General features: G+C 52.3%; 34 protein-coding genes and 1 pseudogene (1 of these 35 cut by a window edge). 34 read left to right on the top strand and 1 reads right to left on the bottom strand.

Annotation, left to right across the window (positions count from 1 at the left end; translation table 11 throughout):
- Window positions 1–112 precede the first annotated feature (112 nt).
- The 33 genes and pseudogenes from ACQ9LF_RS03280 (at window position 113) to ACQ9LF_RS03120 (ending at window position 56,690) form a co-directional block, all read left to right on the top strand.
- Window positions 113–631, top strand: coding sequence for a sigma-70 family RNA polymerase sigma factor (locus ACQ9LF_RS03280; RefSeq protein WP_462487935.1), 519 nt, complete (start codon window positions 113–115; stop codon window positions 629–631).
- On the top strand, window positions 631–2,307 hold the full coding sequence (locus ACQ9LF_RS03275; RefSeq protein ID WP_462487934.1) for a FecR domain-containing protein: 1,677 nt from the start codon (window positions 631–633) through the stop codon (window positions 2,305–2,307). The genes ACQ9LF_RS03280 and ACQ9LF_RS03275 overlap by 1 nt, the downstream gene beginning before the upstream one ends.
- A 183-nt stretch (window positions 2,308–2,490) precedes the next feature.
- Window positions 2,491–4,596: a LamG-like jellyroll fold domain-containing protein gene (locus tag ACQ9LF_RS03270; protein ID WP_462487933.1), complete on the top strand. Its 2,106-nt coding sequence runs from the start codon at window positions 2,491–2,493 to the stop codon at window positions 4,594–4,596.
- A gap of 199 nt (window positions 4,597–4,795) precedes the next feature.
- The gene (locus ACQ9LF_RS03265) at window positions 4,796–9,616 is read left to right on the top strand and encodes a family 43 glycosylhydrolase (RefSeq protein WP_462487932.1); all 4,821 of its coding nucleotides are present in this window, start codon (window positions 4,796–4,798) and stop codon (window positions 9,614–9,616) included.
- A 29-nt stretch (window positions 9,617–9,645) separates the two neighbouring features.
- Entirely contained in the window at window positions 9,646–12,042 is a 2,397-nt protein-coding gene (locus tag ACQ9LF_RS03260; RefSeq protein WP_462487931.1) for a glycoside hydrolase family 127 protein, read from the top strand.
- Between the two features lie 12 nt (window positions 12,043–12,054).
- Window positions 12,055–13,446: an MFS transporter gene (locus ACQ9LF_RS03255; RefSeq protein WP_462487930.1), complete on the top strand. Its 1,392-nt coding sequence runs from the start codon at window positions 12,055–12,057 to the stop codon at window positions 13,444–13,446.
- Between the two features lie 78 nt (window positions 13,447–13,524).
- Entirely contained in the window at window positions 13,525–15,828 is a 2,304-nt protein-coding gene (locus tag ACQ9LF_RS03250) for a glycoside hydrolase family 3 N-terminal domain-containing protein (protein ID WP_462487929.1), read from the top strand.
- A gap of 20 nt (window positions 15,829–15,848) precedes the next feature.
- Window positions 15,849–17,873, top strand: a complete 2,025-nt coding sequence (locus ACQ9LF_RS03245) for an alpha-L-arabinofuranosidase C-terminal domain-containing protein (protein ID WP_462487928.1) — start codon at window positions 15,849–15,851, stop codon at window positions 17,871–17,873.
- 43 nt (window positions 17,874–17,916) lie between these two features.
- Window positions 17,917–19,446: pseudogene (locus tag ACQ9LF_RS03240) on the top strand (glycoside hydrolase family 43 protein); the annotation flags it as partial.
- A 174-nt stretch (window positions 19,447–19,620) separates the two neighbouring features.
- Window positions 19,621–20,562, top strand: coding sequence for an alpha/beta hydrolase (locus ACQ9LF_RS03235; protein WP_462487995.1), 942 nt, complete (start codon window positions 19,621–19,623; stop codon window positions 20,560–20,562).
- A gap of 74 nt (window positions 20,563–20,636) precedes the next feature.
- Window positions 20,637–25,229, top strand: a complete 4,593-nt coding sequence (locus ACQ9LF_RS03230; protein WP_462487927.1) for a non-reducing end alpha-L-arabinofuranosidase family hydrolase — start codon at window positions 20,637–20,639, stop codon at window positions 25,227–25,229.
- A gap of 244 nt (window positions 25,230–25,473) precedes the next feature.
- A complete protein-coding gene (locus tag ACQ9LF_RS03225) occupies window positions 25,474–25,989 on the top strand; it encodes a sigma-70 family RNA polymerase sigma factor (RefSeq protein ID WP_462487926.1) in 516 nt (171 codons plus the stop codon).
- 1 nt (window position 25,990) lies between these two features.
- Entirely contained in the window at window positions 25,991–27,667 is a 1,677-nt protein-coding gene (locus ACQ9LF_RS03220; RefSeq protein WP_462487925.1) for a FecR family protein, read from the top strand.
- Between the two features lie 235 nt (window positions 27,668–27,902).
- Window positions 27,903–30,176: a LamG-like jellyroll fold domain-containing protein gene (locus ACQ9LF_RS03215; protein WP_462487924.1), complete on the top strand. Its 2,274-nt coding sequence runs from the start codon at window positions 27,903–27,905 to the stop codon at window positions 30,174–30,176.
- 480 nt (window positions 30,177–30,656) lie between these two features.
- Complete coding sequence (locus ACQ9LF_RS03210) at window positions 30,657–32,837, top strand: tetratricopeptide repeat protein (protein WP_462487923.1); 2,181 nt, start codon at window positions 30,657–30,659, stop codon at window positions 32,835–32,837.
- A 969-nt stretch (window positions 32,838–33,806) separates the two neighbouring features.
- Window positions 33,807–35,429: a glutamate--tRNA ligase gene (gene gltX / locus ACQ9LF_RS03205; RefSeq protein ID WP_462487922.1), complete on the top strand. Its 1,623-nt coding sequence runs from the start codon at window positions 33,807–33,809 to the stop codon at window positions 35,427–35,429.
- 16 nt (window positions 35,430–35,445) lie between these two features.
- Window positions 35,446–36,351, top strand: coding sequence for a PfkB family carbohydrate kinase (locus ACQ9LF_RS03200; protein WP_462487921.1), 906 nt, complete (start codon window positions 35,446–35,448; stop codon window positions 36,349–36,351).
- Between the two features lie 47 nt (window positions 36,352–36,398).
- Window positions 36,399–36,959: an RNA 2',3'-cyclic phosphodiesterase gene (gene thpR / locus ACQ9LF_RS03195; RefSeq protein ID WP_462487920.1), complete on the top strand. Its 561-nt coding sequence runs from the start codon at window positions 36,399–36,401 to the stop codon at window positions 36,957–36,959.
- Between the two features lie 122 nt (window positions 36,960–37,081).
- Window positions 37,082–38,194 (top strand): recombinase RecA, encoded by a 1,113-nt coding sequence (gene recA / locus ACQ9LF_RS03190; protein ID WP_462487919.1) that lies wholly within the window; start codon window positions 37,082–37,084, stop codon window positions 38,192–38,194.
- Window positions 38,195–38,435: 241 nt separating this feature from the next.
- A complete protein-coding gene (gene alaS / locus ACQ9LF_RS03185) occupies window positions 38,436–41,150 on the top strand; it encodes an alanine--tRNA ligase (protein ID WP_462487918.1) in 2,715 nt (904 codons plus the stop codon).
- Window positions 41,151–41,174: 24 nt separating this feature from the next.
- On the top strand, window positions 41,175–42,605 hold the full coding sequence (locus ACQ9LF_RS03180; protein WP_462487917.1) for a UTP--glucose-1-phosphate uridylyltransferase: 1,431 nt from the start codon (window positions 41,175–41,177) through the stop codon (window positions 42,603–42,605).
- 126 nt (window positions 42,606–42,731) lie between these two features.
- Window positions 42,732–43,361, top strand: coding sequence for a GAF domain-containing protein (locus ACQ9LF_RS03175; RefSeq protein WP_462487916.1), 630 nt, complete (start codon window positions 42,732–42,734; stop codon window positions 43,359–43,361).
- Between the two features lie 284 nt (window positions 43,362–43,645).
- Window positions 43,646–45,340, top strand: a complete 1,695-nt coding sequence (locus tag ACQ9LF_RS03170; protein ID WP_462487915.1) for a GspE/PulE family protein — start codon at window positions 43,646–43,648, stop codon at window positions 45,338–45,340.
- Window positions 45,341–45,375: 35 nt separating this feature from the next.
- Window positions 45,376–46,605 carry a type II secretion system F family protein gene (locus ACQ9LF_RS03165; protein ID WP_462487914.1) on the top strand — a complete coding sequence of 410 codons (1,230 nt, stop codon included), beginning with the start codon at window positions 45,376–45,378 and terminating at the stop codon, window positions 46,603–46,605.
- A gap of 51 nt (window positions 46,606–46,656) precedes the next feature.
- Window positions 46,657–47,076: a type II secretion system major pseudopilin GspG gene (gspG, locus tag ACQ9LF_RS03160; protein ID WP_462487913.1), complete on the top strand. Its 420-nt coding sequence runs from the start codon at window positions 46,657–46,659 to the stop codon at window positions 47,074–47,076.
- Window positions 47,077–47,117: 41 nt separating this feature from the next.
- On the top strand, window positions 47,118–47,705 hold the full coding sequence (locus ACQ9LF_RS03155; RefSeq protein ID WP_462487912.1) for a prepilin-type N-terminal cleavage/methylation domain-containing protein: 588 nt from the start codon (window positions 47,118–47,120) through the stop codon (window positions 47,703–47,705).
- Window positions 47,702–48,229: a type IV pilus modification PilV family protein gene (locus ACQ9LF_RS03150; RefSeq protein ID WP_462487911.1), complete on the top strand. Its 528-nt coding sequence runs from the start codon at window positions 47,702–47,704 to the stop codon at window positions 48,227–48,229. Before ACQ9LF_RS03155 ends, ACQ9LF_RS03150 begins: the two co-directional genes overlap by 4 nt.
- Window positions 48,226–48,975, top strand: a complete 750-nt coding sequence (locus ACQ9LF_RS03145) for a type II secretion system protein GspJ (RefSeq protein WP_462487910.1) — start codon at window positions 48,226–48,228, stop codon at window positions 48,973–48,975. The genes ACQ9LF_RS03150 and ACQ9LF_RS03145 overlap by 4 nt, the downstream gene beginning before the upstream one ends.
- A gap of 6 nt (window positions 48,976–48,981) precedes the next feature.
- Window positions 48,982–50,739 carry a helix-hairpin-helix domain-containing protein gene (locus tag ACQ9LF_RS03140; RefSeq protein WP_462487909.1) on the top strand — a complete coding sequence of 586 codons (1,758 nt, stop codon included), beginning with the start codon at window positions 48,982–48,984 and terminating at the stop codon, window positions 50,737–50,739.
- Window positions 50,736–52,130: a PilN domain-containing protein gene (locus ACQ9LF_RS03135; RefSeq protein ID WP_462487908.1), complete on the top strand. Its 1,395-nt coding sequence runs from the start codon at window positions 50,736–50,738 to the stop codon at window positions 52,128–52,130. The genes ACQ9LF_RS03140 and ACQ9LF_RS03135 overlap by 4 nt, the downstream gene beginning before the upstream one ends.
- Complete coding sequence (gene gspM / locus ACQ9LF_RS03130; protein ID WP_462487907.1) at window positions 52,127–52,687, top strand: type II secretion system protein GspM; 561 nt, start codon at window positions 52,127–52,129, stop codon at window positions 52,685–52,687. Before ACQ9LF_RS03135 ends, gspM begins: the two co-directional genes overlap by 4 nt.
- The gene (locus ACQ9LF_RS03125; protein ID WP_462487906.1) at window positions 52,684–53,430 is read left to right on the top strand and encodes a hypothetical protein; all 747 of its coding nucleotides are present in this window, start codon (window positions 52,684–52,686) and stop codon (window positions 53,428–53,430) included. The genes gspM and ACQ9LF_RS03125 overlap by 4 nt, the downstream gene beginning before the upstream one ends.
- Window positions 53,431–53,441: 11 nt before the next feature.
- Complete coding sequence (locus tag ACQ9LF_RS03120) at window positions 53,442–56,690, top strand: secretin N-terminal domain-containing protein (RefSeq protein WP_462487905.1); 3,249 nt, start codon at window positions 53,442–53,444, stop codon at window positions 56,688–56,690.
- Between the two features lie 56 nt (window positions 56,691–56,746).
- Here ACQ9LF_RS03120 and ACQ9LF_RS03115 read toward each other — a convergent pair whose 3' ends face one another.
- A complete protein-coding gene (locus ACQ9LF_RS03115) occupies window positions 56,747–57,418 on the bottom strand; it encodes a DUF434 domain-containing protein (protein WP_462487904.1) in 672 nt (223 codons plus the stop codon).
- Between the two features lie 228 nt (window positions 57,419–57,646).
- Between ACQ9LF_RS03115 and ACQ9LF_RS03110 the strand changes: the two genes are divergently transcribed.
- On the top strand, window positions 57,647–57,671 hold the beginning of the coding sequence (locus ACQ9LF_RS03110; protein WP_462487903.1) for an MBL fold metallo-hydrolase. It continues 818 nt past the right edge of the window; the window shows 25 of its 843 coding nt (coding positions 1–25); its start codon is at window positions 57,647–57,649; the stop codon falls past the right edge of the window.

Genomic DNA, 57,671 nt, shown 5'->3' with positions numbered 1-57,671 from the left:
AAAACGTATTTAGAGGGTTTTGCTCGGAAATCTTTAGAAACTTAGGACGTTTTTACATTACATAATGAGGAATGGTTGAATTCCAAATGTGACAATTAGGTCTTAGGTGATTGTGGACAAGAAAAGCTCAAAATTCTTTGGTTTGTATAACGGCATTCATGGCAGCCTGATGTCTTATATTATGATGATGGTGCATAACCAGACGGCCGCGGAGGATTTGCTTCAGGAAACAGCTACAATCATGTGGGAGAATTTTGACCAGTTTCAGGAAGGGACTAATTTTACCGCCTGGGCGATGACCATTGCCAGAAATAAAACGCTTGAGTATTTACGGGAAAACCGGAAAACCAAAAAACTCCTTCATCATGAATTTTATAACCGACTGTCGCATGTGGCGGAAACCTCCGCCCAGGATTATGGGCTTCGCGTCAAGGCACTGAACCATTGTTTGGAAAAGCTGGACGCAAAAGACAAGAAATTAATCAGCCTTCGTTATCGGGACAATGTATCCGTGAAAGATATTGCCCTGAAGGTTGGCCGGCCGACAAGTACCTTATATTTTCGTATTTCGCATATCATAAATATGCTTAATTTGTGTATTTCGAGATCTTTGTCTAATCAGGACCTGTGATGCGGCAAAACTCCAATGAAATAGGTACACTGATTTTTAAATTGCTGGAAAACTGTATTACAGACAAAGAGATTCAGCAATTAGACGATTATCTTGCGCATCATCCCGAAGCGATCCACGAGTACTGTAATTATGTCAAAAACTACACCGCTTTGCGGACAAAACTGAATGAGCAGGGCCGGATCTGCGGTGACGTGCTGCTGGATAAGTGTTTCGACCAGACGATGTGGCAGAGACTGGCCGAGGACGAAAAAAACTCTCCGACGGTTGAGGTTGTTCAGGAGCCTGATCCCAAGCCCAGAATTTTTGTCGATAAAGTGGAATATCCCAAACTGGTCCGCAGAGTGAGTGCGGGTGCTGTTATTGCGGCTGTGGTTTCGGCTGCGGCGATGATCCTGATTTTCCTGTTTGCGTATCTGGCACCGCCGGCCACAGGTTTTAAGGTGGCGGTCCTGGCGGATAGTATCCAGGCCAAATGGGCGACGACGCATGATGCGATGGATAAAGGGGATCCTGTCCTGACCAGCCGCAGTGATGTCGTGCTGCAGGAAGGCTGCGTCACGTTTCTGTTTGATAATGGTGCTCAGGTCACTCTGGAAGGGCCTTGTGCCTTTCAGGTTCGCACCGAAGACCAGATTAAGATGCGATACGGCAGGCTGTATGCGATTGTACCGCGGGAAGCGGTCGGATTTTCGGTGTACACGGACAATGCCAAGATTATTGATCTGGGTACGGAGTTTGGTGTTCAGGCCGATATTGGCGGGGATACCTCCCTGTATGTGATGCGGGGCAAGACGACTCTGATTGCGGGTGTTGAAGCGTCCAAAGAGATTGTGGAAGTCGTGGCCGGGATGAGTAAAAGGGTTGCCGCCGATACACTGGCTATTTCGGATATTCCGTTCCTGCAGACGCATTTTGTGCGAACGATCCATTCCGACAGCAATACCATCTGGAGGGGCCAGAAAACACTGAGTCTCGCTGATATTGTCGGCGGCGGCAACGGGCTGGGTACAGGAGCCATTGACTGGGGCATTGACCTGCCCAGCGGGAATTTCATCAAACCTGAGGGAATGCCCCAATATTACGCCATCGCCAATGTCTATCATCCCGTGCCTTCCAACCCGTATATCGACGGCGTTTTTGTTCCCAATGGTCAATCACAGCAGATAGTCAGTTCTCTGGGCCATATTTTCCAGGAATGTCCCCCATCCAGCGGGGCCTGTTACGGAACCATTACCAGTGCGATTAGGATTCTGGATACCCAGACGAATCAGGATTCTGCCATGTCGGGCTCCTGGAATGCCCATTGTGTTTTGATGCATGCCAATATGGGAATCACGTATGATCTTCAGGCTATCCGCAGTCTGTTGCCTGCGACTAAAATTACGCGTTTCCAGACTCGGTTCGGAATTGAAAAGCAGGCAATACGTCCCGAGGCCAGTAATGCGGATTTCTGGATTCTGGTCGATGGAAAAATCAGGCATCAAAGAACACAAGTCAAGGAAAAAACGCTGTTTTCAGCGGATATCGAGATTTCAGACCAGGACCGATTTTTGACTCTGATTACCACGGACGGGCAGGATCCGGAAGGGCGTATCTGGGATCATGTGCCGCTTACGGCGATTGACAGCGACTGGTGTATGTACGCCGATCCGGTTTTGGTTTTGGAGCAGTGATCTGGCATTGAGAGAACCAGGGGGACAGGGTGATGCCGCGTGGGAAATCAATATGTGGATAACGCAGCGGTGTTCAGCTGCGACAAATGGAAACGGATTAAATAAGGTTCGATATTCGAGCCCATGTGTACTGGGTATGATGTTTGTAATAATACGAAACCCTTTTTTGTGGAGGAACAAAAGATGAGAACAATGTGTTTGTTGTTTGTGGCACTGTGTGCCGCGACGAGTTTTGGGGTTGTCATCTATGACAATCCCAACGGTGGCACGACAGCTGCCTGGAACTGGGGGACGGATATCTGTACGCATTCCGTCGCCGAAGTCGATATCGGTGGTGGAAATATCGTCATTCGCCATACGGGGGTGGTCAGTAATACTTCCGGTGAAGGCAAAAATGCCCGATTTGGTTCCAAGTGGGACTTTACGGTATCTGGGAATACCAGTGCCAACCCGGCGGACTATAACGTTTCGTTTGATATCCGCAATGTCTCGGGCAACTGGAACCCCATCGTATTGGGGGTTGCCATTGTCACCCCCAATCCTGCCGTCGGCGGGGACCAGTACGGCCATGGATTTGCCAATCTGAGCATCTCTCAGGCAGACGGGTGGGTCCATGTGAAATTTAATTTGGCCGATTTTGTGAATAACTGGTGGCAGGGAGCCAATTGGGATTTGCTGCAGTCCACCTGGTCGATGGAAATTGGCCAGCCCTGGCCGGGGGATGTGATGCCCAATGGGACATCCTTTACCCAGGTGTGGGAAATGGACAATCTTAAAATCACCATGGGATCGGATGCTGAAGCTCATGAGCCAGAGGTTTTACCCGCTAACGATGATGGTTCGTTCGGTACATTGATCTCTCAGACCCAGGCCCAGGTTACATTCCGCTGGAAAGCGGGCGGAGATCCGGCGTATCTGACTGCATATCGGGTCAATCCTGCTATCAAGGGGCATTATCTCTATTTGAGCAACGGCAATCCGAGTGATCCAAATCTTTATCTGCTGGATTATGTGCAGCAGATTCATAATGCCGACCCCAACCTGACTGATCCATACAATATGTATGGGCCCGTTTCAGTCAAACAGGCCACCGAGTATTCCTGGAAGGTGGAAGAAGCGATTGCGGATCCCAATGGCAATCCTTACCCCGCCGGCCATGAAAACAATATTATGGGGCCGATCTGGACGTTCCATACGATTGCGGCCACTCCTGTGATTCTGGTTGGACCTGAAAATGCCCTGGCTGATTTCAACGGCAATGCATCGTTTAAAGTGACAGCCGGACCCGCAGCCACGGATTTCCGGTGGTTTAAAGTCGGCAGTCCGGATATCCAGTTGAGCGATGGTGGTATTTATTCGGGTACCCATACGACCACGCTGGTTATCACCGGTGCCACGGCTGCGGATGAAGGGCGGTATTATTGTATTGCCTACAACGGTTCTCCGGACGCCGGGGGGATTGCTTCAACCCCATCGAATTCGGCACGGTTATGGTATCCTCGGCTGGTCAGCCACTATCCGTTTGAGACGCTCACGAATAATGTCAGCCCTGATATCATCAGCGGGTTTGACGCAACGATGATGCAGGCCGGAGCTGGCCCGCTGCCGGGGCTGAGCAGTACCGATGCGAAAGTTGGAACATCCAGTCTGCTGCTGGACAATGCAAATGCACAAAGCGCTGATGGCCAGTATGCACAGATTCCTGCCGGCGTAGTCGATTACCAGGATATGACCATTAGTCTGTGGATTCGTCCCAGCAGTACTCTGGGGTGGAGCCGTGCTTTGGATTTTGGCAACGGGACGTCGAGTTATCTGTTCATTACGCCCGATGCCGGCTGGGGTGTGATGCGTTTTGCAATCAGGACTCCCTCCATTAACGAACAATTGCTGGAAACCAGTGCTCTTTCTGCCGGTCAGTGGTATCATGTCGCGGTCACTCTCACGGGCAATACCGGGCGTTTGTACCGTAACGGTGAACTGGTTGCGACCAATACGAGCATGACGATTAACCCGATTGATGTGGGTGCCGTATTGAACTATCTGGGCAAGAGTCAGTGGCCTGATCCTGAATTCAACGGCATGATTGACGACCTCAAGATTTGGAACTATGCTCTGACAACTGTGGATGTTGCCAAGGAATACCTGGCAATTCAGGGCGGGTCGGTATGCAACCGGGAAATCTATGATCAGCAGGCTTATGATACCAATGGCAACTGCATTATTGATTTGCCGGACTTTGCCAGTTTTGCCGCACGATGGCTGGAAGATGACCGCATTTATGCGGACTAAGCTGTCTTAGCTGCACGTAAACAAGGATTTCCGGGCGTCTAGTCAGACGCCCGGAAATCTCATTTTAAATGAGGGATGCTCTGGATTTGAAGGCTGCGATGGATATCTGCATAAAAAAGCTCTCCTGGCGAAGGGCTTCAAGCCGCCAATCCTGCCTGTTTGGCGTAAAGGACTTTTTTGTTTTTTAGGGGGAATGATCATGAACCAGTATAGAGTCAAGATTGCACACAGCCGTATCCTGTTAAAAACCTGTATTGCCATTATTCTCAGTCTTGCTGCCTGCCGGGTCTGGGCAGATTATCCGATAATGCCGCAGCATTATGCCGCGGATCCGACCGCAATTGAATGGAACGGTCGGCTGTATGTCTATTGTTCCAACGACGAAGAAAACAACGACACGGATTATCTGATGGATTCGATCGTTTGTTTTTCGACCGATGACCTTAAAAACTGGACGGATCATGGAGTGGTTTTTGATTCTGATTCCGTCTCCTGGATCGGCACGGCCTGGGCGCCGTGTATTGTCCGCAATAATAATAAATTTTATCTTTATTTTGGCGATCCCTATTGGGGGATTGGAGTGGTGACGAGTGATTCCCCGACCGGACCATTTACGGCTCCCAAAAATGGACTGGTGGTAAAACGCGAAGGATTATCGGGGGGGACTCCGGGGGCCAACAGCACCTGGGTGTTTGATCCCTGTGTGTTTGTGGATGATGATGGTCAGCCATATCTGTATTTTGGCGGTGGCGGCCCCAATCAGGCCCGTGTTATTAAACTGAATACAAATATGATCGATCCGATCGGATCGGCCCAGACGATAGAGATGCCGGATTTTTTTGAAGCATCCCACATGCATAAACGAGACGGCATTTATTATTTTTCTTATGCAGACAATTACGAGGATACGACTCCCGGCTCGCAGATTGCCTACATGACCAGCTCCAGCCCGATGAGCGGATTTGTGCGCCAAGGGGTGGCTCTTGGCACTCCGCCCAATAATTATGGCAACAACAACCATCACACATTTTTTACCTATCAGGGCCAGTGGTACTGTGTGTACCATAACCGTCATCAGGCGACGGTGGAAGGGATTGTGCCTACCGTGCATCGGAATATCTGTCTGGACCGTCTTTATTACAATTCGGATGGAACGATCCAGCAGGTTGTGATTACCCAGGATGGCCTTACTCAGTTAAAGTATCTCAATCCTTTTGTCCGGGTGGAAGGTGAGACGATTGCCCGCCAAAGCGGCATTAAAACCGAAGTCTGTACTGAAGGCGGGATGAATGTGACTGCGATTTCCAACGGGGACTGGATTGGGGTGCGGGGGGTGGATTTTGGGACTGGCGCTTTGAGTTTTCTGGCCCGTGTGGCCAGCGCCACTACCGGCAGCAGCATTGAATTGCGGCTGGACAGCCTCACTGGCACCGTCGTTGGGACCTGTTCGGTTCCGTACACCGGCAGCAGACAAACCTGGACGACGGTTGCCTGTAACGTGTCCGGGGTATCGGGGGGGCATGATTTGTACCTGAGGTTTATAGGGGGGCAGGGCGCTGATTTATTTAACCTGAACTGGTGGCAGTTCCAGCAGGTTGCAGTAACAGCGGCTTCCGTTTCGCTGGACTGGGCAACCCGCTATCAGACCATTGAGGGACTGGGCGGAGCAATTTGTTTCTATAATGGCTGGTTTACGGCTCATCCGTACAAAAAAGAGATCTTTGATTATGCCTTTTCCGGACTCAATCTGTCTATGCTGCGAATTGGCAACTGGTGGCGCGGGGTCAATGGTCAGGATACTGCCACATACGAAATTGTCGCCGCGGCAAATCAGCGGCTGGGCCGTCCCGTGCCTATCCTGATGACCTCCTGGTCTCCGCCGGCCTATCTCAAGAGCAATGGCGAGGTCGGCCATGGAGGAACACTGATTCAGGTCAATGGGGCCTATGATTATGATGGATTTGCCAACTACTGGCGCGACTCGCTTCAGGACTATATCGCCCGTGGTGTCAATCCGACCTGGATTGGCATTCAAAACGAACCGGACTGGACGGCCGATTATGATTCCTGCCGATTCAATCCCTCCGAAGTCCCTGTCAATGGGGAATCCTACGCGAGTTTTGCCCTGGCACAGGATGCGGTGTATCAAAAACTTCAGGCCACGATGGCCAATCCGCCCAAATTGCTGGGGCCGGAATGTGTGGGGCTTTATGGAAATGCGGCAGGGCTTCGCAATTATATGGCACAAATGAATCCTAACACATTTTACGGGATTGCGCATCACCTCTACGGCGGCAGCACGGACGGGACGCCGGATGGGTATAATTCCGCCTTTACAACGGTTTTGAACAGCTCCGATACGCTGTTCCCCGGCAAGCCGCGATTTATGACCGAATTTGGCGATATCAAAGGGCTGGTTCCCTGTGCGAATTTAATTCATAATTCGCTGGTGGTTGAACAGGTCAGCGGATACAACCATTGGAGTCTGATCTGGCCCGGCGATATTGGACTGGTCGAAATCGAGTTTCCGTGGGGATCAAGCAGCTGGACTTCTCCCAAGGGGTACTGGCTCAATCCATCGTATTGGTCGATGAAGCACTATTCCTATTACATTCAGCCGGGGTTCCGGCGGATTAAGGCCGGCTCCAATAATTCCGATGTTCTGGCGTCGGCTTATCTTTCGCCGGATGACAAACGGCTTGTGTCGGTACTGATCAATCGCAGTACGACCAAACCGGCCTGGGTGACTCTGAATCCCGGTTCGTTCCAATACGATGTGTCGAGCATTTATCAAACAGATGGCACGCGTACCTTTGAACCGCTGGGGCAGGTCATCGGTTCACAAATACTATTGCCCACAGCGTCGGTGACGACGGTGGTATGGGATCATTACGGTCCGGTGGCCCCGTCGGGTCTTCGCGCAACAAGGTTGTCCGGCAATCAAGTGAACCTGGGCTGGAATGCCTCTGCTGGTGCACTCAGCTATAATCTGAAACGCTCGACTGTCAGCGGGGGGCCTTATGATACCATTGCCTCCGGTCTGACGGTCACGGAGTTTGGTGATACCACGGTGGTTCCGGGATTGCAATACTATTATGTTGTGAGTGCCAATACGGCAAATGGGGAAAGCCGCGACAGTACCGAAGTGACGCCGGCAGTGCTGCGTACTTATTTAAAATGTGATGAAACCAGCGGCCTGACTGCTGCGGATGCCACCGGCAACGGCTGGTCAGGTACCCTGGTCAATGGTCCGGTATGGACGACAGGAAAATTCAGTAATGGCCTGGATCTGGACGGTACCAATGACCATGTTACCCTGCGGACAGGCATTGTTGATAATCTGACCGATTTTACCATCGCACTATGGGTCAATCTGGATACGATCAGCAACTGGTCACGCATATTTGACTTTGGAACGGGGACGTCTGTGAATATGTTCCTGACGCCGCGCAGCGGTTCCGGAGCGGTGCGTTTTGCGATTACGACCTCGGGAGCCGGCGGCGAAAAGCAGATCAATGGCACCGCGGCACTGCCGACGGGAATATGGACTCATGTCGCAGTGACCCTGGCAGGCAGTACGGGAATTCTCTATGTCAATGGAACAGAAGTGGGACGCAACAATTCCATGACTCTGACGCCAGACTCTTTGGGAGCTACAACACAGAACTATCTGGGCAGATCGCAATACTCGGCGGATCCTTATCTGAATGGACGAATCGATGAATTTCGCATCTATGCCGCGGCGTTGAGTGCGGCCGACATATCGGCTCTGTATGCAGAACAGGTTCCGGCTTATCCCGCTTCGCCTGTCAATCTGGCTGCGACAGCGATATCCGGCAGCCGGATTAACCTGAGCTGGAATGCGTCCTTCGGTGCCACAAACTACAACGTCAAACGCTCACTTGTCAACGGTGGGCCTTATACCCATGTTGCCAGTGTGTCAGGGACAAGCTTCAGCGATTCAGGGTTATCGGAGGTGACGACCTATTATTATGTTGTCAGTGCTGTCAACAGTGCCGGAGAAAGTGCTTATTCCGTACAGGCCGGCGCGACGACTTTGAGCACGCCTCCGGATGCCCCGACGGGCCTGAAGGCGACACCAGGCAATACGTCGATTCTCCTGAGCTGGGATGCCAATACGGAAGCTGATCTGGCAGGATACCGTGTTTATAGGTCAACAATATCTGGAAGCGGATATATCCAACTGAATGAAGTGTTGCTGGATGAGCCGGAATTTATAGACAGCCACGCTGCCTATTATACACCCTATTATTATACGGTAACTGCAGTTGACATCTATGGATATGAAAGTCCCTATGCGGCCGAAATTGCAGTGACGCTGACAGACAGCCAGGCGGTTCAACTCAGTGCCATTGATTTCGAACAAGGGTTTGGGGACTGGGGCAATATTACCGGCGAAGATACTCATGACTGGACCCGCTATTCAGGAAGTACGATAACGCCCAATACCGGTCCGGCCGGCGGGGCTGACGGCAGTACGTGGTATGCTTATCTGGAAACTTCCCCGGGGGGAGCCAACACTGCCGGTCAGAGTGCCATTTTGCAAAGTCCTGTGATTGCTGGTTTTAGGCGAGTCCTAAGCTTTTATTATCATATGTATGGCGATCAAACAGGAACTCTGAATATCGATGTCTATGATGGGACATGGCATTATGCGGTATGGAGTCTTAGTGGTCAGCAGCACAACTCCATCAGCGACGCCTATAGTCGGGCCATAGTCAATCTGTCGGACTATACCGGCCCGATTCAGATACGTTTTCGGGCGGTCGCCGCAGGCGGACCTCGGGGAGATATTGCTATTGATAATATTTCGGTTTTTGGTAGAATCCTTTACGGTGATGCCAATCTGGACAATGTTGTTGACACAAACGATCTTTTGACGTTTGCTGATAATTGGCTCCAGGAACATTGTGAACTGGATTTAGATGGTGACTGCTTGGTCAACCTTTATGAATTTGCAGCGTTCGCGAATAATTGGCTCGATCTTTCATATCAATAAATTAAGGAGAAAGAAAGGATTCTTAGTCAATGCATTTCAATAAAACGGCGGTGTTCCTGCTGAGTTGTTTGTTGGTAAGTCTGGGGTATGCAGCAGATTCTTTTCCCCTTCAGCAGGTTGAGCTTCTGGATGGACCATTTAAGCATGCGCAGGATGTGAATCTAAACCATTTGCTGCAGTATGATGTGGACCGGCTGTTGGCCCCTTATCTCAAAGAAGCGGGTCTGGAGCCCAAGGGGCAAAGCTATCCCAACTGGATTGGGTTGGATGGGCATATCGGCGGTCATTACCTGTCGGCGATGGCCATTTACACTGCGGTCACAGGCAATCAAGAGTGCCGCCGCCGGATGGACTATATGGTGGATGAGTTGGCCCGGTGCCAGAAGGCCAATGGGGACGGTTATGTAGGGGGGGTACCGGGAGGGCGAGATATCTGGCGTCAGGTCGCTGCGGGAAATCCGCGGGCTCCGCATAGGGCGTGGGTGCCCTGGTATAATCTGCATAAAACATTTGCAGGATTACGGGATGCCTGGATTTACGGACACAACGAGAAGGCTAAAACTATCCTGATAGGGCTTGGGGACTGGTGCGATAGACTGCTGGCCGACTATACACCCCAGCAGATGGAGACCATGATGGATCAGGAGCATGGCGGGATGAATGAGGTGCTGGCGGATCTGAGCCGGATCACAGGCAATGATAAATACCTCCGGCTGGCCAGGCGTTTCTCGCACCGTCAGCTGCTGGAACCGATGTCGCAGGGCAAAGACACCTTAGACAATAAACATGCCAATACGCAAGTCCCCAAGGCCGTTGGTTTTGCGCGAATTGCTGAACTGAGTCCCGACAAGCAGTTTGCCGATGCGGCCCGTTTTTTCTGGGACACCGTGGTTCACAACCGAACCCTGGCTTTTGGTGGTAACAGCCGGCGGGAACACTTTCCCAGCGCCGAAGCCTGTATTGAATTTGTGGAGGAGCGAGAAGGGCCGGAGTCCTGCAATACCTATAATATGCTGCGGTTGACCGAGATTCTGCATCGGATGGAACCGAAGGCTGACTATGCGGATTACTATGAACGGGCTTTGTTTAACCATATTCTTTCCACCCAGCACCCCGACCATGGCGGATATGTTTACTTTACGCCGGTCCGACCGCGTCACTATCGGGTGTATTCGGCACCCAACGAGGCCATGTGGTGCTGCGTCGGAACGGGAATGGAAAACCACGGACAATACGGACGATTCATCTATAGTCACGAGGCCCAAACGCTGCTGGTTAATTTATTTATTGCGTCCGAACTAAACTGGCCGGAGAAGGGGATCCGTGTACGTCAGGAAACCCGCTTTCCCTATGAGTCTCAGACTGTTTTAAAAATACGGGTGGATAAGCCGGTCCGTCTGATACTGAAGATTCGTCATCCCGAATGGGTGCCGCAAGACAATCTGCAAATGGAGCTTAATGGAGAATCCCTGCGGGTGGCTTCCAGGCCATCTTCGTATGCGTCGATTGACCGAGTCTGGAACGATGGAGATACACTGAAGGTGTCTTTGCCGATGCATACCAAGCTGGAACCGATGCCGAATGTGCCGGATTATGCGGCTATCCTTTACGGACCAATCGTCCTGGCGGCCAAAACCGGAACGGAAGACCTTCAGGGGCTGATTGCCGATGACGATCGCTGGGGGCATATTGCTCACGGACAACTGCTGCCGCTGGACGAGGCTCCCATGCTGGTCGGGGATATGGCTGCTATCGCTGAAAAGATTACACCGGTGGACCTCCATCGGCTTGAGTTTAAAGTGGACGAGATTGTCCGTCCCGAGTCATTCCGATCGCTGGTGCTGGAACCTTTTTATCAGGTGCATGATGCCCGGTATATGATGTATTGGCGGGTGGTGCGGCCGGAAGCCTACGCCCAAATCCAGGCGGAGTTAAAGGCCAAAGAACAGCAGCGGCTTTTGCTGGATCGACAGACCGTGGACCGTGTGATTCCCGGCGAGCAGCAGCCCGAGGCCGACCATAATCTCCAGCATAAAAACGCCGAAAGCGGGGTATTCAACAACCTCCATTTCCGCCATGTTCAGGCCCCGGGCTGGTTTAGTTATGATCTGAAGGTCATTCCGGATGTGCCGCTTGAGCTTTATGTGCTTTACTGGGGGCGGGAACGCGGTCGGCGGACATTTGATATTAAAGTAGATGGAGAAAAACTGGTTACCGAAAATCTGGCTGATAAATGGAACCGGGATGAATTTCAAGCCGTGCGATATCCGCTGCCGGAGGGCCTGGTCAAAGACAAAAAGACCATTACCGTAACGTTTGAACCGCATCCGGGTCATTATGCCGGCGGATTATTTGACTTACGAATTGTTCAGGGTATTATTGCCGGTGACAAGGATCGCTCCGGTACCGTCAAAACTTCGGATTAAAGGGAGATATCTATGCAGAATGAATCGCAACGACTTTCAGTGTTGGAAAAGGTTGGCTTTGGTCTGGGGGATACGGCATCCAATCTTTTCTTTCAGACCACGATCTATTTCCTGCTGTATTTTTATACCGATGTATTTGGTCTTTCTGCGGCGGCTATCGGCACGATGTTTTTAGTAACCCGTATTTGGGATGCGGTCAATGACCCGATTATGGGGGCAATTGCCGACCGTACCAGTACCCGCTGGGGGAAATTCAGGCCGTATCTGCTGTGGTTTGCCGTGCCGTTTGGAGTCATTGGTGTGCTGATGTTTACGACGCCCGATCTGAGTGCCGGCGGTAAATTGATCTGGGCTTATGTCACTTATACTCTGATGATGATGGTCTATACGGTGGTCAATGTCCCGTACTGTGCTCTGATGGGTGTGATTTCGCCCAATTCCATGGAACGGACGGTGGTCTCGTCCTATCGGTTTGTCCTGGCTTTTATCGGCATGTTTATCGTGCAGTATTCGCTGGTCAGGATGGTCGAATTCTTCGGCGGTTCAAAGGCCTCCACCAAAGGCTGGCAATATGCCATGATTGTGCTGTTTTCGCTGGCGGTCATTCTTTTCCTGATCACGTTCTTCTCGACCCGGGAACGTGTCAAGCCGCTTCATGAACAAAAAAATCCATTCCAGCAGGACATGTTTGATTTATTCAGAAATGGCCCGTGGATGCTGATCGGTTTTGCAACGGTGTTCCAGCTTGTTTATGTTTTGATTCGCGGCGGTACCATTGTCTATTATTTTGATTATTACATCCAGAGCCAGCAGGTGTCTTTATTTGGAAAGGCATGGACATTTACCTCGACTCAGCTTTCTTCGGCCTTTATGCTCTGTGGAACCATTGTTACTATTGGAGCGGCGATGACCACCAAGTGGTTTTGCAAAATCATGGATAAATCCAAGATTTATGCCGGATTTTTCCTTCTGGCAGCGATTACCACGGCGCTGGTATATTGGGTCAGTCCGCAAAACCTGGTGCTTTTGTTTGCTCTGCAAATTGTGACCTCGTTTTGCATGGGGCCGGTATCGGTTCTGCAATGGGCGATTTATACCGATACCGCCGATTACTCGGAATGGAAAACAGGCCGCCGGGCGACGGCTTTGATTATGGCTGCGTCCCTGTTTGCCTTGAAGATGGGTGTTGCGCTGGGCGGTGCGATTCTGGCCTGGATTCTCGCCTGGTACGGCTATCAGGCCAATCAGCCGCAGACGGAGTTGTCATTACGGGGTATTTGCCTTGCGATGAGTATCTATGCGGCTATTCCGGCGGCTATTGGCGCCCTGCTGATGTTCTTCTATCCCTTGACGAATCAACGGATGATGGCGATTGAGGCAGACCTGGCCCAGCAGCGAAAATAACGCAATCAGAATTCGGTTCTGGCGTCATTGTGTGTAGGATGCGAACATAAAAAACATCAATCCAGAGTCAGCAAAAGAATGAAACAGAAAAATACGATTCAATCCGATTACCGGAATCCGACGGCGCCTGTCGCCCAACGGGTCAGGGATTTGCTGAATCGTATGACGCTCGAAGAAAAAGCTGCTCAGATGCAGTGTGTCTGGCTGGACAAGGCCAAAACCCTGGTTGATGAGAAGGGGGAGTTTGACCTTGAAAAGGCCAGAGCCGCTTTTGGTTCGGGGCATGGTCTGGGGCAGGTGGGCCGACCCAGCGATGCCGGCGGTGGTTTATCGCCGCGAAAACATGCGGAGTTGACTAACGCCATCCAGAAATTCTTTCTGGAACACAGCCGGCTGGGTATCCCCGTGATATTCCACGAAGAATGTCTGCATGGTCTTGCCGCGGTTGGTTCAACCAGCTTTCCTCAGCCGATCGGTCTTGCGGCAACATTTGATCCAGACCTGGTCCAGCGGATATTTGAAGCCACTGCCTGCGAGGCTCGCGTTCGGGGGACTCATCAGGCATTAACGCCGGTGGTGGATGTCGCCCGTGAACCCCGCTGGGGCCGGGTTGAGGAAACCTATGGAGAAGACCCCTATCTGGTCAGCCGGATGGGTATTGCCGCCGTACGAGGCTTTCAGGGGGATGCCTCTTTTAAAGACAAAAAGCATGTGATTGCCACCCTCAAACACTTTGCCGCCCACGGCCAGCCCGAATCCGGGACCAACTGTGCCCCGGTGAATGTGTCAGCCCGGGTGCTTCGTGAAACATTCCTGTTTCCTTTCAGAGAAGCGATAACCAAAGCCGGCGCCATCAGTGTCATGGCCTCATACAATGAAATCGACGGTGTTCCTTCCCATGCCAATAAATGGCTGCTGCGGGAGGTCTTGCGTCAGGAATGGGGCTTTAAGGGATATGTTGTGTCCGATTATTATGCCATTCGTGAACTCAATGAGCGACCCGATTTGTATGGGCATCATCTGGCCGAAGATGGCAAGCAGGCCGCTGCCCTGGCTGTCATGGCCGGCGTTAATATCGAGCTGCCTGATCCGGATTGTTATAAACACCTGGTCGAATTGGTGCGGGAAGGCAGTGTGCCCGAGTCGGCTTTGGATGAATTAATTGCCCCGATGCTGGAGTGGAAATTCAAGCTTGGCCTGTTTGAAGACCCGTTTGTCAATCCTGATGAGGCCGAAAAAATCGTTGGTTCTGAGGTACACAATCAACTTGCTTTGGAAGCTGCTCGCAAAACAATTACCCTGCTGAAAAATGATGGTTCACTGGCGCCGCTGGATGCCAGGACAATTAAAACCATTGCCGTCATCGGTCCCAATGCCGATCGCGTCATGCTGGGAGGCTACAGCGGTGTGCCCAATCATTTCGTCAGTGTCTTGCAGGGCATTAAAGACCGCGTTGGGGATTCCGTGAAAGTCCTTTATCAGGAAGGCTGTAAAATCACCATCGGCGGCTCCTGGCAGCAGGATGACGTTGTTCCGAGTGATCCTGTTGAAGATCGCAAGTCAATTGCTCAGGCCGTAAAAGTTGCCCGGCAGGCGGATGTGATTGTTCTGGCCATTGGCGGCAATGAACAGACGTCCAGAGAAGCCTGGGCCAGAAATCATATGGGCGATCGCCCGACGCTGGCTATGGCCGGTGTGCAGGATGAGCTGGTGGAGGGTATGGTTGCCACTGGCAAGCCCGTGATTGCCGTATTGTTTAATGGGCGGCCCTTGTCGATAACGCATCTGAGCGAGAAAGTGCCCGTTATTTTGGAATGCTGGTATCTGGGGCAGGAATCCGGGACGGCTATTGCCGAAGTGCTGTTTGGCGATGTTAATCCCGGCGGCAAGCTGCCGATTTCAATTCCTCGCTCTGTGGGTCATATTCCCTGCTATTACAACTATAAGCCTTCGGCCCGGCGAGGCTATCTGTTTGATGATGTCAGTCCGTTGTATGCGTTTGGCTTTGGGTTAAGTTATACCCGGTTTGCGTTCGGACAGCCTCGTCTCAAAAAGCAGGCCATTGGGCCGGACGAATCGACGACTGTATCGGTCGAAGTGACCAATACAGGCCAAAGAGTCGGGGATGAAGTGGTGCAGATGTACATCCGCGATTGTGTCAGCTCCGTGACGCGTCCTGTCAAGGAACTAAAAGGGTTTCGAAGGATTACCTTAAAACCGGGCCAGACTCAAACGGTTGATCTGGATATTACACCGGAGCACCTGGCTTTTTACAATATCGATATGGACTATGTTGTTGAACCGGGTAAATTTGAAATTATGATTGGCAATTCCTCGCGCGATTGCGATTTACAGAAAGTGACACTAATAGTAAACACATAATAACAAAATGGAGTCTTGTTATGCAGCTATGTCAATCTTTGTTGTCCCGGTGCCCAGGGACATGGATCGCTCCAGGGCTGGTGGCGATCCTGCTGGTGTCTGTGACCGTTGTAAATGCTGACCCTGTCGAACTGACTGTGCAGGCCGGCAAACCCGGAAAACCGATCAGCCCGGACCTTGTTGGCGTGTTTTTCGAAGACCTGAACTATGCCGCCGACGGCGGACTTTATGCGGAGCTGATTCAGAATCGCTCGTTTGAATACAGCCCGACAGAAAAGCCCGATTGGCACCCGCTCAAATTCTGGGAACTCAAGAAATACGGCGGTGGGGGCGGTTCCCTTACGGTCGCCAACATGCGCCCTGTTCACCGAAACAATCCGCATTACGCCCTGTTGACGATTGATACTCCGGGCGACGGTGTGGGGATTTCCAATGGCGGATTTGATGGTATTGTCCTCAAAGAAGGTGAACCCTACCAGGCCTCTTTTTGGGCTTATCAGGCATTTATGGGACAGATGTGGGGCCCCGGCGACAACAGCAAGCCCATGCCGGTCACGCTGCGTCTTGAAACAAAAGAGGGTGAGCTGCTGGCCCAGGCTAACATGGAGATTCGGGGCCGAACATGGACGCGATACAGTGCCAAGCTGATTCCCACGCGTACCCTCAGCGATGCACGCCTGGTGCTGCTGGCTCACGATAGGGGCGGATTGTGTCTGGATATGATTTCGCTGTTTCCGGAAAATACGTTTCGAAACCGCCCAAACGGCCTGCGGGCAGATCTGGCTCAGGCCATTGCCGACATCAAGCCGAAGTTTATGCGTTTTCCCGGGGGGTGTCTGGTTCACGGTCAGGGTATCTACCAATTTTATAACTGGAAAGACAGCATTGGCCCGGTCGAACAACGTCGTGCCGGACGCAATTTATGGGGCTACCACCAGACTCTGGGGCTGGGCTATTATGAGCTTTTCCAGTTTTGCGAAGATATTGGTGCCAAGCCGCTTCCGGTGGTTTCTGCCGGGGTCTGCTGTCAGCATGCTGGCAGTTCACCCGGTCGCGGCCAGGAAGGCCTGCCTCTCGACGAGATGCCGGCTTACATTCAGGATGTGCTGGACCTGATCGAGTGGGCCAATGGCCCGGCGACATCCCCCTGGGGTGCCAAACGAGCGGCTGCCGGACATCCCGAACCGTTTGGCCTCCAATATATCGGGGTCGGCAATGAAGAGGCCATTACCCCGATCTTCAAAGAGCGGTTTAAGATGATCTATGACGCAATAAAGCAAAAGCATCCTGAGATTGTTGTGGTGGGGACTGTGGGTCCTTTTGCCAGCGGCGAAGACTACGACAATGGCTGGGTGTTCGCCCGGGAGCTGAAACTCCCGATGGTAGATGAACACTATTATGTCAGTCCACAGTGGTTCTGGGACAACCTCAATCGCTACAATACCTATAATCGTGCCGATTCAAAAGTCTATGTCGGCGAATACGCAGCCCACGACCGGGCAAGACGCAATACCCTGCGGTCGGCCCTGGCCGAAGCCGCCGGGCTGACCAGCTATGAACGCAATGGTGATGTCGTCCGGTTTGCATCTTATGCACCGCTGCTGGCGCGTCGTGGTCACACCCAATGGACGCCGGATATGATTTATTTCGATGGGACTCAGGTTTATCTTTCAGCCAACTACTATGTGCAGCAGATATTCGGGCAAAACAGCGGCGATCAGTATCTTGAAACCTCATTTGCCCCTGAGCAGCCCAAAAGGCTCACCGCGTCTTCGGTCCTCGATTCAAAAACCAAAGCATTGATCGTCAAAATCGTCAACGGTGCCGATCAGCCGGCGGATATCCGCATTTGTCTGGCCGGTCTTTCGCAGGACGCATCAATGAAAGCAGTCAGGACAGTGCTGACAGGCCCGGATGCCGATGCCGTCAATGAAGATGGAAAATCGCCGTCTGTTAAGCCAGAGGTTTCCACGCAGACCGTAAAGCCGGTTTTTGCCTATACGGCGCCGGCCAATTCCTTTACTGTATTTCGTATTACTCAATAAACGCATGGAGGATTTGCTAATGAACAGAATGTATGCAGGGGTAATGATTGTGGCATTGGTTTTGTGTCCCGTGTTGGTCCGGGCGGATTTCGCACAGAATCCTGTCATCTGGGCTGATGTGCCAGATGTTGCGCTCATTCGCGTCGGGGATACCTACTATATGAGCAGTACCACGATGCACATGAGTCCGGGAGTACCGATTATGAAGTCAAAAGATCTGGTCAACTGGCAGTTGATTGGATATGCCTATAACACCCTGGCAGACAATGAGGCACTGCGGCTGGAAAACGGCAAAACTGCCTATGGTCAGGGCTCCTGGGCCAGCAGCCTGCGGTATCACGACGGCACTTATTATGTATCCACATTCTCCAGCACCAGCGGCAGAACCCACATCTACACCACCAAAGACATTGAAAAGGGCGATTGGAAGGAAATCTCATTTGCTCCGTCGCTGCATGACCACTCCCTGTTCTTTGATGATGATGGGCGGGTCTATATGATTTATGGCGGCGGTAACCTTCGCCTGGTGGAGCTTAAATCGGATTTGACGGGCATCAAGGACGGCGGATTCAATGATGTTGTCATCCGAAATGCCAGCGCGGTTGCAGGCCCCAATATCGGGCTGAATGCCGAAGGCTCACAGATGCTCAAGGTCAACGGGAAATATTATGTAATGAACATCACCTGGCCGCGAGGCGGGATGCGGACTCAGATTATTCACCGGGCCGACAAAATCACCGGTCCCTATGAGGGCAGGGTGGTGCTCCAGGACAAAGGGGTTGCACAGGGCTGTCTGATTGACACCCCGGACGGCAAGTGGTATGCGATGCTGTTTCAGGATAACGGTGCGGTGGGCCGCAGTCCCTGGCTGGTGCCGGTCAAATGGGAAGATGGCTGGCCGGTCTTGGGCATCGACGGAAAAGCACCCGTGACGCTTGATATTGTCGACAACGAGCAGGGGCTGGGCAATATTGTGGCTTCGGATGAATTTGATCGCAAGCCCGGCGAACCGCTGCCCCTGGCCTGGCAGTGGAACCACAATCCGGATAATCGTTATTGGTCGATTGGTCAGCGCAACGGCTATTTACGGCTGACGACCGGGCGGGTGGATAGTGATGTCTTAATGGCCCGCAACACCCTGACCCAGCGTACCTTTGGTCCGGTCTGTTCGGCGGTGACCAAAATCGAAGTGGACAATATGAAAGATGGCGATTGTGCCGGCTTGATTGCCCTGCAGAAAAAATACGGCTTTGTCGGCGTAAAAAGGGATGGACAGAACAAATCGATTGTGATGGTTAGTGCCCAATCTGACAAGCCCGAAACCGTTGAGACGGTTGCCCTGAATCAACCGGCTGTGCATCTGCGGATTGACTGCGACTTCCGGGAACGTACGGATAAGGCGAATTTCTACTACAGCCTTGATGGCCAAACATGGACCAAGATTGGCTCTGTGCTGCAGATGTCCTATACCTTGCCGCACTTTATGGGATACCGGTTTGGGCTGTTCAATTTCGCTTCCAAAGAAACCGGTGGTTATGTGGATTTTGATTATTATCATGTCAGTTCCCAGATTCCCTCGGCCACTCAGGTCAATCCGCCGGCGGTTGTGGACGATTTCAAGCCGGCCTCGACCAATCAGCCGGGGCGGCAATATCCCCAGGTCAATTCCGAAGGCCGGGTTCGTGCTCGTATTGTTGCGCCGGAGGCTCAGCAGGTTCTGCTGGATATCGGCGGTGTCAAATATCCGATGTCCAAAGGACCGGATGGTGCCTGGATGGGCGATTCGGCCCCTCAGGACGAAGGATTTCATTACTACCAGCTGGTGATTGACAGTGCTCAGGTTCCCGATCCAGGAAGTCTGTTTTTCTATGGTGCCAGCCGCTGGGGCAGCGGAATTGAAGTGCCTGCCAAAGACCAGGATTTCTATGCTCTTAAGGATGTGCCCCACGGCCAGATACGCCAGAATCTCTATTTTTCAAAGATTACCAACAGCTGGCGCCGGTGCTTTGTCTATACCCCGCCTTTCTATGACAAAGATACCACAACACGGTATCCGGTATTGTATCTGCAGCACGGCGGCGGCGAAGATGAGACCGGCTGGCCCAACCAGGGGAAAACCAATCTGATTATGGACAACCTGATCGCCGAAGGAAAGGCCCGGCCTTTTATTATTGTCATGGACAATGGGACCTGGAGTATGCCCGGCCGGGAACGCCCCCGTCGTGTTGAAGGTGCCCCCTGGCCGCCGACAGGCTGGGCCGATACCTTCAAGAGGGTGCTTTTGGAAGAAATTATCCCCATGATTGATGCCAATTATCGCACCCTTGCTGATCAGCCGCATCGGGCTATGGCCGGCCTGTCGATGGGAGGGATGCAGACCAATGCCATCGCCATGGAAAATCTGGATGTGTTCTCGCATATCGGTATCTTCAGCGGCGGTACCGTCGGCGATCCTGCGACGGCACACAACGGGGTGATGGCCAATGCCCAGGAATTCAATAAAAAAGTAAAGCTGATTTTTGAGAGTTGCGGGTCCAAGGAAAGGCCGGACAGTATCCGTGCCCATGTTGACCAGTTGAAAGCAGCTGGAATTAATGCTGTATTCTATGTCTCCCCCGAAACGGCCCATGAATGGCAGACCTGGCGACGCAGTTTGTATCAGTTTGCACCCCTGCTGTTCAGGGATTAACGGTAATGCGTTAAAACACAGAGTTAACAGAGTGAAGGAATATTAATGATTAGCAAATGAAAGGAGGTTTTTAAATGAAACTCAGAGTCATTATGCTGCTGACAGGGGTCTTGACCGCAAGCCTCTGTTGGGCCCAGGCCGAGCAGCCGGCCATCAAGGACGATTTCAAGCCTTCGACGTTAAATCAGCCCGGCCAGGAATACCCGCAGGTCAATTCACAGGGATACGCCCGCTTCCGCATCGTGGCCCCGCAGGCCCAGAGTGTCAGTGTCAGCCTGGGCCTGGGTGGGCGCGGCGGCACCGTGCTGACCAAATCCGAGGATGGTGTCTGGACAGGTACTACAGCCGGGCCGCTGGATGAAGGGTTCCATTATTATCATCTGACCGTAGATGGAGGAACCTTCAACGACCCTGGCACGATGAATTTCTACGGTTCCACGCGGTGGGAAAGCGGGATTGAAATCCCCGCACGTGACCAGGATTTCTATGCCCTCAAAGATGTCCCGCATGGTCGTGTGCAGCAGATTTTGTTTCCCTCCAAAAGCACCAACACCTCACGTCGGGCATTTGTCTATACGCCGCCGGACTACGATAAGGATCTGACCAAGCGTTATCCGGTGCTGTATTTGCAGCATGGCTGGGGCGAGGATGAAACCGCCTGGAGCAATCAGGGACGCGTCAATCTGATTATGGATAATCTGCTGGCGGAAGGCAAGACCAGGCCTTTCCTGATCGTGATGACCTACGGTATGACCAATGAAATTCGATTTGGCGGCCTTCGAAATTTCGATATCGGGCCATTTCAGACAGTGCTTGTCGATGAGTTAATTCCCTATATCGATGCCAATTTCCGTACGCTTTCCGACCAGCCCAACCGTGCCATGGCCGGCTTGTCCATGGGCGGCATGGAAACCAAGACCATAACCCTCAAGAATCTGGACAAATTCTCTCACATCGGTCTTTTCAGCGGCGGCATCATCACCCCAAACGATGTCAACACGACTCCCGGTTTTAAGGAAAAAGTAAAACTCGTCTTCTGCAGTTGCGGCAGCCGTGAAAATCCGGGCAATATCCAGGCCAACCACGAGGCTCTCAATCAGATTGGTATTGCCAATGTGGCCTATGTCTCGCCGGATACGGCGCATGAATTTCTGACCTGGAGACGAAGCTTCTATCAGTTTGCACCGCTGTTGTTCCGGGACCAGCCTCTTGCGGCTGCACCGGTCGCGAAACCGACCGAATCGGGCGCCTCAAATCCTGCCCCCTCCGGCCAGATTATCCGCATCAAGGCCGGCCAGTTTTCTCCCTTTACGGATTCCAGCGGTAATGTCTGGCAGCCGGACCAGGGCTTTGAGGGTGGAGCCACGATTGATCGTGATCCGGAGACGGTGATTGCCGGAACCAAGGACTCGGCCCTGTTTTTAAGTGAACATTACGCCATGGATGCCTTTTCTTGCAAGGTTCCCAACGGCAAATACATTGCCAGGCTTTATTTTGCTGAGACCTTTGAGGGCATTACCGGGCCCGGCCAGCGTGTCTTCTCCTTTAAGGTGCACGGAAAAGAGTTTAAGGATTTTGATGTCTGGGCCAAGGCTGGTGGTCCAAATCGTGCCTATATCGAAACGATTCCCGTGGAAGTAACCGACGGGCAGTTCCGGATAGACTTTATCACCCAGATCGAAAATCCGATGATTAATGCAATTGAACTCATTCCGCAGACAGGGGATCAGGCCAGTGCGGCTCAACCCGCCCCCGCGCCGGAGGCCCGCAGAGGTGCAGGACGTCAATTCGGCGGCCCAATCCAACTGGGGCCGGATGATAAACCGGTATTCCCCGATCCCGCCCCGGACATTACTCAGAAACGCGAAGGAATCGCTCGGGGTAAACTGGAAATGATCGAATACGATTCCAAAACGGTCGGCACCCGACGCAAGATGATGGTTTATACCCCTGCAGGCTACTCAACCGACCGCAAATATCCGGTTCTTTATCTGCTTCACGGTATTGGCGGGGATGAAACCGAATGGCAGCGGTTTGCCTCGGTGGATATCCTGTTCGATAATCTGCTGGCCGACAAAAAAGCCGAGCCGATGATTGTGGTGATGCCCAACGGACGTGCCCAGCCTAACGACCGGGCGGAGGGAAATGTGTACAGCACCGCACCGGCCTTTGAGAAATTCGAGCAGGACTTGCTCAATGATGTTATCCCCGCCATTGAAAGCCGGTACTCGGTCTTGGCGGATCGTGAGCATCGGGCTTTGGCAGGCCTGTCGATGGGCGGCGGCCAGGCCCTGAATTTCGGCCTGGGACATCTGGAAACATTTGCCTGGGTGGGCGGATTCTCCTCCGCACCCAATACCAGGCCGGCTCAGCAGCTGGTTCCCGACCCGGCCAAGGCCCGACGGGAATTGAAACTGCTATGGCTGGCCTGCGGCAATAAAGATGGTCTGATTACCATCAGCCGGAATGTTCATGCGTATCTGAAAGAAAACAATGTACCGCATGTCTGGCATGTGGATTCCAATGCCCACGATGCTACCGAATGGCGGAATAATCTGTATTATTTTGCCCAGTATCTTTTCCGTCCGGAGGCCGCCGGGGCTTTGCTCGCATCGAGTCAGTCTGGTGCGGCGCCTGCACAGTCCATCCAGTCGCCTTTTGCTACGCCGCTGAAGTGGAAATCCTCCGGCGTGCTGATCAAACCGGTCTCTGATGACTCGCATACGATTGTATCCATCAAAGATCCGACCATTGTCCGCTACAATGACCTGTGGCATGTGTATGCAACCGTTTACTCAACGTCCGCCAGAACCTGGAGCATGGCTTATCTGAACTTCAAAGACTGGTCGGATGCCCCGAATGCCAAACTGACATTTATCGATGTGAATCCGGCTTTAAAAGGCTATCATTGTGCACCGCATCTGTTCTATTTTACCCCGCACAAAAAGTGGTATCTCGTCTTCCAGTCCCAGCAGCCCCAGTATTGCACCACCGATGATATTACCAAACCTGAAACCTGGACGGCACCGAAGAATTTCTTCGAAAAAATGCCTCCCAGTGCTCCGAGACTCCCGATTGACTACCACATCATCTGTGATCAGACCCATGCTTATATGTTCTTTACTGGCGATGACGGGCGTTTCTATCGTACCCGGACCCGAATTGAAGATTTCCCCAACGGGTTTGGTGATATCGAGATTGCCATTCAGGACAATCGCAACAACCTGTTCGAAGGCAGCATGACCTACAAGATCAAAGGAACCAATACCTATCTGACCATCATTGAGGCCTTGAGTCCGGCCCGATACTATCGCGCGTGGATATCCGACCGTCTTGACGGCGAATGGAAACCCCTGCCCGGTGCCGACTCTTGGGAGACGCCCTTTGCCGGCATCAACAACGTGACTTTTGAAGAGGGTGTCGAACCCTGGACAAGAGACATCAGCCATGGAGAGCTGCTTCGTGACAATTACAACGAAACTCCGACGATTGATCCTGCAAACCTGCGATTCCTTTTCCAGGGACGTGATCCGAAGATCAACGACCGCTATGAGCTGCTGCCGTATCAACTGGGCCTGTTGACACTGGAACGTCCCGACAACAAGCCTGCCGCCGTGGCAGTGTCCGATCTGCCGGCCTTGAAGGACGTCTATAAGGATTATTTCCTGATTGGAGGCGCATACAATCGCAACGTGGTGACAGGCCAGGACCCCCAGGCCGCAGCCATTGCCATCCAGCAATTCAATACAGCCACCTCCGAAAATGACATGAAATGGCAGCTCATCCATCCGCAGCCGGGGCAGTACAATTGGGGTCCGGCAGACAGTTTCATGGAATTCTGTGAGAAACACAATATGGTTCCCATTGGCCATACGCTGGTTTGGCACGCCCAGGTTCCCGGCTGGGTCTTTACGGATGATTCCGGACAGCCTGTGACTCGTGATACCTTGCTGGCCAGAATGAAAGACCATATTACCACGGTTGTAGGTCGGTATAAAGGCCGCATCAAAGGCTGGGATGTCGTCAATGAAGCCCTGAATGAAGACGGCAGTATGAGAAACACGCAATGGTTCAGAATTATCGGCGAAGGCAAGCCCGAGCAGAAATTTGATCATATTGCCAAAGCTTTTGAATATGCTCATCAGGCCGACCCGGATGCGGAATTGTACTACAATGATTATAATCTGGATACGAGTAAGGCAAAATGTGATGGCGCTGTCGCTATTGTCAAGCACCTTCAGTCTAAAGGTCTCCGGATAGACGGTGTCGGGATTCAGCTCCATGGTGGTCTGGAATATCCAAGCAAAGAGTCCCTGGAGTATGCCATCAATAGCCTGGCCGCAACCGGCGTAAAAGTGATGGTTACCGAACTGGACATCAGGACCCAGACCCGGGGTTATCGGGGGGCGGATGTTAACCAGATTAACAGACAAAGCACCGCCGATACGACTGCTCAAAGCGAAGAAACCCAGCAAAAGCTGGCACAAAAATACGCCGAACTTTTCGGCATATTTATCAAACATCGAGACAAGATCTCCCGCGTTACCTTCTGGGGTGTGTATGATGCAACATCCTGGATCGGAGGGTCTCCTCTGCTGTTTGACAGAAATTATCAGCCCAAAAAGGCATTTGAGGCCGTGATCAAAGCCAAAACGGCTAACCAGTAACCGCCTTTCTACGACGAAATAGACAAGGTTTGTAGCAATACACATATTGGTATATAAAGACAGGGCATGTCGGATAGATTCCGGCATGCCCTTTGATATGGCTATGTACTCCTAAAAAAAGAGAGATTTACGTGTCTATTTGGACTGTGACAGAGAAAAAAAATAAATTATACTAAACCGCAGAATGATTTACATATATAGATTAAGACCATAAAGGATGTTTGCAGGGATTAGAGATAATTCTATGTCCAGAAAAGATGAATATATTGGGTATTTTATCAAATACAACAACCAGTTGTTTAATTTCATCCTGACACTGGTGCCCAATTACTCAGATGCTGAAGATATCCTCCAGAAATCAGCCAGCATTATGTGGGAAAAATTTGATACCTATCAGCGTGATACCTACTTCTTGGCCTGGGCTCGAAAAATCATCCGGCTGACGGTATCCAACTATTATCGCACAAAACGACATGAATTCCAGTTTGATGACCAGATGCTCGATGCGCTTACCTCGGCTCACGAGAAGGAATCAAAGCACTCCGAAGAGCAGCTGGCTGCGTTGACGGTATGTCTCAGCAAGCTCGAACCGTCCGATCTGGACTTGATTCGCATGCGGTTTTATGAACGGTTTTCGGTGCCGGAAATAGCATCGAAAACCAATCGCAACTTACATACTCTCTATAAGCGAATTCCGACTATCTTTATATTGCTGCACAACTGCATCAAAAGAACACTGATGTCGGAGGATTTGGCCTGACATGAACGCACATGACCTCAAACGTCTGTACGAGTTAATTTATACTGCAATCGAAGGACGCAGTACCCCCGAGCAGTTTTGTGCCTTAAAACAAATGCTGCAAGAGCATCCGCAGGCCATGAAGCATTATATCGATTTTATGTCGATTTTGTGCAGGATACGATCCTCGGAGTACTTTAAGAATAGCCCGAATCACGAGTTATTCGATCAGCAGTTCTGGGGCATGATGTCGCAGCATGAAAAATCCGCCCCGACCATTGAACCCGTCAAAGAGGTTCCGGATCCATCACCTCTTCAGCACATGGATCTGACATATACCAAAATTTCCCGAAAAATCAGCTTCAGTACAGCCGTTTCATTTGCTGCGCTGGCCGCGGCGATTATTTTTGTGGTGAGTTTCATGTATTTTGTGCCGGATCCGTCACGTCTTGAAGTGGCTACCTTAACGGATAGTCTCTCGGCACAATGGGCCAATCCGGCCGGTCCGTCGCAAATCGGCGAGCGGTTGCAGGCCAACGGCAAATCGATGGTTTTGCGGGAAGGGTTTGTCGAGCTTCGGTTTGACTCCAATGCTCAGGTTGTGATTGAAGCTCCGGCGGAATTTCAGATTCTTGCCGAAGACCGAATCGGACTGCAATACGGCAAAGTGTATGCCATTGTACCCCGGGAGGCGACTGGTTTTTCCGTCTATACCCAAAACGGCAAAGTGATTGATTTTGGCACCGAATTCGGTGTTCATGCCAGTCCGACTCACGAGACATTTCTGCATGTCATCAAGGGGAAAACCATGCTGATTGCCGGCGGGCAGTCAGACAAAAAAAACAGTGTGGAGGTGGGGGCGGGAATGGCCAAGCGGGTCTCGGGTATTTCTGGCGTCATCTCCGACATTCACTGTAACGAATCCCTGTTTGTTCGGGCTATCGATTCAGCTTCCAGGTTTATCTGGCGGGGGCAATCGGCAATCAATCTGGCGGATATGGTTGGCGGTGGAAATGGACTGGGGACTGGCCGTCAGGATTACGGCATCGAAATCGAGACTGGCGAGCTGTCTGAAAGCCCCTTGTATGTGAATGGCTATGGGATCAGAAACCAGAAATCCTGGACCTCGTCGTTTTGTCCGGTTTCTCAAATCCCCGGCATTGATGGCATTTTTGTCCCCGATGGCAACCCCGGGCCGGCTGTGGTCAGTTCACAGGGCCATGTATTCGAACAATGTCCGGATACCAATGCGTACTGGTGTTCTCCGATTATCAACGGCAGCAGGGCGATCGATGATGAGTTCAGTCTGATAGTCAATGATGTACGGTATGGGACACCTGAAAATCCGGCCATCTTTATGCATGCCAATATCGGGATTACTTACGATCTGAAGGCGATTCGCAGCCTGCTGCCGGATGGTCTGCAGCCGGAACGCTTCACGGCGATCGCGGTTGCCCCGATTCCGTATCCGGAGATTACCAGTTATTTCGATGTCTGGGTTCTCGTGGATGGGCAGGTCCGGTTTTCCAAAAAAGGTGTTTCCGCACCGGAGAATTTCCCTATCGACGTGACCTTGACCGAACGGGATCGTTTTCTGTCGCTGGTGGTTACGGAAGGAAAAGCGGGCAGGGGAAATCAGGGAAATGCTTACGACTGGTGTTTCTTCTGTCGCCCGGAACTGATTCTGAATGTGGATTGATTGGCAAAATCGCTCTTTAAAAGTCAGTGGTGTTTTCATTGCCGACACGATGCCCGGCAATGATCGAAGAAATATAAATCAGACTCAACCAGGATCAATTAGAGGAAAGGAGGTTGGTGACGAAAAGAACTGCGATGTGCTGAGTGAATAGGATGGCAAGTGTATTCAGGAAAGCCAGAGCGTCAAATGGAATTGTAAGAAGTCGTATGATCTAAATTAATTTAGGAGAACCCAAATGAGAAGAATGATTGCACTATCATCACTGTTCGTTGTGATGTGTGTCACAACGAGCTATGCCAAGCCGATCAAAAACATTTTGATATCCGCTACCGGCTGGGTATCAAACCATCAAACCCTGAACCAGCCTACCGTTGATTTCTACAAAAGTGCTTTTCCAAATGCAACCGTGACATATGGTGACTATGGCAATACTGGGGATGCTGCTGTCCAGGCAGCGCTGCTTGGGGCAGACCTGCTTGTGATCGCTCGCACCAATTACAGCTCCGATTATACCACCGACGATGATACCTATTATAATACCTATCTTACCATCCCGATTATTGTGCACAGCAGTTATTTTACGCGTTCCAGCAGGATGAATTGGGAAGGCGGTGGTGAACAGGGGCCAGCCATCGATGGAAATGAAACGACGGTTACTGCCGAGGGCGCCAAGATTTTTGGAGCCGAGGGCACTTTTGACTGGTGGAGCGGAACCGGAGCCTTTGACCGGGTGGGTTCAGGCTCTGTGGGTACGGGTAAAGTCCTCGCTACCATCGGCGGTTACAATGCGGTTGTCGGCTGGAGACCCGGCGACACAAATGCCCGCGGCACCACCATGCTTGGCAATCGCCTGCTGTTTAATTTTCATGTCAACGGATCCGGCCTGCCGAACACAGACGCCGGCAAGAAGGCGTTGCTGGATGCTGTGAAAGCCTATGTGATGCAGACCGATATCCCCTATAATCCCAATGTGACCCCGGTTAATCTGGATGGCTCGGTTGGTACACCCATCTCACTGTCCGAGGCACAGGTTACGCTGAGCTGGAATGCAATTGAGGGTTCGACTACCCCGGTGAATCCAGCAGTCCTCCGTCATAACATCTATCTGTCCCGGGGCATCTCGGCCAATGATCCGAATGTCTATCTGCTGGATACAGTACCTCAGGTTCACAATCCAGATCCCAGCCTGACCGATCCCTATAATGAATATGGCCCGGTCACAGTCAAGCGCGGGATGACGTATTACTGGAAGATCGAAGAAGTGATTGCGGATCCCAATGGCAATCCTTATCCGGCTGGTCATCCCAACAACGTTATGGGCGAACTGTGGTCCTTCGTTACCGTGCCTTCGGTTGCCTTGATCACTGCAGTCGCACCGGCATATAATGTCGTGGAAGCAGGCAATAACCTTGTCTTATCTGCCAAGGGAACCGCCATCGATACCTATCAGTGGTATAAGAAGGGCGACCCGGATATTGCCCTTGTAAACGGTCCGGATTACAGCGGTGTGAATACAGACACGCTGACCATTCTGGATGTGCAGGTGGCTGATGAAGGTTATTATTATTGCGTTGGGACCAATTCACTGCCCAGCACGGCCTCCAATCGGGACACCGGCCCGGCTCGCGTGATGACCAAACGCCTGATGAGTCATTATCCGATGGAATCGATGAGCTATGATGTCAATCCCAATGGGATTACGCCGGATATCGTGAATGGATTTGATCTGAAGATGGCCAGCAATGATACCGGCAATGATGTGCCGGTGCTGGAAGCCAATACGGTTCCCGGACTTGCGGGCAGTTATTCGCTGAAGTTCAACAATCCTCGCGCCAACCCGGCAGATCCGAATAACGTCGATGCTCAGTATGCCCAAATTGATGAAGGCATGGTGGCTGCTTATCAGGATATCTCGATTTCGGCCTGGGTCTATTCCAGCGGCGGTTCCAACTGGAATCGAATCCTCGATTTCGGCAATGACACGAATAACTATATTTTCCTGTGTCTGAATCCTGGCAGCGTCAACAATGCAGTACGCTTTGCGGTGAAAGTGGCCGGGACCGAACAGAGTGTGACCTCGCCCGCTCAGGCGCTGCCGGTGGGAGAATGGACCTTTGTTACCGCCACATTGTCCGGCAATACCGCCCGGCTGTATATCAATGGCGAACGGGTTGCAATCAACACCAGCTTGACCAATGACCCGATCAGCTTTGCCCCGACAACGCAGAACTGGATTGCCAGAAGTATGTGGGGTGCAGGCGACGGCTACTTCAACGGCATGGTCGATGATCTCAAGATATGGAACTACGGTCTGAGTGCTCAGGAAGTCGCTCATGAATATCTGAAGACGGTGACCACCAAGCCGTGGGTTTGCGATTGGGAAGCCTGGGCAGCCGATGCACTGATGGTGGCACTGGATGTCAATGACGATTGCCGTATTGATATGACCGATTTTGCTACCTTCGCAGGAAAATGGCTGGAAGATGCCTATCAGATCAGTCTTCCATAAGCCCCATTTGCACGATTGATAATAACGGTTTCCGGGTGTCTATCCAGACGCCCGGAAACCTGTTTTTTGGGGGGGCTTTTGCACACAACGGCAGGGCCTGTTGCGAACTTGATCAGTTTGCTCATCTGCTCTGTGGGGTAGGCGATTGCATGTCAACGATCTTCAATTCGGTCCTGGGATTTGGGGCGACGGCTCGTTTGGTTGTTTCGGTGATTTGTAATATCCTGTGGGGCAGCCTTGACAGTAATTCAAAAAAATGCAGTCAACATCTTGAATCCTTCTCTCAAGCCTGCTATAGTAATAGTATATCGCTTGTATAGCGAATCGTGAACAGGTGCCGATTCGTCGCGGCGACGTGCAGAGGCATTCACTATATGGTGTGTATGCTCCTGGAATACGCATGCCTGTCAGGTACATCATGTAGTATTGCACTCAACCGCTGCTGAACTTCTTTCTCAGGTAGGTTCGTTGTTGATAGCTATGAGCCGAAAGAAGCGATCGCAAAAACATGGTTCCCCCAGGCACATTCCTGTTTCCCTGTCGCCAGGCAGGAGAAAGCTGTGGCTGTTTCGCCTGGTCAGCATCATCTTGATTCCGTGTTTTTTGGGGGGTGTTTTGGAATTGACGCTGCGTTGTGTGGGGTATGGCTATCCCCCTCAAGCCATCCTGAAACGTCAGCTCGAAGACAAGTCGGTCTATTGCCATAATTATCAATTTGCCTGGCGATTTTTTCCGCCTTCGATGGCTCGTCATTTTGATGGTTTTGTATTCGATACCCGCAAATCTCCCCAGACCCGCCGTATTTTCATACTCGGAGAATCCGCCGCCGCAGGAGTCCCGGCACCCGCCTACAGCTTCGGCCATATCCTCGAGGTCATGCTCGATGCGATGTATCCGGAGGTTGACTTTGAAGTGCTGACCGCCGCGATGCCCGCCATCAATTCCCATGCTGTTCTCGAAATCGCCAAAGACTGTGCCCGGTATCAGCCGGATATATTCATTGTCTATATGGGCAATAATGAAATTGTTGGTCCCTATGGACCCGGCACTGTGTTTGCCCCATTGTCACCAAACCTGCCTCTTATTCGGGCCAACATTGCCGTCAAATCGACCCGCACCGGACAGCTTCTCGACCAGCTGATGCGATGGGCTGTACCTGCTCCCCAAAAACACAAGCAGTGGGGCGGGCTGGAGATGTTTCTGGATAAGCAGATTCGATACGATGATCCAGCTCTGGCTATTACTTACCGGCATTTCGAAAAGAACCTTGTGGATATCTGCCGGGTCGGGCTTGAGGCCGGGGCCGCTGTGATTGTCTCCAATGTGCCGACAAACCTGAAAGACTGTCCGCCTTTTGCGTCCCTCCACCCCCTGCAATGGTCCGATGCCGACCAGCAGCGATGGCAGGAAATCTACCAGCAGGGCGTTGCCCTTCAGACCCAGGGACAGTATGCCCGGGCGATTGAACTATACCTTGAGGCCGAAAAAATCGATGCCGCATACGCAGAGCTTCAATTTCGTCTGGGCGATTGTTACTGGAATACCCAGGACTATCAAAACGCCAGGGAAAGATATATCCTTGCTCGTCAGTACGACACACTGCGTTTCCGTGCCGACAGCCGTATCAATGAAATCCTTCGTGCCGCCGCAGCCGACGCCGGACAGGCCAGGCTTTATTTTGCCGACAGTATCGCTGCCATGGAAGCTGCCAGCCCGCATCAGATTCCCGGCCGGGACCTGTTCTACGAACATGTCCATCTGACCTTCAAAGGCAACTATATCCTGGCCTGTGCGATACTGCCCTATATCCAAAAAACGCTGCTGCCGGATCTGCATCCAGCCGTAACCGACCCCTTCAGTGAAGAACAAATTGCCCATATGATCGCCTATACGGACTATGAGCGTGCGGTCTGTTTGAGTCTGGTGTATCAGACGTTTCTTCAAAAGCCGCCATTCACCAGCCAACTCGACCATGCCCGCCGTCTGGCGGATACAAAACAGGATATCGACAGACGTCTGCTGGCTCTGTCCAAAAGCGGCCTGGAGGCCTGTACGCGGGTGCACCAGCAAGCCCTTCAAAACCGACCCGACGACTGGCAGATGCTTTTTCAATATGCGGCCTTCAACAACAGCGGCCTGCACAATCTCAAAGCCGAGGAACAGCTGCTCAGAAAAGTGCTCCGGCTCTGTCCGTATCATCTGGCGTATCTGAACCTTGGCCGAAACCTGCACAGCCAGGCCAGAATCGCAGAGGCCCAGTCGGTTTTGAAAAACCTCCTGAAACTGAACCCCAGCACCGTCGAAGCATATCTGGAACTGGCCTCGATCCACAGCCAGTCCGGCCAGTACGACCAGGCCATCGCGCATCTGTTAAAGGCCCTGTCGCTGGAACCTGCAAGCATGATCGGGCCGCATCTGAGCCTGGCTGACGCCTATGACAAATCCGGCCATCCCGACAAGGCCATGGAGACGCTCAACAGGGCTGTCACCCTGTTTCCCGAACCACAGACCGCATCTGTACATGCTATGCTGGCCTATTTATTCTATACTCGCAATGACTTTCCGAACGCCCGAAAAGAAATGCAGACGGCGCTGAAAATCGATCCGTCCATCCGAAAAATTCCATCCTATGACGGGCTGATAAAACTCCTGGGCAACTGACCCGCTCCGACCCGCAAATCCGTTCCATCGCCCCCATCTATCTCCCTTTTCCAGAAGAAAATCCATAATTTCCGTTTATTTCACGAAGCCGATGGAGAAGTATAATCCCTGTCTGGTTTAATGTTTGGGCAGGGTTGCGGTCGCTCTCAAAACCCAGAACAACTCCAATCAAGAGAAAAAAAATAATATCAATTTTTTCATTTTTTGCTTGTATGGTTTTTGTTAGGTCTATATAATTCCTTCCAGTTGTCAGCCGTGATACAAACGGAGGCTCGCAAGCCTGCACAAGGCAGGCTGGCCGGAAACCGCGGCAAGGCAGCATCAATTCAAGGCCAAAGACGCTTGTTGTGGACAAGATGAGTCGCAATAAAAGCAAGCCACAGTACCTGGTTGCTCAAGCCTCTGTGCTTGAGAGTAAATCACCTTCCGCCTCGGGGGGTATCCTTAATTTTAGCTCTTTGATTTTTAATGAGTGTTACCAAACGAACCCAATTTTGGCTCGTCGCGGCTATGTAGGAAAGCGTGGCCCCGTGGCGGCTCGCGGCATAAACCCGGACGTTGTCCGGCCAAACGAACCCAATTTTGGCTCGTCGCGGCTATGTAGGAAGGCGTGGCCCCGTGGTGGCCCGCGGCATAAACCCGGACGTTGTCCGGCCAAACGAACCCAATTTTGGCTCGTCGCGGCTATGTAGGAAAGCGTGGCCCCGTGGCGGCTCGCGGCATAAACCCGGACGTTGTCCGGCCAAACGAACCCAATTTTGGCTCGTCGCGGCTATGTCGAGTGGCGTTACCCGAGGTTTACTCGCGGGATATATGTGGTTGTTGACCACCCAATTTTACGAGCGGCAGAGGAGTGGGATAGTGGAGTGTATGAGTCGTAATTTCGGTGTAGGGTCTGTCCTTGACTTTAGGGGTTGGCTCGCTTACACTCCTCTATCCTTATTTTTGAACTGAAAGAAGAGGTATATCATGATAGTAACACGTTTTGCGCCATCACCGACGGGCTACCTGCATGTCGGCGGGGCGAGGACAGCTCTGTTCAACTGGCTGCTGGCTCGACGCATGGGCGGCAAGTTTCTGCTGCGTATTGAGGATACCGATGTCAAGCGGAATACCCCGACGGCTACCGCCCAGGTTCTTGAGGACTTGAAATGGCTGGGAATCGACTGGGATGAAGGTCCGGATAAAGGCGGCCCAAACGGTCCTTATCTTCAGTCGCAGCGTCTTGATATCTATACAAAATTTGCACATCAGCTTGTCGAACAGGGTAAGGCATATTATTGCTTCGATACTGCTGATGAACTCGACGCAATGCGCAAACAGGCCGAGGCCGAAAAACGGAAGAATATTTATCCTCGTCCGGCCCGATTTCCTGATGAATCGGATGTCAAAAAGGCACAATCCGAAGGCCGGCCGGTCACCATCCGCTTTGCGGTGGACCAGAGCAAGCCGGTTATCATTCAGGATGAGATTCGCGGCCAGGTCCAGTTTGACCCTGCTGAGCTGGGGGATTTTATCATCATCAAAAGCGATGGTTTCCCAACGTACCATTTCGCAGTGGTCATTGATGACCAACTGATGAATGTTACACATGTCATTCGCGGCCAGGAGCACCTGATGAATACGCCCAATCATCAGTTGCTGCAGCAGGCCTTGGGCTTTCGCACGCCGGTCTATGCCCATTTGCCGGTGATTGTCAGCGAAGGCGGCGGCAAACTAAGCAAGCGTGAACGGGCCAAAGTCCTTAAAGATGCAGTTAAATCACGCGGTGATATTGACTTAGCCGCAATGGCAGCCGCCGGCGGGACTGATCTTGAGACGGTACAGCGTTTTCTTGCCGGGGATTCCACTCCCGATATGCCGATTGTCGATGCGATGGCAGCTTATGCCGGGGTGCATCTGCCGGAAATCAATATTGTGGACTTTCTTAGAAGCGGATATTTGCCGGAGACATTGGTTAATTTCCTGGCCTTGCTGGGCTGGAATCCCGGCGACCAGCGGGAGATTATGACGGTCGAGGAGATGACCGCATCGTTTGACCTGTCGCGGGTTAACAAGAGCAACAGCTTGTTTGATCGCAAGAAGTTGCTGGCATTCAACACTGAGCATATTAAATTGTGTAAACCGGATAGACTTTTGGGGTATTTCAAGGCCTATCTGAAGGAGAATCATTCTCCGGTTGCCCAGGCCGGGGATGCTTTATTATTGCGACTTCTGAAGGTTAATGAGGGTGCCCGCACGCTTGAGCAGATTGAGCAAAAATGTCGATTTGCCTTTATGGCGGATGACGCAATTGTCTATGATGAAGAGGCCGTCAAAAAGGTCTTGCTCAAAAATGAGGGGCTGGTTATGCTAAGGGTCATTGCTGAGGGCCTGAAATCGCTTCCTGAGGTGACCGCAGAATCCATTGAGACGCTGCTGCGGGGCATTGCGGAACAGAAGCAGGTTGGTCTTGGCAAGATCGCACAGCCGCTGCGGGTGGCGTTAACAGGTACAACGATCAGCCCGCCCATCTTCGATACAGTTGACATTCTTGGTCTGGATCGAACATTAAAACGGATTGCATTAACCATAACTAAATTTCAATCGTAACAGGAGGTTTCGGAGAATGTCTTTATTGGTAACAGGTTCCATCGGCATTGATACAGTCAGAACACCTTACGGATTTAATAAGGATTGTATCGGTGGTTCATCCGTACATTTTACGATGGGGGCAGGCTTTTTTACGGAGATTAAGTTTCTCGGCGTAGTGGGGGAAGATTGTCCCTTTAATCTAAAGGATATATTTGGTGATCGTAAAGTGGATTTAACCGGCCTGGAAGTACGCAAGGGCAGCAAGACATTTCGATGGAGCGGGTCTTATGAAGGGGATATGAATTCGGCCCATACCGAATCGGTTGAATTGAACGTGCTGTCTGAAGAGCCGCCGCATGTGCCGGATTCGTATCGCAACTGTGAGTATGTGTTTCTGGCCAATACGGCCCCGGCGTTGCAGATGCAGTTGCTGGATCAGCTTGGCAGTCCGTCGTTTGTTGCCGCCGATACCATGAATCACTGGATTGTCACGGCCAATGAAGACCTGCGTGAACTGCTGGATCGCATCGATATGCTGATTCTCAATGAGGGGGAAGCAAAGCTGCTGACCGGGCAGCGAAATCTGGTGACTGCGGCCAAGGAAATTCTTGGGATGGGACCGCGAGTGGTGATTATCAAAAAAGGCGAGCATGGCTCGATGATGTATAACAAGGAAGGGGATTGTTTTCTCCTGCCGGCGTATCCGACACCGGTGGTTATTGATCCGACCGGTGCGGGGGATTCTTTTGCCGGCGGGTTGATGGGATATCTGGCTTCGGCGGGGCGGGTGGATGTTGTCAGTCTGCGCAACGCGATGGTTTACGGAACGGTGGTGGCTTCATTTACCATTGGCGATTTTTCGATTTACGGCATTAAGAACGCCACGCGGCAGATGATTGATGATCGATTTGATCATCTCCGGCGAATTACCCAGTTCTGAGCTGGGCAGGTCGTCAGCCGGGTGTGGTCCGAGGCAGAAAGGATTGGATGCGATTATTTGTGGCTATAGAAATCGACGCTGCTGTCAGGGAGCGGATTGAAAAGATGCGTCAGCGGCTGCGTCGTGAGATCGGTGCCGTCAAAGGCGGTATCAAGTGGGTGGAGCCGGAAAATACGCACCTGACGCTGGTGTTTTTGGGTGAGACCGAAGACCGGCGGGTGATGGATGTATGTCGGATTGTGGAACAGGCAGCCTGTGCTCATCAGGGCTTTGATCTGGAAATCAAGGGGCTGGGTACCTTTGGCAAACCCGTGCGGGTTGGCTGGGCGGGTATTACCCCCAACCCGGCACTCAAAGCACTGCAGCGGGATATTCAGGAAGGTTTTGAGAAGGCCGGCTGGCCGGTGGAAAACCGTGAGTTTGTCGGGCATCTGACGCTGTGCCGGGTGAAACTGCCCGCAGCCGGAGATGACTTGAGACGGATCATTGCTCCCCTGCGCGATGAGCCGTTTGGAGGCAGTTTTGTGGATTCGGTGTGTGTTTTTGAAAGTCATTTGTCCGGCGGCGGACCTGCTTATACCGTGGTTCACCGGACAAATTTAAGATAGACCCCATAAGCATAATGATGCCGTAAGCAGTATCAGGGGAACGTTACCCTGTATCGCCGCGGCAAGACAAGATAACAGGAACGATCAGACTCAGTCAACGTACTCTACAGGAGCAATTGATCATGGCATTCAAAAAGAAAGCTGTCACAGAAAAAGCTCAACCCAAAACAAAAGAATCCGTCAAGACGGACGTCGAGAAGCCCAAGGCGGAAAAGCCAGAAAAGGCTGAAAAAACGGACCGTCCGGCTGTCAAAAATGAAGCCCTGGATCGGGCGATTGCCCAAATCGAGAAGCAATATGGCGCCGGCTCGATTATGAAGATGGATGAAACCGTAGTCAAAACCATCGATGGTATCAGTACCGGTGCCTTGTCACTGGATATCGCCCTGGGCGGAGCGGGTGTTCCGCGCGGACGCATTATCGAATTTTATGGTCCTGAATCATCCGGCAAGACCACCCTTGCCCTGCACGTGATTGCCAATGCGCAAAAGGCCGGCGGTGTCGCCGCATTTATTGATGCGGAACATGCTCTGGATACGACCTGGGCCCGCAAGCTGGGCGTGAATATCAGTAATATGCTCATCAGTCAGCCTGATACAGGAGAACAGGCCCTGGATATCGCTGAGATGCTGGTTAAATCCAATGCGGTGGATATTATCGTCATCGACTCGGTGGCTGCATTGGTTCCAGCGGCCGAACTTCAGGGTGAGATGGGGCAAAGTCATGTCGGTCTGCAGGCCCGCCTGATGAGCCAGGCCCTTCGCAAGCTGACTGGTGTTATCAGCAAGAGCAAGACGTGCGTGATATTTATCAATCAGATTCGCATGAAAATCGGCGTGATGTTTGGGAATCCTGAAACCACCACCGGCGGCAATGCGTTGAAATTTTATGCCTCCGTTCGCGTGGATGTCCGGCGTGTTTCGACTATTCAGGATGCCAAGGGTGAGGCGATTGGCAACCGTGTCCGTGCCCGCGTGGTGAAAAACAAGGTGGCAGCTCCATTTAAGACCTCGGAATTCGATATTATGTTCGACAGCGGTATCAGCACCGAAGGCGATCTGCTGGATATGGCGGCGGAAATCAATATTGTCAACAAGAGCGGGGCGTGGTTCACTTATGGAGATATCAAGCTGGGGCAGGGTCGGGACAATGCCAAGCAATATCTGGTGGACCATAAAGAGCTGGTTGACGAAATCCGGGCAAAGGTCCTTGAGGCCAAGGGATTGAGCCATTAGGTTGTCTATGTTTACTGCAGGGTTGGCCACAGGCTGATTGAAACAGACATTTGGTTTTATTGTCATCGGCAGGGTATCTTGTCTATCGTCTATCGACAAGATACCCTTTGGCTTTTGTCTGGATTTACAGGATACGTGACATCTGGAAATATTTCTTTGGACATTCTGTCGGAAAAAGCTATAATACTACCTAATTTTTTATTGGCTGAAAGTGAATTAAAATTCGAGCAAGAAAGAACTTATGCTTACGTCCAAAGAGATTCGCGGATCGTTTATCGAGTTTTTTAAGAGCCAGGGGCATACCTTTGTGCCCAGCTGGCCTGTGGTGCCTGTCGGGGACGATACGCTGCTGTTTACCAATGCGGGGATGAACCAGTTCAAGGATATCTTCCTGGGGCATGCTCAGGCCAAGTGGAAACGTGCGGCCAACAGTCAGAAATGCATCCGGGTCAGCGGCAAGCACAATGACCTTGAGGAAGTGGGGCTGGATACGTACCACCATACGTTCTTTGAGATGCTGGGGAACTGGTCTTTCGGAGATTATTTCAAGGCCGAATCGATTGAGTGGGCCTGGAAGCTGCTGACCGAGGTTTACGGGATTGCACCGGGCCGGTTGTGGGCAACGGTGTTTGGCGGGGATAAAGCCGATGGGTCCGGGCCGGATACGGAGGCGGCGGAGCTATGGACCAAGCTGACCCCGCTGCCCAAAGAAAAGGTTTTATTCTGCAGCAAAAAAGACAACTTCTGGGAGATGGGGCATACCGGGCCATGCGGGCCATGCAGTGAAATTCATATCGACCTGGGGCCCGACCGCTGTGATATGCAACATATCCCCGGCCATGTCTGCAGGGTCAATGGCGGCTGTGCCCGATTTATGGAATTATGGAACCTGGTGTTTATCCAATATAACCGCAAGCCCGATGGGTCGCTGGAACGGCTCAAGGCTAATTATATCGATACCGGGGCAGGTCTGGAACGTGTGTGCTCAGTGCTGCAAAACAAAACGAGCAATTATGACACCGACTTGTTTATGCCGATTATCCGTGCGGTTGAAGATATTACCAAACAAAAATACACGTCACGGCTGGGCAACACAATCGATAATGCGTTCCGCGTGATTGCCGATCATATTCGTACGCTGACATTTGCAATCGCTGATGGCGTGTCGCCGTCCAACGACGGGCGGGGGTATGTGATTCGCCGGCTGCTGCGTCGAGCCGCACGCTTTGGACGCAATCTCGGTGCACATGAGCCGTTTATGTATCAGCTGGTGCCGGTCCTGGTCCGAGAGATGGGCGATGCCTTCCCGGAACTTAAGGGTCGCGGTGATTTTGTTGCTGGTGTGATTCAGTCGGAAGAGGCCTCGTTTGGCAGGACGCTGGATCGCGGGTTGGAATTGTTTGCCGTGGCTGCGGATAAGGCTCAAAAGGCTGGGAACAAAACGATTTGCGGCGACGATGCGTTCCAGCTTTATGACACGTTTGGTTTTCCGCTGGATTTGACGGAACTGATGGCCCGTGAACGGGGCTTAAAGGTTGATACGGAGCTGTTTGTCAAGCTGATGGATCAGCAGAAAGAGCGTGCCCGTGCGGCGCAGAAAGGGGTCTCTCTGGCGGCCAGTCTGTCTAATGTTCAGCTGCCGGCCACCGATGATACGGCAAAATACCAGACCGATTCCTGCCAGGGTACGGTTCTGGGCTGGGTTACATCGGAAGGTTTTACAGCGGAAGGCGAGTTTGAAGATGCCCATAAACCGGCGGCACTGGTTCTGGACAAGACCTGTTTTTATGCCGAATCAGGCGGACAGGTTGGCGATGAGGGGCTCATTCGCGGAGAAGACTGGGAATTTATAGTTGAGGGGACAGAAAAAGTCGGCAATTGCGTGCTCCATAAAGGGCGACTGCACCGCGGCGGAGTGGTTGCCGGAGATGTGGCAACGATGCAAGTGTATCAAGATCGTCAGGCCAGCCGCAAGAATCACACCGCAACGCATATTCTGCAATGGGCACTGCAAAAGGTTCTGGGGGATTCGGTCAAACAACAGGGTAGTGCGGTCTGTCCGGATTATCTGCGGTTTGATTACACCTGGCCCAAGGGGCTGACGCCGGAACAGTCCGCGGAAATCCAGGCTTTGGTCAATCAGAAGATAGCCGAGGGGCTGCCGGTAACGTGTGTGAGCCTGCCGATTGAGGAGGCCAGGAAACTGGGGGCCATGGCCCTGTTTGGCGAAAAATACGGAGATGTGGTCCGCGTGATCGGGATCGGGGCACCGGATAAGGACCATTTTGGCGAGGCGTTCAGCAAGGAATTCTGTGGCGGCACGCATGTGTCCAACACGTCTGAAATCGGCGGGTTTGGGATTGTCAAAGAAGAAAGTGTCTCGGCAGGTGTTCGACGTATTACGGCATTGACCGGGACCAGGCTGGTGGCGTATCTGATGGGCCGCAATGCAATTGTAGATGAGCTGGTTGGGATGCTCAAAGTCCCAGCCGATCAGATTACGTCCCGGGTGGCGAAAATGATGGAGGACAATAAATCGCTGGCCAAGCAGCTGAAAAGCGGGGCGGCAGCAGCGGCATCCGCCCAGGTCTCGGCAGACGATCTGCTGGCCAGATCTTCCAGGCAGGGAGCGACGGTGGTGGTTGCCGAATCGATTCCGGCGCTGGGTGTAGATCAGGCACGCGGCTTAATTGACAGTCTGCGGGCCAAAGCCGGGTCGGCGGTGGTGGTGCTGGGGATGGCAGACGGAGACGGCAAAGTGATGCTGTTTGCCGGCGTGACGGATGATTTGATTAAAAAAATATCTGCAGGCGATATTGTCAAACAGATTGCTCCGATTGTCGGCGGCGGGGGTGGTGGACGTCCGCAGTTTGCTCAGGCCGGCGGCAAGGACCCGTCTAAAATCGATGAGGCTATCCGCACTGCAAAGACATTCATTACGGGTAAATTATCATAGTTTGGATTATCGGAAAACAGAAGTATGGCAGATCAGACACGATTTGATAAGGCTTTGAGACAGTGTAAACAGATTGGGCAGGAACACCTGCTGGCGTTTTATTCCCAGCTTGATGCCCGGCAGCAGGATGCGCTGCTTGGGCAGATTGAGAAGCTGGATTTTGGCCGTATTCCCGAGTGGGTTGAGCGATATGTCAAACACGATGGGATGATTGCAATTCCCACCTCGTTTGAGCCGGCACCTTCGTATCCTGCCCAGCCCAGGACAGCAGCTCAGAAAGACAAGTATGCCAAGGCGCGCCAGTTGGGAGAAACGCTGCTGCGGCAAGGCAAGGCGGCAGGTTTTGTTGTTGCCGGCGGACAGGGAACGCGGCTGGGATTTGACGGTCCCAAAGGCAATTACCCGACCAGTCCGATAAAAAAGAAAACACTGTTTACGATTTTTGGCGAGTCGATTCTGGCAGCGTCGAAGCGATATAACGTGGATATTCCATGGTATGTGATGACCAGCCCGCTGAATTATCAAGCCACGGTGGACAGTTTTGAGAAAGCTGGTTATTTTGGTTTGAAGAAATCCAATGTGGTGATTTTTGTTCAGGGCACGATGCCGAATTTTGCCTTTGACGGCAAGATATTTTTGGCAGACAAAGGGACGTTGGCGACCAGCCCGGACGGACATGGGGGCAGTCTGAAGGCATTGGCCGACAGCGGGGCGCTGGCAGATATGAAACGCCGCGGTATTGAATACCTGTCGTATTGGCAGGTGGATAATCCTCTGGTTCATGTGCTGGATCCGCTGTTTATCGGGCTGCATGCGATGGATGGAGCGGAGATGTCATCCAAGGCATTGCTCAAGGCCGGACCGCTGGAAAAGGTGGGGAATTTCTGCCTGGTGGATGGCAAGGTCACGGTGATTGAATACAGTGATCTGCCGGATGAACAGGCTCATCGCAAAACTGCCGATGGCCGGCTCGTTTTTGAATTGGGGTCCATTGGAATCCATATGATCAGCGTCAGCTTTATCGAAAAGCTCAACGCCGGCGGCGGGTTTGCATTGCCGTTCCACAAGGCTATCAAGAAAATCCCGCATATCGATGCTCAGGGCAATGCGGTCAATCCGGACAAACCCAATGGGGTAAAGCTGGAAACATTTGTGTTTGATGCGTTACCGATGGCCAAACAATCCATTATTCTGGAAACGCTGCGAAGTGAGGAATTTGCTCCTGTCAAAAATGCCACCGGGGTGGATAGTGCCGAGGTGACTTATCAGATGATGATCGATCGGGCGGCTTGCTGGCTGGAAGCGGCAGGGGTGAAAGTGCCGCGTCGATCCGATGGGCGGCCGGACTGTATTCTGGAAATAGCACCGAGTTTTGCCCTATTTAAAGAGGATATACAGGGGAAAATATCGGCAATCCCGCCGATTCGCTCTGGGGAGTCTGTGTATTTGGAGTAGGTTTTGTCGTTCCAAGCATTATCGGACGAAATGGCCAGAAATTGCTAATCTTGTAAAACGTTTCTTCAGAAGCGGCAGAAAAGGGCCGAATAAATTGGGAGAACTGTTTTTTTAAGGGATTCGGTCTTGAACCTCAAACGAAATGAACGAGCCTTACGTGTGATCCGCATGTTGCGCAGACGGGAGCAGCGGCAGCACAAAAAAATAGACATTTTATGTCGTGATATTGTTGGTGCGCACGGAGAATTTGTTCAGAAGGTTGCTACGCTTTCGTTTGTGTTGCGGTTTCATGAGTGCCTGCTGGGGCTATCCGATCTGACTTTGATTCTGGATTCAGCGGCCTCGTTTATCCGCGAGAATCTGGATGCGTCGGGGGTGGCGATTTTCCTGGCTGAGCCGAAAGGGTTTGATATTCATTTTTCTTCCAACTCGTCGTCGGAGTTTGCCGTCGAGAAAGGGCATTTTGAGACGTGGTTCACGATGCCGGTGGTCCAGGAAATCAGCCGAAGCAGCCGAATTTGTACCCTGGAGCATATGCTTGAGATGGGACTTCAGGCGAATCCTGCGTTACTAAAACATATTACAATTGCGGGGGTTCCGCTTGGTAAAATGGGTAAAGGTGTGGGGTTTATTTTGCTGTATCGGCAGGCCGAGAGGCCGTTTAGCCCAGAGGAGTTCAGTGCTATTTCAGCAATCGCGCCGGGATTGCGTATTGCGATTCAGAAACATCATGGCGTGATTGAGAATTCGATCTAGCCCCATACCCGAAATTGTCCGATTGATACATCGGATACTGCACTCGGATAGTCTGCAATAGGCTGTTTTCTATCATTTCCGCTCTTCATCGAGTCAAATTTTGCCTGTCTTTAAAATTTTTGAAACAATTTTCTGTCTTTGTCCGTCTAAGCTTACAAGCTTCATCTGGATTTGACACTAAGTGCGTAAGTTGTTTAAAATAAAGAGATTGTAAAAATGTTAAAGTGGCGAAACAGACGATGGAAACGTGCTTAGACACACAGGCGAAAAGGAATATTTCGATAATGCGTCCAAAACTTGGAGAATTGCTTTGCAGTAAAGGCCTTATCAATTCCAAGCAGTTGACTGAGGCACTGGAAATGCAAAAAGACGATCCCCGTAAGCTGGGGCAGATTTTGCTGGATATCACAGGGCTCAATACGCGTTTTCTCAATGAAGTGCTGTGTGAACAGGCGGGGATTGAGAAGCTGGAGCTGGAAGGGTTGACGATACCGCCGGAAGTATTGTCGCTGGTGCCTGCGGAAGCGGCCAGCCAGTACAATGTGCTGCCGGTGGGGCGTGAAAACGGACGTCTGATCCTGGCGATGTCGGATCCCTTTGACCATGTTGCATTGAGCAATTTGCGAATGATCACGGGGCTGTCGATCCGGCGATGTTACAGCCGTCCGTCGGAACTGGAAAAAGTGATTCAGCATTATTACGGCAGCAATGTCGCCCGGATGGTTCGCAATCTCTCCGCATCGGAAGAATCTGAAGAACAGGATTCCAATGGTCAGTTGACGGCGTCGCGACTGCATGAGCTGGCACGTGAACCCTCCTTGGTCAACCTGGTGAATCTGATTTTGCTGGAGGCGATTGAATCCCGTGCCAGTGATATTCATATTGAGCCTTTCGAAAACCAGGTCAAGATTAAATATCGCATTGATGGGATGCTGATCGAAAAATCAACCTCCCCCAAACGTCTGCAGGCGGCGATTATTTCGCGTATTAAAATTATGGCCGGGATGAATATTGCGGAACGTTATATTCCGCAGGATGGGCACATCGAGTTCAGTACGGGTCGGGGCAAGGTGGATTTGCGTGTTTCGACGGTTCCCTCGGTGTGGGGAGAGGCGGTCGTGATGCGTATTCTGGATCGGAGCAATGCGTTGATTGCTCTGCATGATCTGGGAATGAGCACGGAGATGCTGGAGGGATTCACCCAGGCCCTGAGTAAAACACATGGGATTATTCTGGTTACCGGTCCGACAGGCAGTGGTAAAACGACTACGCTGTATGCGTCCTTGAATCATATATATAATCCTGCGCTGAAGATTATTACGGTTGAAGACCCGGTCGAATATCAGCTGGAAGGCGTGGTTCAGATGCCCATCAATCCGCGTCGCGGGCTGACCTTTGGGCGAGGATTGCGTCATATTTTGCGTCAGGATCCCAACATTATCATGGTCGGTGAAATCCGTGATAAAGAAACCGCGGAGATTGCGATTCGTGCGGCTCTGACCGGCCACCTGGTGCTGTCGACGCTGCATACCAATAATGCGGCGGGTGCGATTACGCGTCTGATTGATATGGGTGTGGAGCCATTTTTGCTGGCCAGTTCTCTGGAAGGGGTATTGGCGCAACGGCTGGTTCGCAAGATTTGTCCGTCCTGCCGCAAGCCGTATAAGCCGGATGAGATGCTGCTGGCCAATCTCAATAATTCCATCACGATTCCCCCGGATGCGTCTTTGTATCATGGTACCGGCTGCGATGACTGCAATCAGACGGGAATGCGGGGACGAAACGGGATATTCGAATTTCTGCGGATTACGGAAACCCTTCGCAAGCTGATTGCCGAGCGGCCGACGACCGAACAGATTATGGCTGCGGCCCCCTCGGATTATCACCCCATGCGTCATGACGGCATCGAGAAGATTCTGGCGGGAATGACTACGCCCGAAGAAGTACTGCGTGTGACTCAGGGTGTGGAAGAAGATTAGTCCATTGAGAATCATTCAAACAGGAGACAAGGGAATTGTCGTTATTTGAATACAAGGCAGTGGATACAGCGGGCAAATCGCTGAAGGGAGTCATCGAAGCATCGGACCGCAAGGCGGCTATCGGGCTTCTGGCACAAAAGGGGCATTTTGCCCTGGAACTGAGTGAAACCCAGCGACAGGCTCATCGGGCAGCTGCGGTGTCGGCTGCGGACGGCGAGGTTCGCATTCGCGTCAGCAGCAAAGACGTGCTGGCGTTTTCCGTGCAGCTTTCGACGGCGCTGAAGGCGGGTCTTCCGGTTCTGGAGGCGCTGCAAATCATCCGCGATCAGCAGAGCAAGCCTGCGATTATTACCCTGCTGGAAAATTTGTCCAGGCAGGTCAGTTCCGGCAAATCCCTGTCGGAGGCGATGGAGCAATATCCGCGTGTCTTCAGTCCTCTGTATATTTCGATGGTGCGGGTGGGTGAAACCGGAGGTATCCTGGATCAGACCTTTGATCAGCTGGTACGGCTTCTGACGCGTGAAGAGAAAATCAAATCCAATATCAAAAATGCGGCAGCGTATCCCATTATGGTGATGGCGGTCGGGTTGATTTCAGTGGTGGTTATGCTGGTCTGGGTGCTGCCCAAAATTATCGCCACCATCGGAGCCGACAAGGCGTCTCTGCCTGGTCCAACCAAAGCGTTGCTGGGTGTTAGTGATTTTCTGGCTGTGTATGGATGGCTGCTGGCGATTGTGATCATAGGCGGGATTTATGCGTTTAACCGCTGGAAGGAAACGCAGGCCGGACGGGTTGCCTGGGACGGTTTTAAACTGAAAATCCCGATGGTTGGCAAGGTGCTGCGTACTCTGGCGGTGGGGCGTTTTGCCCGTACGCTCGGTTCGCTGTGCAAATGCGGGATTACGATTCTGGAAGGATTATCGGTGGTTCGGGATACGCTGGGCAACGAGGTGCTGGGGCAGCAGATTGACAAAGTGGCCGCGGAAGTCAAGGGCGGCCGCTCGGTGGCCGAACCGCTGGGACAGTCCGGGATGTTTGACAAACTTCTGGTACAGATTGTTGCCCTGGGGGAACAGACTGGCCGGCTGGATGAACTGCTGCTCCAGGCGGCGGATACATTTGATGACCAGGCGGATTCGGCGCTGGTGCGATTTGTGTCGCTGTTGCCGACGATATTGATTTTGCTTCTGGCGACGGTGATAGGGTTTATTATCGCAGCAACCCTGCTGCCGATTCTGGCAATGGATTTAACGTCAGCATTATAGGTTATGAGGAATAAGGTATTTGAGTTGAACAGGGAAATGAAAGGCAAACCAATGAGGAAAAGCAGAAAAGGGTTTACGATTATTGAATTGTTGGCGGTGGCTACCATTATTGCCTTGCTGGCGGTTTTTGTTGTGCCGCGTGCCTTCAAGGGGCTGGGCAAGGCCAAGCGGGATATTGCCAAAGGCAAGATCGCCATTATTGAAGGGGCGTTGGCACGCTTTGAATATTCCTGCGGTCGGCTGCCGGCAGATACCGAAGGCCTTGAGGCGCTATTGGTTCCGCCGTCGGATGTTCAGGACCGCTGGGATGGGCCGTATCTGAAAAAGAGCGACCTGCTGGATCCATGGGATCGGCCCTATTTTTATCTGCAGCAGGGCACTGTGAATATGAACAGCTATGATATTTTCAGTTATGGTGCCGATGGTCAGCCCGGCGGTGAAGGGGATAATGCGGATATTTATAATGATTAATGGCTTTTGAAACGAAGCATTGAAGTCTGAGGACAAGTGTGTTGGCAAGGACTCGAAACCAATCAGCTTTTACGATGATCGAGCTGCTGGCGGTTGCGGCGCTGGTGGGGATCCTTGCTTCCATTTCCGTGCTGCGTTACTCGAAGATGGGGTCGCAGACCGTGTTGATGAATCAGACCCGCCAGCTCTATCTGATTGCCAAGTATGCCCGCGTTGCGGCAATTGAAAGGCAAACGGTGGTTGCACTGAAACTGAATGAGGCCCAGCAGCTGTTTTATCTGGAAGCTGCGATGCCGACGGGGCTGTCTGACAGCTCGATGGCGGAAGTACCGCAGATGGAAAGTCTGTCCGGGCAGATGGAAAGCCCGATACTCAAGAATGCTTATACCCGGCCGCTTACTTTGGATAAGAAACTGCTGGTGGAGCTGTTTGTGGTGGATGGCCTGGATGGCAGACAGACACAGAGTCTGTTTTATCCGGACGGCAGGGCACAGGCCTGTCTGATTCAACTGGGTGATGGGCTGCATCATGCCTATGTGACGGTGAATCAGACCGGACGTGTTACCATGCAGCATGGCATGGCCGAACAACTGCAGACCGGACGTGTGGATTTGGATTCAAAAGAATGATGTCCAACAGACGACACAAGGGATTCAGTTTGATTGAAGTGGTGGTTGCAGCAGGACTGCTGGCCACGGCTACAGTGACCATCTGCGCCCTTGGAGCCAGGAGCCTTTCGGCGCTGCGAATTCATCAGGAATATGAAAAAGCATGGGATATGCTGGACCGTCAAATGGTTCTACTGGACCAGATTGGTATTCAATCGCTGATTAGCAATCCGAATTTGTCCGGGGTGATTAATGACCCGCATAGCGGGATGCAATGGCGATGGCAGGCTGTGCTGGAACCGCTGGGTATAGAACAATTGTACAGCCTGAGAATGACGGTGGAATGGGTCTCGGAAAATCGGGTACGGCGGGTTCAGTGCGATACCCGGCTGCGTGCCGTAGCAGAGACGGCCAGTACCAGTACATCACCGTCCACGACGACCGGAACAGGGACAGGCACTGCTACCGGAACAGGCTCAACCGGGACTATGGGCACCATGGGAGCCGGCGGGACTTCCACCGGCGGAACAAGGACGACACGATGAAGATGAAGACGACAAGTCATCCCAGAAAAGCATTTACGCTGCTGGAAATGCTAATTTCCGCAACGCTGGGGGCATTTATTGCCCTGGTGGCCTTGTCGGGTCTTCGCAGTGTTACCGCGGCCCGCAGTGCGATTGATAAACACAGTGAGACTGTGGATGAACTGCGTAATGCGGCGGAGCAATTGCGCACGGATTTGAGTAATGTCCGGCCGTTTGGCAACGCCATTCGGTTTGAAGGGTTGATCGATCAGACTGGTTCGATCGCCACGCCCCGCCTGATTTTCCGGACATTTAGCCGTATCAAGGCCCGACCGGATCAGCCGGAGTCCGAATTGTACGAAGTGGAATATTTCATCACCGAAGACAAGCAAGCTCGAACGCTGATGCGGCGTGTCTGCCCCATTGTCGGGCTTGATTCACAGACGGCGACAGAAACCTCCGATGGCGGCATTCTGGAAGTGGTTGCCAGTTCGATTGTGGCATTTGATGTCCGGTATTTTGACAGCGGTAACTGGACAGACCAGTGGTCATCGGAAAATATGCGTCCACCGCAGCTTGTTTTAGTCAATCTGGCGGTCGGTCAGGCCGGGACCCTCAAGCAGAAAATTTATTCCCGACAGGTTGCGGTGGGATTCAAACAGGGGCAGTTTACCGACGAAGTGGATGCTGCGAATTTTGAGTGGGAGCAGGCAGAAAGCGGAAGCCTGGACAGTGGTACGATGGATAGCGGAACTACAGGATTATAACGGATTATGGCGTCTAAACGTGACAAACAAGCCGGTACCGTGCTGGCCGGAGTGATGTGGATGCTGGTGGTGATGATGGCGATTCTGGCCGTTGGCGCCCAGAACAGCCGTCTGGACAGCCGCATCAGTTTGTCTTCGGTGGAGAAAATCCGATGTCGATGGATGGCACGGGCCGGTGCCGAAACCGCACTGGCGTATCTGAAAGAGGATCCCAAAGAGACCGACAGCCTCCTGGATGACTGGGCGATCGACACGACGGAGCTGGACAATGTTATGTTGACCGGCGGGACGTTTACGGTGACGATTACCGATGAATGTTCCAAGCTGAATATCAACACCGCTTCTGCGGCACAACTGCTGGCGCTGGATACCGAGAATATGAATGAGACGATTGCCGACAGCATTATTGACTGGCGGGATCGGAATGAAGAAGCCGAAACCAATGGAGCCGAAAGCGGTTATTATTTGAATCTTCCGATCGGATATCAGTGCCGGAATGCCAATTTCAGGACGCCGCGTGAACTCCTTCGGGTGCGTGGTGTTACCGAAGATTTATTTTATGGTGAAAACAACCGCACCCTCGGCAAGGGCGGATGGAGCCGGTATTTAACCTGTTTTTCGGCCACGAATAATGTTGATGCCAGCGGTAATCAGCGAATTAACGTGAATTCTGCCAGCGAAAGTGACATGGTTAGTCAGTTGTCGATTACCCAGGCACAGGCTCGCTGGATTGTGCAAAACCGGCGATTCCGTTCGCTTGCCGATCTGCTGGGTACCTCAAGCAGTACCGGAACGAGCGGTGGAACGGGTACCTCCGGCGGCAGCGGAACGACCGGCGGCGGGCAACGAAATTCTTCAGGCACCCAGACTCCCGGACGCATCAGTGGTCTGATTGAGCCGCTTATGCCTTTGGCGGGGACCTATTCCGAGCATGACCAGCAGATGATCCAGTATTCTATGATGAATGTCTCCCCGGCCCTGCTGGCCGCGGATGCCGGAACCGGCGGATCCTCAGGTCGCGGGCAAGCCCCTGGGCAGGGCGGCGGCAGGCAGGGTGGCGGACGCGGTGGCCAGGGAGGCGGTCGGGGGGGCCGCGGCGGAGAAGGTGGTGGCATGGGTGGCGGTATGGGCGGCGGACGCCCCGGCGGCGGCCCCGGTGGGGGTATGGGGGGACCCGGCGGCGGGCAAGGTGGTCGTCCCGGAGGTGGACAAGGGGGTGGTATGGGTGGACGTCCCGGCGGTGGTCCCGGTGGTCAAGGCGGTCCGGGTGGGGGTATGGGCCGTCCGGGCCAGGGGGGCGGGATGCAGGGCGGCGGTCGTGGCGGTGTGACTTCGCCGGCGGCCGGACAAACCGATGTTCAGGCACAAGCTCTGGACTGGGCGACATTCAGTCGGATTCTGGACCAGGTTACGGTATCCAACAATACAACGATTACCGGACAGATCAATGTCAACACGGTCAGTTTTGAAGTCCTTCGTGCTTTTCTGGGCGGCAATGATGATCTGGCGGCCAAGATTATTAATTACCGTGACAGTATGGGCGGGCAAATTACCAGTGTGGGGGATTTGATTAATGTGGATGGAATGACACAGGATATTTTACGGCAGTATATCGATCTGTTTTGTGTCCGTTCCAGTGTGTATATGATCCGCGCAACATCGACCTCGTCGGTCAGCGGGGTTAGTTATACGATAGAAATGGTTGTGAATCGAGACCGGGAAGGTCGAGAAATCCTTTATCAAGTCGAGGGAGTAGGCATTTGAATAACGAGACGAAAGTATATTCCAAAGCAATTGGCATCCTGAAAGCCGTGGATAATACAGGATGGACTGTGAGCCTGGTTGAAAAAACGGCGGCGGGTTTTCGGATGAGCGGATATGTGACCGTCTCAGATGCGGCGAAACTGGCGTCTGAGGTTGAGAAACTGTCTGGCAGCAAAGCGAACCCGGAAGAGGATACGACGCTGGTCTGTGTTGGGGCAGATACAACGCAGACGGTCTTTTTTGCGTTTAAAGCTCCTCTGGTAGAAGGGGCCAAGCTGACGGCTGTCATTCATGCCCAGGCAGAGACTTTGTTGCCGATGCCATTGTCCCAGGCGGCCTTTACCTGGAGGATGGTCAAACAGGATGGTGCCACGCAGGATGGGTGTCTGGCGGTGGTACGGAAGACTTATTATCAGGAAATGTGTAATCTGGTTCCCGGCCGAGTTGCATCGATTCTGCCGGATGCTGTGGGTCTGGTAAAGGGATGGGCGGGCGTGTTTGAGAGCACGACGGAAAAATGTGTCCTGATTCAGATTCGCAAGCATAGCTGTATTCTGGCGGTGTCCGAGGGAGAAAAGCTGGTGCGGGCGGCGGCGGTGGATGTGGAAGACCTGTCTTTGACGACAGTGGTTGCACATGATTTGGCCGCGGTGATGGATACGATGGAACTGCCCAAAAGCACCCCGGTTTATGTTACGGGTGAAGAAGAGATTGCTGCGGCGTTATGCCGGGATCTGGCCCAGGGAGGGCGGCCCGTGCAGCGATGGCGTCTGTCGGACAACAAAGTCACGGCCCTGCAGATTCGGGATAAGCTGACGGAAATCCGTAATCATCCGGAAACCATAGGCCTTGCGATGGCGGCTCTGGATGAGCAGGAGCCGACCTATGATTTTATCCGTCTGCCCAAGACTGAGGCGATCGATGATGCTGTAGTGGATAAAAAAATACTGGTTCGAGGCCTTGCTGCAGCGGCGGTGTTTGTGGTTTTATTGCTGGGCGCAATATACTGGACATCGGCCCGGGAACTGGAGGTGATCGAGCAGATTTTGTCCACAGAGTATCACGGCACCACGGGCCAGGCTATTCTGGCTCGCCAGCAAATGCGTGATCGTATTTCCAAGGCTCGTCCGGATATGCTGGAGATGCTGGCGGCAATTGGAAGCTGCATGGACAGGGACATGCTGCTGGACAGCATCAGCTTCAAGAAAGGTCAGCCGGTTCGGATTGCCGCCAAGGCTCGTTCGTTCGAACAAGTCAATGCATTCCACAAGAAATTGCAGGAGCAGGCCTGTTTCAAAGATGTCAAGCTGATTTCTCCGACGCTGGATGAACGGCGAAGTCAGGTGCAGTTTACGATAACCTTAGCTTACAGGAATTTTACGCGATCATGATGACATACCTTGACAAACTGAATCCGCGGGAAAGAAAAACAGCACTGTTTTGTGTTGTGACAGGCGGGCTGATGGTGATTTACTTTTTGATCGCTGAGCCGCTGTTGCTGAAGGCCGGAGAGGTTCGCAGCCGCCTTCGACAGCAGCGTCAGAACCTGTCGATGCTGCTGGCCGAGGAAGGCAGCGTGGAAGCCATGAAATTAAAAAATCTGACTGCCGCGGTGCCGGTGCTGGAGATGCCGGTGGAACCGGACAAGCAGGTTCAGCTTCTGCGTGACCAGCTGACCAAACAGATTCAACAGGCCGGCATTCAGGTCAAGAATTTTCAGTTTCAGACGGGTTCGGCGACAGGTCCCAATGCATCCAGCGTTATCATGCTGCAATGCCGCGGCCGGTGTCAGTTTCCGGCGATGATGAGGCTGCTGGAAGAATTAAAAAAGAATCCTTATTATGTCGGCGTTGAAGAACTGACGCTTCGCGTGGACGAACGAAATCGGCAGGAACTGGATTTCACCTTTACGGTGTCCACCTTCCGAGGGAGTGCAAAAGTGTTATGACAAGAGCAATGCATAAAATCAAACACTGGCTGGCCGGTGGTATTGGACAAACGGTAATCCGTTATCTGTGGGTGTGCCCGGCGATGGGGCTGGTCTGGGTGGTTGCTTCCTATGGGATTACTATCTCAGGTCTGTCCGGTCGTGTGGACCAGGCGATTGAACGCTATCTGGCCATGGAAAAGCAGTATGCCGAAGCAAAGCCCATCAAAAATGAAGCTCTGGAAGCGATGCGCGTGCGAAGCCCGTTTGCCGGACCTACGGCAACGCCGCCCCTTCCGCAATGTCTGGCGATTCTGGGAGACTATGCGTTATTTGGTCAGGAGTGGAAGAAAACCGGGGATGAATTCAACGGGGCCAAAATTCTGGAAATAACCCCGACGGAAGTCAGGATATCCTGGCAAAATCAGGAACAGGTCTTGCGCCCCTTTGATGTGGCGGTTGACTATGGCAGTCGCGGTCAGGGACAAGGACAAGGTTTGGGCCGTCGCGGTGAAACCGCCCGGGCCGAACCGTCTGCCGGGCCGCGTCCTGCAGACGCCGCAGGAGTGATATCCGCAGAATCACCCCGTATGGGACCTCCCGGTATGATGATGGAGGGCGGTCCGGGAGGGGGCTTTGATTTCCGGAGAATGTCCAATGAGGAACTGGGACAGATGCGGGATCGTTTTATGAATATGTCGCCGGAAGAGCGTCGCGCGGCGTTTGAAGAATTTCGAAGAAATCGTACACTACCCATGCAATAAGGAGATAAGCCTTGAAACTGAGAAATGTATGTATTGGAATTGCCACAGGCATTATTGTTCTGATCTGCATCACAATCGCAGAAACCCAGACCGAAGTCAAGGATGTTAATACACCTGCTGTTCCGGCAGCAGAGGGAGGTTTCCAGGACGCCAATCTGGCACGTCCGGCCGATCCAAATCAGCGTCCCATGGAAGAAGGACGATTTGGACGCGGCAGTCGGCGAGGAGGGATGGGCGGCGGTCAGGGAGGCGGATTTTCATTCGATTTTTCCTCGATGACGCCGGAAGAGCGGCAGCGCATGATAGAACGGGGGCAGCAGTTTGCCCGCGGTATGGGGTTTGATATTCGTCCGATGACAGCGCCGGGCGACCCCAATGAACCGACCGAATCGCTGAATCTCAATAACGTTGAGATGCGAAACATTATTAAAATGCTGGGCGACTGGACCGGCAAAGCGATTATTCCGGCTTCTGATGAGGTGATGCAAACTCGGATTACGGTGTATTCGCCGCAGCGTGTGACCCGTACCCAGGCTCTGGGACTGATATTTATGGCATTGCAGTCCCGGGGTGTGATAGCTGACCAGGGGGAACAGCGGATTATCCTGCGTCCGATACTGACGGCCAAGCTGGGGGCGATCCCGACCCTGGGGGTGGATGAACCACTGGCCCGGGTTCAGGACAAGACCAGCATGGTGGAAAAGTGGTTCCAGATGTATAATTACAGGCCCAGTAACCTGGTTGAAATGATCAAACCGCTGGTGGGTGAACACGGCTACGCCATGGCTGATGAAAACACCGGTCGGGTTGCCATTATTGATACGGTGGATAACCTGCTGCGTATCGAAAAGATCATTAAGGAGCTGGATATTCCCGAGTCCGAGCAGATGGTTGAGCAGGTTTTCGAAGTGGAATACGGCAATCCGGAAGAGATTGTTTCCGTGATGGAGCTGATACTCAGTGACCAGGCACAGCGACAGGCAACACGTACCACTACCAGCGGGACTACTCAGCAGTCGCAGCAGGGACAGCAGGGACAACCATCTTATGGACGGTCTGGCGGCGGTTCATCGCGGGCACAGACACAAACCTTGACCTCTGTTGTCATCCAGGGCACGACAACGCCCATTCGGCTGATCCCTGTTGCCAAGCAGCGGTGGATTATTGCCCGGGCCAATCGGGAGGATATGAAACGCATTGCCGAATGGGTCAAGAAGCTGGACCTGGCCGAGATTGCATCACCCCAGCAGACCGTGGTGCCGGTGATTTATGCCAGTGTAAGCGAAGTGGTTACCATGATTAACAGAACCCTGCGCGACATGCCGTCGGTCAAGGGTAAGGCACCAGTTGTGGTCGAGGGGCTTGAGGCGTCCAAGCAGATTGTAATTTTCGGCGATGAAGAGGGACGTACCATGGTCGAGAAGATGATTGCCCAGATCGACCTGCCCAGCGGGGATTATTATGTTGAACGGACCTTCAAGCTCAAGCATGCCGATCCGGATCAGATCAAACAAAATATCGAGGGGTTATATAGTCAGACCAGTACAACAACAAGTCGTTCCTATGCATACTATGACTCCAGCCGGGTTCGGACAGATCCCAAAAATGAAGTCAGGGTGATTTCCTATCCCACGCAGAAACAGGTGACCGTGATTGCGTCGGAACTCAATATGGAGAAAATTGCCCGGCAGATCGAGCAGGAATGGGATGTCCCGCTGGACATTCAAAAAGACCAATATCGTATTTTGACTCTGCAGAATTCTGACCCGGTAAAAATGGCCGAACTGCTCAATAAATTATTCAGTGCCCAAGACAGCAGCAGCACCGGGTCGAGCAGCAATCTGATGCGAATGCTGCTGGGGGATTCTGTTGAATCGAAACAAAAAATTGTGGGTTCGTTGTACGGATTATTGACGTTTGAGCCGGTGCCGGATACCAAGAAGCTGATTGTCATCAGCAAGATTCCCGAAGCCTATGAGGTCATTGAGCGGCTGGTCAATCAGCTTGATGGGCAGGAACGAGGGGAGGTCCCGCATGTGGTGGTGCTCAAATATGCCGACTGCGAATCGCTTTGCGATCAGTTGAACTCCATCTTCAATGAAGCGGGAACGCCGACGACAATTCCTCGTTCGGCCAAGGGATTAAGCAGTTATGATGCAGAAAATCAGGGTGCGGCAGTCAATGCATCCGAATCGTCATCATCATCGATAACCCCCTGGTGGACCCGTCAGCAGCGAACCGATGACCAACTGCCTCCGAGCAATCTGATAGGCAAGGTCCGTTTTGTGCCGGTTCAGCGCAGCAAGGCGATCTTGGTGATGGCCCCGGCGGAGTATGTGGATGATATTACCCGGATGATTGAGTCGCTGGACCAGCCCGGCTTGCAGGTGATGATCAAGGTGGTGATTGTGGAAATCAACCTGGAAGACAACAGCAGTCTGGGGGTGATGCTGTCATCCAATCCCCAGGCCTTCGGGGATACAGGCATTAATGGTATCAGTTTCCTGAACGCCTTGCAAAATGTCGAAAAAACATCCACTTCGAATTTGACGGCCAGCGGATCCACGAATACCGTGACTACCGGTACACGCCTGGATACAACAATTGATATCTATGCCCTTGTGGATTTTCTGATTAAAAAGACTCAGGGTCGTGTCCTAAACCAGCCTACACTGTGGACCAAGGACAATGAAGAAGCGATCTTTGTCAAAGGGCAGAAAGTCGCCTTTATTGAAGGTGAACAGTCCGATAGTTCCAACCTGAACAACACGAGCCGGACTTTTACGTATGAAAATGTGGGTATTACACTGCGTGTTCGTCCCAATATCACACCTGAGAAAGCGGTTGATATGACCATCAATCTGAACATCTCGGAAATGGAGTTGTTGACGCTGATTAACGGACAGTATCCCCGTAAAAATCTGGATACAACTACCCGTCTGATTGTATCGGATGGTCAGTCGATTATGTTGGGCGGCATTCTGTTCCAGAACGACAATCAGGTTGTCAATAAAGTGCCGTTGCTGGGCGATATTCCGGTGCTTGGGGCTTTGTTCAGTCATACCAAGGCAACCCTGTCTAATACCGAGCTGCTGGTATTCGTAACTCCGTATGTATTTGATGAAGCGATGCGGCGAGAAATTCCAGTATCCGCGGATCACAAGGATGTTATTGATAAAAACATCATCCTGCGTGATAAAATTATCACGGATCTGGCTGATAGAGCAAGGCAGGTGTTCACCGACCCCAATGCCCTATAAAAAGCAGCTTTGAAATACGGATTATGCCCCGAAGGCCTCTGGTTTTCGGGGCTTTTTTATGCGCCCTGTGACAGGTCGATCAAAGCAACTGGGATGCCCTGCTGCACAAGGTGTTCGACCAGACAGGCACTGAGATTAAACCATTGCTGACACTGGTCGAGTATAGCACTGTCGCTGGTGGCGATGCAGTGCTCAGCCGCAGCAAGCTCTTTATCCGGATTGGGTATCAGTTGAATCTCATTTTCGAATGGATAATTCCGGAATAGTGAGCCCAGGATGGTTTTCAGTCGCCCGGAATTGGACACGGGACTATCCAGATACCAGACAGCTTTTTGAATATTTAGCTTTCTTAAAGTCTGGCCAATCAGTTCAAGGGCCGGAATGGTTTCGGTTACTTTGCGATAGGTTCCGTGGATTCCGGCCAGGTCACGGATGCAGCCGTCACGGCCCCGAAAAATATAGCCACCGCTAAGAGCTGATTCCAGTGTAATGAGAATATTGTAGCCGTCCAATAAGAGGATTTTATTCTGGATAGATATTGCTGGGTATTGGGTTTTATTCCGTCCGGCCAGCTGCTGGTCGGAGCAGGCACAGCGTCCAACAGCAACACGCTGCCGGGCAGTCAGGTTGTAGCGGTCGCCGACGAGCATCAGCGAGCTTTTGGGGGCATATCCCCGGCTCAGCAATAACGACAAATCCGCCGTTGCCCGGCACAGCAAATCTATCATTTCCGGGCCGAATATATGGTCATCCTCCGGAGCTTTTCCTCTGTGTAAACGTGTATCTGGCATGGTTTTATGGTAATCCACAACAGGGATAACTGCAAGCCATAAAAAAATTTGACAGGATAGGCAAGATGGCCTACTATGCGGCCATAACTATTATTGAGAGGTGAGATGTCCAGTCATAATTTATCACAGATAACGTTAGATGGTCTTGATTTACTGGGGTATTCTGTGGCCGGTGAGGAATCGGTCATTG

The sequence above is a fragment of the Anaeroglomus insulsum genome, from assembly GCF_050689095.1.
Lineage (GTDB): Bacteria > Planctomycetota > Phycisphaerae > Sedimentisphaerales > Anaerohalosphaeraceae > Anaeroglomus > Anaeroglomus insulsum.
This window is presented reverse-complemented; position numbering and strand designations above follow the sequence as displayed.

What these genes read in the sequence shown, in the direction of transcription:
- ACQ9LF_RS03275 (WP_462487934.1), top strand. Translation starts at nt 631, where the DNA reads ATGCGGCAAAACTCCAATGAAATAGGTACACTGATTTTTAAATTGCTG.
- ACQ9LF_RS03270 (WP_462487933.1), top strand. Translation starts at nt 2,491, where the DNA reads ATGAGAACAATGTGTTTGTTGTTTGTGGCACTGTGTGCCGCGACGAGT.
- ACQ9LF_RS03265 (WP_462487932.1), top strand. Translation starts at nt 4,796, where the DNA reads ATGAACCAGTATAGAGTCAAGATTGCACACAGCCGTATCCTGTTAAAA.
- ACQ9LF_RS03260 (WP_462487931.1), top strand. Translation starts at nt 9,646, where the DNA reads ATGCATTTCAATAAAACGGCGGTGTTCCTGCTGAGTTGTTTGTTGGTA.
- ACQ9LF_RS03255 (WP_462487930.1), top strand. Translation starts at nt 12,055, where the DNA reads ATGCAGAATGAATCGCAACGACTTTCAGTGTTGGAAAAGGTTGGCTTT.
- ACQ9LF_RS03250 (WP_462487929.1), top strand. Translation starts at nt 13,525, where the DNA reads ATGAAACAGAAAAATACGATTCAATCCGATTACCGGAATCCGACGGCG.
- ACQ9LF_RS03245 (WP_462487928.1), top strand. Translation starts at nt 15,849, where the DNA reads ATGCAGCTATGTCAATCTTTGTTGTCCCGGTGCCCAGGGACATGGATC.
- ACQ9LF_RS03235 (WP_462487995.1), top strand. Translation starts at nt 19,621, where the DNA reads ATGTCCAAAGGACCGGATGGTGCCTGGATGGGCGATTCGGCCCCTCAG.
- ACQ9LF_RS03230 (WP_462487927.1), top strand. Translation starts at nt 20,637, where the DNA reads ATGAAACTCAGAGTCATTATGCTGCTGACAGGGGTCTTGACCGCAAGC.
- ACQ9LF_RS03225 (WP_462487926.1), top strand. Translation starts at nt 25,474, where the DNA reads ATGTCCAGAAAAGATGAATATATTGGGTATTTTATCAAATACAACAAC.
- ACQ9LF_RS03220 (WP_462487925.1), top strand. Translation starts at nt 25,991, where the DNA reads ATGAACGCACATGACCTCAAACGTCTGTACGAGTTAATTTATACTGCA.
- ACQ9LF_RS03215 (WP_462487924.1), top strand. Translation starts at nt 27,903, where the DNA reads ATGAGAAGAATGATTGCACTATCATCACTGTTCGTTGTGATGTGTGTC.
- ACQ9LF_RS03210 (WP_462487923.1), top strand. Translation starts at nt 30,657, where the DNA reads ATGAGCCGAAAGAAGCGATCGCAAAAACATGGTTCCCCCAGGCACATT.
- gltX (WP_462487922.1), top strand. Translation starts at nt 33,807, where the DNA reads ATGATAGTAACACGTTTTGCGCCATCACCGACGGGCTACCTGCATGTC.
- ACQ9LF_RS03200 (WP_462487921.1), top strand. Translation starts at nt 35,446, where the DNA reads ATGTCTTTATTGGTAACAGGTTCCATCGGCATTGATACAGTCAGAACA.
- thpR (WP_462487920.1), top strand. Translation starts at nt 36,399, where the DNA reads ATGCGATTATTTGTGGCTATAGAAATCGACGCTGCTGTCAGGGAGCGG.
- recA (WP_462487919.1), top strand. Translation starts at nt 37,082, where the DNA reads ATGGCATTCAAAAAGAAAGCTGTCACAGAAAAAGCTCAACCCAAAACA.
- alaS (WP_462487918.1), top strand. Translation starts at nt 38,436, where the DNA reads ATGCTTACGTCCAAAGAGATTCGCGGATCGTTTATCGAGTTTTTTAAG.
- ACQ9LF_RS03180 (WP_462487917.1), top strand. Translation starts at nt 41,175, where the DNA reads ATGGCAGATCAGACACGATTTGATAAGGCTTTGAGACAGTGTAAACAG.
- ACQ9LF_RS03170 (WP_462487915.1), top strand. Translation starts at nt 43,646, where the DNA reads ATGCGTCCAAAACTTGGAGAATTGCTTTGCAGTAAAGGCCTTATCAAT.
- gspG (WP_462487913.1), top strand. Translation starts at nt 46,657, where the DNA reads ATGAGGAAAAGCAGAAAAGGGTTTACGATTATTGAATTGTTGGCGGTG.
- ACQ9LF_RS03150 (WP_462487911.1), top strand. Translation starts at nt 47,702, where the DNA reads ATGATGTCCAACAGACGACACAAGGGATTCAGTTTGATTGAAGTGGTG.
- ACQ9LF_RS03145 (WP_462487910.1), top strand. Translation starts at nt 48,226, where the DNA reads ATGAAGATGAAGACGACAAGTCATCCCAGAAAAGCATTTACGCTGCTG.
- ACQ9LF_RS03140 (WP_462487909.1), top strand. Translation starts at nt 48,982, where the DNA reads ATGGCGTCTAAACGTGACAAACAAGCCGGTACCGTGCTGGCCGGAGTG.
- gspM (WP_462487907.1), top strand. Translation starts at nt 52,127, where the DNA reads ATGATGACATACCTTGACAAACTGAATCCGCGGGAAAGAAAAACAGCA.
- ACQ9LF_RS03125 (WP_462487906.1), top strand. Translation starts at nt 52,684, where the DNA reads ATGACAAGAGCAATGCATAAAATCAAACACTGGCTGGCCGGTGGTATT.
- ACQ9LF_RS03115 (WP_462487904.1), bottom strand. Translation starts at nt 57,418, where the DNA reads ATGATAGATTTGCTGTGCCGGGCAACGGCGGATTTGTCGTTATTGCTG.